At 69.1% G+C, this 45514-nt stretch carries 36 protein-coding genes; 18 read left to right on the top strand and 18 right to left on the bottom strand.

Annotation, left to right across the window (positions count from 1 at the left end; all coding sequences use genetic code 11):
• Nucleotides 1–32: 32 nt before the first annotated feature.
• Genes D7W81_RS08570 through D7W81_RS08560 form a run of 3 tightly spaced genes read right to left on the bottom strand, consistent with a single transcriptional unit; the run spans nt 33 to nt 3175 of the window.
• A complete protein-coding gene (locus D7W81_RS08570) occupies nt 33–803 on the bottom strand; it encodes a hypothetical protein (RefSeq protein WP_120554841.1) in 771 nt (256 codons plus the stop codon).
• Nucleotides 804–814: 11 nt separating this feature from the next.
• The gene (locus D7W81_RS08565; RefSeq protein WP_120554840.1) at nt 815–2110 is read right to left on the bottom strand and encodes a hypothetical protein; all 1296 of its coding nucleotides are present in this window, start codon (nt 2108–2110) and stop codon (nt 815–817) included.
• Between the two features lie 24 nt (nt 2111–2134).
• Nucleotides 2135–3175: a hypothetical protein gene (locus tag D7W81_RS08560; protein ID WP_120554839.1), complete on the bottom strand. Its 1041-nt coding sequence runs from the start codon at nt 3173–3175 to the stop codon at nt 2135–2137.
• Nucleotides 3176–3365: 190 nt separating this feature from the next.
• Here D7W81_RS08560 and aspS point away from each other — a divergent pair, with 190 nt between their 5' ends.
• The 5 genes from aspS to D7W81_RS08535 all read left to right on the top strand — a co-directional run bounded on the left by aspS (nt 3366) and on the right by D7W81_RS08535 (nt 9846).
• Nucleotides 3366–5183 (top strand): aspartate--tRNA ligase, encoded by a 1818-nt coding sequence (aspS, locus tag D7W81_RS08555; protein ID WP_120554838.1) that lies wholly within the window; start codon nt 3366–3368, stop codon nt 5181–5183.
• A gap of 158 nt (nt 5184–5341) precedes the next feature.
• Complete coding sequence (locus D7W81_RS08550) at nt 5342–6619, top strand: carbohydrate porin (RefSeq protein ID WP_120554837.1); 1278 nt, start codon at nt 5342–5344, stop codon at nt 6617–6619.
• Nucleotides 6620–6677: 58 nt separating this feature from the next.
• Nucleotides 6678–7667: a cupin-like domain-containing protein gene (locus D7W81_RS08545; protein ID WP_120554836.1), complete on the top strand. Its 990-nt coding sequence runs from the start codon at nt 6678–6680 to the stop codon at nt 7665–7667.
• A gap of 506 nt (nt 7668–8173) precedes the next feature.
• On the top strand, nt 8174–8962 hold the full coding sequence (locus D7W81_RS08540) for a cupin-like domain-containing protein (RefSeq protein ID WP_244227063.1): 789 nt from the start codon (nt 8174–8176) through the stop codon (nt 8960–8962).
• A complete protein-coding gene (locus D7W81_RS08535; protein ID WP_147445386.1) occupies nt 8959–9846 on the top strand; it encodes a hypothetical protein in 888 nt (295 codons plus the stop codon). Before D7W81_RS08540 ends, D7W81_RS08535 begins: the two co-directional genes overlap by 4 nt.
• A 3-nt stretch (nt 9847–9849) precedes the next feature.
• On the opposite strand, the gene D7W81_RS08530 is transcribed toward D7W81_RS08535, so the two are convergent.
• Nucleotides 9850–12639, bottom strand: coding sequence for a CHAT domain-containing protein (locus D7W81_RS08530; protein ID WP_120554834.1), 2790 nt, complete (start codon nt 12637–12639; stop codon nt 9850–9852).
• A 117-nt stretch (nt 12640–12756) separates the two neighbouring features.
• Entirely contained in the window at nt 12757–14427 is a 1671-nt protein-coding gene (locus D7W81_RS08525; protein WP_120554833.1) for a M14 family zinc carboxypeptidase, read from the bottom strand.
• Nucleotides 14428–14552: 125 nt separating this feature from the next.
• On the opposite strand from D7W81_RS08525, the gene D7W81_RS08520 reads away from it, so the two are divergent.
• The 5 genes from D7W81_RS08520 (at nt 14553) to D7W81_RS08500 (ending at nt 19173) form a co-directional block, all read left to right on the top strand.
• Entirely contained in the window at nt 14553–15608 is a 1056-nt protein-coding gene (locus D7W81_RS08520) for a hypothetical protein (RefSeq protein WP_120554832.1), read from the top strand.
• Between the two features lie 3 nt (nt 15609–15611).
• Nucleotides 15612–16583 (top strand): DUF1152 domain-containing protein, encoded by a 972-nt coding sequence (locus D7W81_RS08515; RefSeq protein WP_120554831.1) that lies wholly within the window; start codon nt 15612–15614, stop codon nt 16581–16583.
• A 203-nt stretch (nt 16584–16786) separates the two neighbouring features.
• Complete coding sequence (locus D7W81_RS08510; protein WP_208721217.1) at nt 16787–17815, top strand: AraC family transcriptional regulator; 1029 nt, start codon at nt 16787–16789, stop codon at nt 17813–17815.
• Nucleotides 17816–17927: 112 nt separating this feature from the next.
• Nucleotides 17928–18278: a hypothetical protein gene (locus D7W81_RS08505; RefSeq protein WP_208721215.1), complete on the top strand. Its 351-nt coding sequence runs from the start codon at nt 17928–17930 to the stop codon at nt 18276–18278.
• Nucleotides 18279–18393: 115 nt separating this feature from the next.
• Entirely contained in the window at nt 18394–19173 is a 780-nt protein-coding gene (locus D7W81_RS08500; protein ID WP_120554830.1) for a hypothetical protein, read from the top strand.
• Nucleotides 19174–19177: 4 nt separating this feature from the next.
• On the opposite strand, the gene nth is transcribed toward D7W81_RS08500, so the two are convergent.
• The 3 genes from nth to D7W81_RS08485 are packed head-to-tail and all read right to left on the bottom strand — an operon-like array spanning nt 19178 to nt 21309.
• Nucleotides 19178–19813 (bottom strand): endonuclease III, encoded by a 636-nt coding sequence (nth, locus tag D7W81_RS08495; RefSeq protein ID WP_120554829.1) that lies wholly within the window; start codon nt 19811–19813, stop codon nt 19178–19180.
• Nucleotides 19814–19823: 10 nt separating this feature from the next.
• Nucleotides 19824–20990 carry an iron-containing alcohol dehydrogenase gene (locus D7W81_RS08490; protein WP_120554828.1) on the bottom strand — a complete coding sequence of 389 codons (1167 nt, stop codon included), beginning with the start codon at nt 20988–20990 and terminating at the stop codon, nt 19824–19826.
• A gap of 1 nt (nt 20991) precedes the next feature.
• The gene (locus tag D7W81_RS08485) at nt 20992–21309 is read right to left on the bottom strand and encodes a putative quinol monooxygenase (protein WP_120554827.1); all 318 of its coding nucleotides are present in this window, start codon (nt 21307–21309) and stop codon (nt 20992–20994) included.
• Nucleotides 21310–21396: 87 nt separating this feature from the next.
• Between D7W81_RS08485 and D7W81_RS08480 the strand changes: the two genes are divergently transcribed.
• Nucleotides 21397–22290, top strand: coding sequence for a 1,4-dihydroxy-2-naphthoyl-CoA synthase (locus D7W81_RS08480; RefSeq protein WP_120554826.1), 894 nt, complete (start codon nt 21397–21399; stop codon nt 22288–22290).
• Between the two features lie 118 nt (nt 22291–22408).
• Here the strand turns inward: D7W81_RS08480 and D7W81_RS41860 are convergent, their stop codons facing one another.
• Nucleotides 22409–23359, bottom strand: a complete 951-nt coding sequence (locus D7W81_RS41860) for a hypothetical protein (protein WP_147445385.1) — start codon at nt 23357–23359, stop codon at nt 22409–22411.
• Nucleotides 23360–23569: 210 nt separating this feature from the next.
• Nucleotides 23570–25600 (bottom strand): lipoxygenase family protein, encoded by a 2031-nt coding sequence (locus tag D7W81_RS08475; protein WP_244227061.1) that lies wholly within the window; start codon nt 25598–25600, stop codon nt 23570–23572.
• A 232-nt stretch (nt 25601–25832) separates the two neighbouring features.
• On the opposite strand from D7W81_RS08475, the gene D7W81_RS08470 reads away from it, so the two are divergent.
• A complete protein-coding gene (locus D7W81_RS08470; RefSeq protein ID WP_120554824.1) occupies nt 25833–27863 on the top strand; it encodes a lipoxygenase family protein in 2031 nt (676 codons plus the stop codon).
• Nucleotides 27864–27884: 21 nt separating this feature from the next.
• A complete protein-coding gene (locus D7W81_RS08465) occupies nt 27885–29300 on the top strand; it encodes a cytochrome P450 (protein ID WP_120554823.1) in 1416 nt (471 codons plus the stop codon).
• A gap of 180 nt (nt 29301–29480) precedes the next feature.
• Here the strand turns inward: D7W81_RS08465 and D7W81_RS08460 are convergent, their stop codons facing one another.
• Both D7W81_RS08460 and D7W81_RS41855 read right to left on the bottom strand, forming a co-directional pair.
• Complete coding sequence (locus D7W81_RS08460) at nt 29481–30602, bottom strand: DUF3103 domain-containing protein (RefSeq protein ID WP_244227060.1); 1122 nt, start codon at nt 30600–30602, stop codon at nt 29481–29483.
• Between the two features lie 92 nt (nt 30603–30694).
• On the bottom strand, nt 30695–30886 hold the full coding sequence (locus tag D7W81_RS41855) for a hypothetical protein (RefSeq protein WP_147445384.1): 192 nt from the start codon (nt 30884–30886) through the stop codon (nt 30695–30697).
• Between D7W81_RS41855 and D7W81_RS41850 the strand changes: the two genes are divergently transcribed.
• Nucleotides 30885–31277: a hypothetical protein gene (locus D7W81_RS41850; RefSeq protein WP_147445383.1), complete on the top strand. Its 393-nt coding sequence runs from the start codon at nt 30885–30887 to the stop codon at nt 31275–31277. The two genes, D7W81_RS41855 and D7W81_RS41850, sit on opposite strands and share 2 nt — an antisense overlap.
• On the opposite strand, the gene D7W81_RS08455 is transcribed toward D7W81_RS41850, so the two are convergent.
• Genes D7W81_RS08455 through ada form a run of 3 tightly spaced genes read right to left on the bottom strand, consistent with a single transcriptional unit; the run spans nt 31259 to nt 33679 of the window.
• Nucleotides 31259–31786, bottom strand: coding sequence for a DUF6985 domain-containing protein (locus tag D7W81_RS08455; RefSeq protein ID WP_120554821.1), 528 nt, complete (start codon nt 31784–31786; stop codon nt 31259–31261). The two genes, D7W81_RS41850 and D7W81_RS08455, sit on opposite strands and share 19 nt — an antisense overlap.
• Before the next feature lie 19 nt (nt 31787–31805).
• Complete coding sequence (locus D7W81_RS08450) at nt 31806–32555, bottom strand: 2OG-Fe(II) oxygenase (RefSeq protein WP_279637808.1); 750 nt, start codon at nt 32553–32555, stop codon at nt 31806–31808.
• Nucleotides 32552–33679 carry a bifunctional DNA-binding transcriptional regulator/O6-methylguanine-DNA methyltransferase Ada gene (gene ada, locus D7W81_RS08445; protein WP_120554842.1) on the bottom strand — a complete coding sequence of 376 codons (1128 nt, stop codon included), beginning with the start codon at nt 33677–33679 and terminating at the stop codon, nt 32552–32554. The genes D7W81_RS08450 and ada overlap by 4 nt, the downstream gene beginning before the upstream one ends.
• Before the next feature lie 249 nt (nt 33680–33928).
• Between ada and D7W81_RS08440 the strand changes: the two genes are divergently transcribed.
• Nucleotides 33929–37201 carry a C45 family autoproteolytic acyltransferase/hydrolase gene (locus tag D7W81_RS08440; RefSeq protein ID WP_120554819.1) on the top strand — a complete coding sequence of 1091 codons (3273 nt, stop codon included), beginning with the start codon at nt 33929–33931 and terminating at the stop codon, nt 37199–37201.
• 64 nt (nt 37202–37265) lie between these two features.
• On the opposite strand, the gene D7W81_RS08435 is transcribed toward D7W81_RS08440, so the two are convergent.
• Nucleotides 37266–38942, bottom strand: a complete 1677-nt coding sequence (locus tag D7W81_RS08435) for a GMC oxidoreductase (RefSeq protein WP_208721213.1) — start codon at nt 38940–38942, stop codon at nt 37266–37268.
• Between the two features lie 420 nt (nt 38943–39362).
• Between D7W81_RS08435 and D7W81_RS08430 the strand changes: the two genes are divergently transcribed.
• The 3 genes from D7W81_RS08430 to D7W81_RS08420 are packed head-to-tail and all read left to right on the top strand — an operon-like array spanning nt 39363 to nt 42801.
• Nucleotides 39363–39932, top strand: coding sequence for a TetR/AcrR family transcriptional regulator (locus D7W81_RS08430; RefSeq protein ID WP_158621494.1), 570 nt, complete (start codon nt 39363–39365; stop codon nt 39930–39932).
• Between the two features lies 1 nt (nt 39933).
• A complete protein-coding gene (locus D7W81_RS08425; protein ID WP_120554816.1) occupies nt 39934–41565 on the top strand; it encodes a DHA2 family efflux MFS transporter permease subunit in 1632 nt (543 codons plus the stop codon).
• Nucleotides 41566–41568: 3 nt separating this feature from the next.
• Entirely contained in the window at nt 41569–42801 is a 1233-nt protein-coding gene (locus tag D7W81_RS08420; protein ID WP_120554815.1) for an HlyD family secretion protein, read from the top strand.
• Between the two features lie 903 nt (nt 42802–43704).
• On the opposite strand, the gene D7W81_RS08415 is transcribed toward D7W81_RS08420, so the two are convergent.
• Together D7W81_RS08415 and D7W81_RS08410 are read right to left on the bottom strand one after the other, a co-directional pair.
• The gene (locus D7W81_RS08415) at nt 43705–44187 is read right to left on the bottom strand and encodes a GNAT family N-acetyltransferase (protein ID WP_158621492.1); all 483 of its coding nucleotides are present in this window, start codon (nt 44185–44187) and stop codon (nt 43705–43707) included.
• Nucleotides 44188–44192: 5 nt separating this feature from the next.
• Nucleotides 44193–45488, bottom strand: a complete 1296-nt coding sequence (locus D7W81_RS08410) for an MFS transporter (protein WP_244227058.1) — start codon at nt 45486–45488, stop codon at nt 44193–44195.
• Nucleotides 45489–45514 lie beyond the last annotated feature (26 nt).

Here is a 45514-nt window from a genome sequence, read left to right as displayed (position 1 = left end):
CGGGGGCCGAGGGGGACGTCGGAGGTTGCTCGCTAGAAGCCGATGCCGGCGCTTCCGCCCAGGAAGAAGTCGTTCGCATAACCGCGGCGTAGTCCCGTGGCCTCAATGCGGAACATGAATCGCGCGCTACGGCCGGGACGGCCTCGGATGCCCAGGCCGTACTGGAGGACGGGCTTGAGGCCGTTCACCTTGGTCTCTTCCTCGCCCACGGTGATGCCGGTGTTCTGGTAGGCGAGTCCGCCGCCAGCCTGAACGAAGAATCCGAAGTCCGACTCGCCGAAGCGGAACACCCAAGCAGGCGCGAGCGTGAAGTAGTGAAGCCGCGTGTCCCCCTTGATGAAATCGGTGCCGTCACTGAGGCTGCCGTATATCCAGCGCAGGTCGGCAATGAAGCCTTGCCGCCACATCTCATTCTCCGTCTTGAGCGCGCGGCCGAATTCATACGTGGCGCGCACGCCCACGGCGGGCTTGTTGTCTGAGAAGTTGCCTCGGGCGCTGTCCACCATCAACAGACCGCCCACCAACTCCACCGCGACGCCCAGGCTGGGGTCGTCCAGGCGGGCCATGCTCTGGAAGCCGTCGTCGCTCTCCCGCTCGGCGGCTTCGCGGAACTCGTCCGTTTCGTCCACCAGCTTGCGGCGTCGGTCGTAGGCGTCGTCGTCGTCCTTCTGGGCCTTCTCCTGGGCGCGCTCGGCTTCCTGCTCCGGGTAGGCGTAGGGGTCGTCGTCGTCCGAGCTCTGGGCGAACGCGGTGGGGGTGAAGAGCAGGCTGCCGGCGAGGCAGGCCTTGAGCCAGGTGTTCAAGGGAGCGGGCCTCACTGGAAGATGCTCGGGCAGGTGGTGCCGCCCGCGGCGCTGGGCGGGCAGAGGTTGTCGCCGATGAGGTCCGCGCGCGGGATCTGCAGGTGGTCCATGAACTCGTTGCAGACGGCCTTGCGCAGCTCCAGGTCGGAGATGTGCGCGATGATGGCGGCGGCGGGGACGGCCAGCGTGAACAGGTTCTGATCACCCAAGGTCAGCTGGGTGTACTGGTAGATGCCCGGCTTGGCGGGGTCCGTGTCGTAGTACGCGGAGACGATGTCGCGCTGCAGCTGGGCCTCCTGACCGGTGGAGCGGCCCGCCTGGTAGAGCGCGGTCGCCAGGAGCGTGCCCACCTGGTACTCGGCGCCGTCGGCGGAGAAGGTGTTCAGGTCATTCTGCTGCACGCGCGCGTACAGGAGCGCGCTCATGCAGCGGTTGCCGTTGGACAGGTCCCGCGCGTCGGTGACGCCGGTGAAGGGGCCTCCGTCGAAGGAGGACGCGAGGAAGCGCGGATCACACCCGCTGGGGCTGCGGCAGGTGGCGCCGTAGGCGTGGTAGTCCGCCAGGCCCTCGTCGAAGGCCTTGAGCACGTTGGCGCCCTGGCTTGAGGACTGCGAGGCCCAGGTGGCCAGCGCCACGGGCAGGTTCTGCGAGGCGTACGCCAGCCGGTTGAACACGAGGTGCGAATACTCGTGCGCCATCACCGCCGCGTTGAGGGGCAGCGGGGCGCGTTGGATGCGGTCGAACGGCAGCACCATGAAGGCCTGGAGCACCGGGTAGAAGATGGCGTTGTCCTCCGCCGGCTCCTTGCTCACCTGCGCCTGGATGAACTCCGGGAAGTAGTAGAGCGTCGGCGTGGGGTCGAACGAGGCCACCTTCACGTTGGCGACGGTGCGGAAGTACTCGTTGGCGCGCTCGAGGTTGTAATACGAGGTCACCATGTTCCAGGAGTGGAAGTCTGCGGGCCAGAGGACGTCCTCGCCCGTCTTCTCGTCCTTCTGGGTGATGTAGCTGGCCTTCACGTCGTGGCCGGACTTCTTCACCAGCACGTCCGCGACGGTGTCCTCCGTGGCGTTCTGGAGCGCGGGATCATTCGCGTCGATGACGATGCGCGCGCCACCCTGCAGGTCGCCGACGGAGCCCTTCAGGCCGACGATGTCCTCGATGGTGGTGAGTTCGACCTGCGTGGGGACGTACTGGCCATTGCTGGAGCGGGACAGGACGGAGACCTTCACGGGGGCCTCGCTGTCTGGCGCGCAGCCCGTGGCCAGGGTCAGCCCGACGGCGGCGGTAATGACTGTTCGGAGCATGACGGACGTTTTACTCCGGACCGCTCAGAACGTGTATTCCCCTCCGAGTGTGAGCAGGCCGGAGGCTTCCGCCGGGGTGTCCTCGGGCTCGTCCCGCTGGAGGGCCACGGAGGCCCACAGCCGCACCGCGTCGCCCAGGCGCACCGTCCACCGGGTGGCCACCACGTGGGCCACGCCCTGGCCCGCCACGTACCGGGTGAAGGCGTAGGACAGCTGCCCCCTCACGTCCTGGGAGAGGCGCCAGGAGAGGGAGGGCTTCACGTCCCAGCGGACCGGGGCGGAGGGGAAGCCGGTGCCGGCGTTGACGTCCCCCAGGCGCCGCGTGACGGCCGCGCCCAGGTCGCGCAGCTGGCGGCGGCGCAGGAGCGCCAGGGCCCTCCGGGCGGCCACCTGGTCCTCGAGCCGGGCCTCCAGGCCTTCCGCCTCCGCGTCGGTGAACTGGCCCGCGGTGAGCGGGTCCTCGCTGTAGAAGGCATATCCCCCGCGCAGCCCCAGCTCCCAGCGGCCCTTCCAGAGGAGCCGCGCGCCCAGGACAGGGCGGGCCGACCAGAGGACGTCCTCCCGCACGTAGCGCTCCGTGGGGGCGCCGCCGGAGACGGTGAAGAGCTGGCGGCGCAGCGGGTAGCGGCTGACGCCCACGCCCGCGTCCAGGCCGTACTCCCAGGTGTCGAAGCCCGCCGAGTCCCAGGCAGCCCCCAGCTGCACCGCCTGGCTGCCGTAGCCCGTCCGGGCGGTGAGGCCGGGGACGTTGAGGCGGGGGCGCTCCGCGGAGAGCTCCGTGTCGGAGGCCTTGGACAGGCCCAGGCTGACAGCTCCGGACAGGAGCCAGTGCGTGCCCGCCAGGTGATCCACGCCCACGGAGAGCTGGTGGGTGGCCGCGGTACCGGACTCCGGCCGGGCGCCGGTGTAGCCCAGCGTGAGGAAGGTCGCTTCGCCCACGCCCACGTCGCCCAGCAGGCTCCAGAGGGCATAGCCGCGGCCGCCGCTCGCCTCGAGCGTGATGGCACTGTCCGCGGACTCCGCCCAGGTGGGGCTTGCTCCCAGCAACGCCAGCAGCAGCAGCATGGAGGCACCAACCCGGGAACCTTTTTGGGGTTGCGGGGACGTGCGCGCCTGCCTGCTCAAGCGCCCGTCTTCCGAGTGAGAAGCGGGTGAAAACGCGGGGGTGTGCGGGCCATGGATTCCTTGACGCGTCGTTTCCACGATCCGCTATGGTGCCCGGCCTTCCTTCCCGAACCAAACGCAGGCGGTCTCCATGGCGGTCCCGTTCATTTCCGAGGTCAAGCGTACCCACACCTGCGGTCAGCTCTCGGCCGCGAACGTTGGCGAAGAAGTGATCCTCTTCGGCTGGGTGCACAACCGCCGCGACCATGGCGGCGCGGTGTTCATCGACCTGCGGGACCGCGAAGGGCTCACCCAGGTGGTGTTCGAGCCGGACAGCAAGGAGGCCCATGAGACGGCCGGGCACCTGCGCCTGGAGTACTGCATTGGCATCAAGGGCAAGGTGCTGTCGCGCGGCAAGAACGTGAACCCGAAGATGAAGACGGGGGAGATCGAGGTGAAGGCCTCGGACCTGACCATCTTCAACCGCTCGGAGCCCACGCCGTTCCTCATCGAGGACAACGTGGAGACGTCCGAGGAGAAGCGCCTGGCGCACCGCTACCTGGACCTGCGCCGGGGCCCCTTGCAGAAGACGCTGATGACGCGCTCGAAGATGAACACGCTCGCGCGTTCCTACATGGCGGGCAACGGCTTCCTGGAGCTGGAGACGCCCTTCATGGGCAAGTACACGCCGGGCGGCGCGCGCAACTTCCTGGTCCCCAGCCGCCTGAACCCGGGCAAGTTCTACGCGCTGGCGGAGAGCCCGCAGCTCTACAAGCAGCTCTTCATGGTGGCGGGCTTCGACCGGTACTTCCAGATCGTGAAGTGCTTCCGCGATGAAGACCTGCGCGTGGACCGGCAGCCGGAGTTCACGCAGATCGACGTGGAGATGAGCTTCGTCAACCAGGACGACATCTTCACCATCATCGAAGGCCTGCTGAAGAAGCTGTGGGGCGAGGTGCTGGGCATCGACATCCCGACGCCCTTCATGCGCATGGACTTCTACGAGTCCATGGCGAAGTACGGCAACGACAAGCCGGACCTGCGCTTCGGGCTGGAGCACGTGGTGCTCACGGACGTCATCCGCGAGCACGGCGCCGCGGGCGGCGTGCCCATGATGTGGGACGCGGTGCAGGACAAGGGCATCGTCAAGGCGATGGTCGTCCCGGCGGAGAAGGCGCTGTCCCGCGCGGAGAGCGACAAGCTGGAGGACTTCGCGAAGCAGGCGGGCGCCAAGGGCCTGGCTCGCGCGAAGGTGGGCGAGGGCGGTGAGTGGACCCAGTCCCCGCTGTCCAAGACGATTACCCCGGCGCTGCGGCAGGCCATCAACCAGGCCGTGAACGCGAAGACGGGCGACCTCATCCTGTTCCAGTTCGGCCGCGAGTCGCTGGTGCACACGGTGATGGCGAACCTGCGCGTGCACGTGGCGAAGAAGCTGGGGCTCATCCCCGAGTACGGCAGCGGCGGCCAGTGGAAGTTCCTCTGGGTGGTGAACCCGCCCCTCTTCGAGTTCGACGAGGAGACGAACACCTGGGCCGCGGCGCACCACGCCTTCACCCGTCCGCACGACGAGGACGTGCAGTACCTGGGGACGGACCCGGGCCGCGTGAAGTGCCACCGCTACGACGTGGTGCTCAACGGCTTCGAGATTGGCGGCGGCTCCATCCGTCTGCATGACCCGAAGGTGCAGAGCGAAGTGTTCAAGGCGCTGGGCATCCAGGAGGAGGAGGCGCGCGTGAAGTTCGGCTTCCTGCTGGACGCGCTCAAGTACGGCGCGCCCCCGCACGGCGGCATCGCGCTGGGCATGGACCGCCTGGTGATGCTGCTGACCGGCGCGGAGTCCCTGCGCGACGTGATTCCGTTCCCCAAGACGAAGACGGGCACGGACACGATGACGGGCGCCCCCGGCGACGTGGACGAGAAGCAGCTGCGCGACCTGCACGTGCGCACGGTGCCGCTGCCGCAGAAGTAGCCGGCATCACGACGCCGGGTGGAGGACACTCCCGGCGTGCCGCTTCCGTTCCTCGCCACACCCCGGGCCCTTCGGCAGGCCCGGGGGAGTGGCTGGAAGGCGACGGACGGCCCTGCGGCACGGCTGGACATCCCGGCGCTCGTGGCCATTGAGGGCCCGTGGCGAGCGAGGCGGACGGCGCGATGCGGGGACGGGGCTTTCGGGCGTGCGTGCTGGCGTGGGCCCTGCTGTGCGCGGGGCCGGCCTTCGCCGCCGAGACGAGGATGCCCCCGGGCCTCACCGGTGAATGGGGTGGAGCGCGCGGGCTGCTCCACGAGCTGGGGGTCGCGCTCCAGGTCCGCTACGTGACGGAGCTCGCCTACAACGCGCGCGGCGGCAAGGGCCATGCGCTGCGTCAGGCGGGCCAGCTCAACGTGGGGCTGGGCCTGGACCTGGAGAAGCTGGCGGGGCTGAAGGGCGGCACCTTCCAGTTCACCTTCACGCACCGCAACGGCAACAACCTCAACGCGGACATGGCGCTGGGGAACCTCCAGCTGGTGCAGGAGGTGTACGGGCGCGGCAACGTCGGGCGGCTCACGCAGCTCTGGTACGACCAGGTCTTCTGGGGCGGGCGGGTGCACCTGAAGCTGGGCCGCGTCACCATGGGCGAGGACTCGGCGGACTTCCCCTGCGACTTCCAGAACCTGACCTTCTGCGGCGCGCAGCCCGGCAACATCGTGGGCAACTACTGGTTCAACTGGCCGGTGAGCCAGTGGGGCACGCGGCTGCGCGTGGACGTGGCGAAGGTGGCCTACGTGCAGCTGGCCGCGTACGAGGTGAACCCGCGCAACCTGGAGGAGGCCTTCTACCTGGGGCGCTTCAGCGGGGCGACGGGCGTGATGCTGCCCCTGGAGCTGGGATGGAACCCTAAGTTCCGGGGCGGGCGGCTGGAGGGGCTCTACAAGCTGGGCGCCTGGTACGACACGTCCAACGCGCCGGACGTGCTGCTGCAGGATGTGGAGCACGAAGGGCGCTATGGCCTGTACCTCGTCGCGCGCCAGCAGCTCACGCACGTGGCGGGCGCGGAGAACGTGGCGCAGGGCCTCAACCTGTTCGTGCGCCTGGCGCATCCGGACCGGAACACCTCCACGCAGGACGGCCAGTACACGGTGGGCCTGGGGTACACGGGCGTCCTGGGCCGGGCGGATGACGACGTGGGCTTCGCGCTGGGCACCACGCGCTCCAACGGGCGCTACGTCCACGCGCAGCGGCTGAAGCGGGCACAGGACCCCAGCACGCCCGTGCCCCGCTCGGAGTACCTGGGCGAGCTGTACTACAGCCTCCATGCGACGCCGTGGCTCGTGCTGCGGCCCAACTTCCAATACATCCGCCCCGGCGGTGACGTGACCGCGCGCGACATCCTCATCCTGGGTCTCAAGGGGGCACTAACCCTGTAGGGCATGTGGGAGAGCGGCCCCTTTCCGTGCCGCTCCGCGGGTGGCCTAGAGTGGGGCCATGGCCTTGTCACCCTCGTGGGATGCGTGGCTGTCGGAGAACCTGCTGCGTGGCGTGCCGGCGGAGGCACTGGCCCGGGCACTGGTCTCCGGAGGAGTGGCCCCGGAGGAAGCCCGTTCGGAGGTGGCTCGCGCCGGGCGGCACCCGGCGGTGGAGGCCGCCGGGCCGCACGTGGCGCTGGCGGCGGAGGTGGGGTCGCTGATGGACGTGCGCGCGTCGCTGCATGCTCAGGCGCGCCGGGAAGTGGAGCGGCGGCGGGGCGTGTCCGCGGAGGAGTTCCAGGCGCGCTACTACCGCGCGCACCGGCCCGTCGTCCTGGAGGACTTCCTGGAGGGCTGGCCGCTGCTGGAGCGCTGGCGGCCGGAGGCGCTGGCGCGCGATTACGGCGACGTGGCGGTGGAGGTCATGGCGGGCCGCGAAACCCGCGCGGACCATGACACGTCACCGGACGCGTGCCGCACGGTGATGCGGCTGGGGGACTTCCTCCAGCGGCTGGCGCAGGGCGGGCCCTCCAACGACCTGTACCTCACCGCGCGCAACTTCGCGCTGGAGCGGCCGGAGCTGCGCGGGCTGTTGGAGGACCTGCGGCCGGCCCCGGGCTTCGTGTACCCGACGCGGCAGCACGGAGGCATCAAGCTCTGGGTGGGGCCCGCGGGCACGCGCACGGCGCTGCACCATGACGTGGACTCGGTGCTGTTCTGCCAGGTCCACGGGCGCAAACGCTTCTGGCTGATTCCATCCTTCGAGACGCCGCGCGTGTACAACCGCGAGCACGTGTGGAGCGCGGTGGACGCGGCGGCGCCGGACCTGGAGCGCTTCCCGGACTTCGCCAGGGCGCACGTGCACGAGGTGGTGGTGGGCCCTGGCGAAATGCTCTTCATTCCCGTGGGCTGGTGGCACCAGGTGTTCGCGCTGGACGTGAGCGTGTCATTGACGTTCCAGTCGCTGGACGTGCCGGGCGGCAACATGCGGTGGCACACCTCGGGTTGAGGTGTGCCCCGGCGCAATGCCTTGCGTCAACCGTTGAGGTTTTCGCCCTTCGGCGTTTCAGGAAGGGGCGGTGTGGTGGGCGGTGGTGTGGGCGCGGGAGGCTCCGGAGCCCGCCTCCGGCGGAGGTCTTCCTGCTCGGGGGCAACCGGGGGATTGGGATTCGGGACGATTTTGTATGAGTTCTCGGGAGGCATCATGGAGTCCGCTCGTGGTGGATGTGGACGACCCAAAAGGTTCAGCCCGATACAAGAGGGCTGGCGATGACGTCTTCCCTCCCCCTTGAATGGAGAACGTGGCTCGCGCAGAACCTTGCGCGTGGCGTGCCTTCCAAGAGCCTCGGGGCCCGGTTGGAGGCGGCGGGAGTGGCTCCAGAGGTTGTCTGGGAAACGATTCAGGCCGCGGAGGCACATCCCGCGGTGGGACGGGGACGTGAATTCACGACACGTCTTGGATTGCTTGAATCGTTGCTCCAGACGCGGTCGGCGTTGCGACGACAGACATTGCCGGTGCCGCGCGTGGAGCGGCGGTCACGGCTGGCTCCAGCGGAATTCTTCAATGAGTACTACCGGCGCAACCGGCCGGTTGTGATTGAGGGGTTGATGGAGGACTGGCCCGCGCGGACGCGGTGGACCCCCGCGTGGATGGCCGAGCGTTTCGGTGACGAGACGGTGGAGGTGATGGCGGGGCGCGATGCCCAGGCGCTGCCGGATCTCCATGCGGACCGCCTGCGCCGGGACGTGCCGCTGCGCGAGCTGCTGGCACGCTTCGACGGTGCGCCGGCGAACGACATGTATCTGGTGGCTCGGAACAGCCTGCTGTTGCGCGACGCGTTCCGTCCGCTGCTGGAGGACCTGCGCGCGCCGGAGGGTTACATCCAGCCGGACCTGAGCGAGCCCGACCGCGTGCACCTGTGGCTGGGGCCGGCGGGGACGCTGTCCAACCTGCACCATGATCACCTCAACGTCCTGTTCTGCCAGGTGTGGGGACGCAAGCAGGTGTGGCTGGCGCCGTCGTGGGAGACGCCGTGGATGTCCAACGTGCGCGGCTTCTACAGCGCGGTGGACGTGCTGGCGCCGGACCTGGAGCGCTTCCCGGACTTCGCCCGGGTGGCGTTGCACACGGTGGAGGTAGGGCCGGGGGACACGCTCTTCATCCCGGTGGGGTGGTGGCATGCGCTGCGGGCGTTGGACCCGAGCCTGTCGGTGACGTTCGTGAGCTTCGAGCAGACGCCTGGATTGAACACCTGCTGGCGGGACGGCTGGCTGGGCGCCACGCCTCCGGAGGAACACCGATGAGATCGCCGCTCGAAGTGGAGACAGGGCCTTCGCCGCTGACGCCCGAGTGGCGGCGGTGGCTGGTGGAGAACCTGGTGCGCGGTGCGCCGCCGAAGGAGCTGGTGGCGTCGCTGGAGAAGGCCGGGGTGGCCGCGGAGCAGGCGCGGCGGGCGGTGGAGGCGGAGCAGGAGGAGCCCTTCGTCAAGGGAGCCCTGCGCGCGGTGGGCATGCAGCGCAAGCTGGAGGGGCTGCTGGACGTGTACTCGGAGCTGTTCCAGCAGACGGAAGGACCTCCGCGCGTGGACCGGCACGAAGCGCTGACGCCCTCAGCGTTCTTCGAGCGCTACTATTTCGACAACCTGCCGGTGGTGCTGCGGGAAGGGTGGAGTGCGTCGCTGGAGCCGAGCACCTGGAGCCCCGCGAACGTGGCCGCGCTCCTGGGCGCGCGGGAGGCGGGACACGCGTGCTGCGTGCCGCTGTTCGAGGACCCTCGGCTGGAGTCGCTGACGCGGGGGCTGACGACGCTCCGGGGCTTCACGGCGGAGGACGCGCGCGCGTGCGAGCCCCGGCTGTGGTGGGAGCCGCCCGGGGCGGAGGTTCCCCTGCGCGCGGCGCGCCGCAACGTGCTGCTGGGGCAGGTGCACGGGGAGCGGCGGCTCCAGCTCGTTCCGGCCTTCGAGCTGCGGCGGGTGACTTCGGCGTCGGAGGGCGACGCACCGTTGCGCCTGGACGTGACGCTGGCGCCTGGAGAGTGGGTGCTGCTGCCGGTGGGGTGGTGGTACGGCTTCAGCGCGCCAGGGGGTGGCCTCGCCGTTTCGTTCGAGGCCTTCGCGCTGCCGGAAGCGAACGTGACCTGGGACGCGGACGCGGAGCCCCAACCGTCGCCCCTGCCTCCACGGGACTGAGCGCTACTGATACAGCAGGACCTTGTCCACCCAGCGCATGTGGGGTTGTTTCTGGTGCCAGTCCAGGCGCTCGGCGCGCAGGGCCTGGGAGGGCTCCTCGCCGGACTGGATGCGCTCTCGCACCGCGCGGAAGAAGGCACCCGCGTCGTTGGGGATCTCCGCCGTGGCGGCGAACACCGCCCGGGCCCCCGAGGCGACGAACGCCTGCGGCAGCGAGGACGTCTCATGCAGGATGGGCGCGAGGCGGGCCGCGCTGCATGCGCCCAGCACCACCAACGGCGCGCCCTGCAGGTGACGGCGGCGCAGCTCCTCCGCGGTCAGCGCGTAGTGGCCGTCCTGCTGCGGCGACAGCGCGATGACGGTGGCATCCGACAGCGCCCGGTCCACCACGCCGTGCGCGTGGATGTCGATGTCCGTGGCTTGCTCCATCGCCTCCAGCACCCGTTCCGGCGTGGCCTGCGCGCCCTTGAGCCGCAAGAGCCGCTGCGCGCCCGCCAGGTCCACGTCCGCCGCCGAGGGCAGCCGCGCCAGCTTCAGCGTCTGGGGCGGCTCCACGTCCGATACCACGACGTGCAGGGGCGGCTTCGCGGGGGAGGCCGCGGGCGCGCCCGTGCCGACCCGGTAGCTCCAGGCCAGGTCCGCCGGCAGGATGCCCGCGCGGCTGTCCAGGGGCGGCGCGGCCAGCACCGCCACGCGCGGACAGTCACGCAGCAGCGCCACCAGGTCGCCGGGCACCAGCCCCGTCAGGTCATCGCGCAAGGGCACCGTGCGCGAGGCGTCATAGCGCCCCTGCACCTGCCCCTGGGGCCCTCGCACCACCGTCACCGTGCGCTCCGCCTCCACCGCCGCCGCCAGCACGCAGCCCTCCGGCACGGGCACCTGGAGGCTCTCCGCCACCACGTCCATCGCTTCCCGGAAGGCCCCGGCGTGGCCCGCGCTCACCGCCAGCGTCTGGTAGGCCACCGCCCTCGCGTCGCGCGCATCCGCGTTCACGCGCAAGAGCGGCTCCGCCTCCGCGATGGTCTGCCGGAGCACCCGCTGGCCCTCGTGCCAGTCGCGGTCCACCGTGAACCGTCCTTTGATGAGCGTGGCCAGCACGCGCCGTCCCGCGTTCTCCCGCAGCGGCGTCACCCGGGCCAGCTCCGCCATCAGGCGCCCCTCGTCGGACGCCCGTGGCGCCAGACGCGCCAGGTCCGCGAGGATCCACGCCCCCTGGAGCCCGGGCGTCTGTCCGCACGCCAGCGAGTCCTCCAGCTCCTGCCGTGCCTCCTGCGGACGGAAGCGCATCAGCGCCAGCGAGGCCAGGTTGAGGTGCGCCTGCGTGCGCGCCACGCAGTCGTCGGGCCGGCGGGCCAGCAACTCGGTGAGGTAGGCGCGAGAGAGGGCCACCCGCACCTGGAAGCGCGTCGCGTTGGCCATCATCACGAGCGCCGCACCCTCGCGCTCCCATTCGCCCAGCGCGGCGGCCTCCTGCCACGCGGCCCTCGCGGACTCCTCCGCCTCCATCAGCCGGTTCGACGCGGTGGCGCGGCTGCTCAAGCGCAGGAGCACGTCCACGCAGCGCAGGGGCAGCTTGCGCGCGCGGCATTCCTTTAGCGCCTCCCGCAAACGGTCCCCGGCCTGGGTGCCCTGGCCCGGCAGGTCGTCCAGCCGCGCGCTCTCCTGGGCCACCCGCAGGAGGATCCAGGGGTCCGTCACGCCCGCCGTCAGCGTGCGCAATTCCTCATGCGTGCGCGCCACGCCCTGTGTGCGAAGGAGCGCGCCCAGCAGCAGGTCCTTCGCCGTGGGCTCCTGGCGCAGCCGTTCAATGAGCGCCGCCGGGCTGGGATGCGCGTCCTGGACGAGCTTCGCGTACTCGCGCGCGAATGGCGCCCGGCGCGCGAAGTCCAGCGCCGCCGCCCGCCGCACGGTGTCCTCCAGCACGGGGTCCCCGCCGGCCGCGTGGTCCAGCACCCGCGCGAGCGGCAGCAGCGCCTCCACCTGGGCGGCGTCCTCGGAGCTCGCCAGCAGCTCGTAGAAGGACTCGCGCGCCATGCCGGGGAAGCGCGCCGCCCCTTCCACCGGCAGCGGCGCCTGGTGCGAGCGCAGCCGCGCCTGGAACGCCTCGCGCGTGGCCTTCCATGCATCCGCCCGCGCCTGGAACCGCGCGCGCAACGTCCGCGCCTGTTCGCGCGCCTCGTCACTCCAGCCAGGCTCGCCCTTCGCGGCCACCGCCTCGAACGTGGTGGCGGCGAGGAGCGTCAGCCCCAGCTCGCGCGCCACCACGGCCCGGTTCCATCGCGCCTGCGGGTGCTCGGGCATGGCCTCGAGCGTGGCGTCCAGCAGCGTCAGGGCTTCGTCGGAGTGGCCGCGCAGGATGGCGACGGCGGCCAGGTCGCTGTCCCGGTCCAGTGACGGCGACGTGCGCCGCAGGTACGCGAGCGCCTGCTCCGTGTCGCCATGCAGCAGGTAGCTGACACCCACGCCGTGCGCATCGCCGCGCTCCTCCAGGCGGGACAGGGCGCCCAGGGGCACCGGCGGGGCCAGCGCGTCCTGGCCTCGGGGAGGCGCATGCGGGCGGTACACGTCCGCGGCGGGGAGGCTCAGCCGCACCTCCAAAGGACGGTGGGTCGCGTCGGAGAGCCACAGCGCGGGCGTCTCCGCCGAGGTGTCGTGCTCGTGCTGCCTCCAGGCGCGCACGGCGACGAAGCCCAGGGCCATGCAGAGCGCCAGGGCCACCAGTCCTCCCACGCGCGTCACGCCTTCACGCCCCGGAAGGCGCATGCCCCGGGGCGTCTGCTGCATGCCTGCCATCCGGGGCCTCCCGCGTGCCCCCGCACCATCTCCGCGGGTCCTGCGGGCTCCAGTCTAGGGCGAATGCCCCCGGGGACGACAGACCCGGGGGCGAGGAGGCCCCTGGAGGAGGAAGGCCTACTCCACCTTCACGGGGGCGCGCGTGGACTCCACCAGCCGGTGGATGGGGTACAGCTCGCCCACCTTGAGGCTGTCGTCCAGGAACTGCCAGCGGCAGAAGCCGTCGTCCGAGTGCGGCTCCAGCAGGTAGGTGATGAGCGTGCCCGTGCGCTGGTTGGTGGGCACCAGCAGCGTGCCGGCGGGGAACTCCTGCTCGGAGCGCTCGGGGGCCACGGTGAGGATGGTCTCGAAGCGCACCGGCTTGGGCTTCTGGCTGAGCGGCACCTCGTCCTGCCCCGGGGGCGGAATGTTGGCGGCGACGTCCGGGCTGAAGGTCTCCTCGCGGCGGGCGATGCGGTAGCTGTCCACCTGGAAGCGCTGCGCCTTGGGGAGCTTCTCGTAGCGGATGCCGTGGCCGTCCAGGCGCGCGGCGAGCGACGCGGGCACCAGGTACCCGGCCGGAGTGCTCACCGACTGCGTGGGCACGAAGGTGCGGTGGTGCGGCGTCTTGTAGACCTTCTTGCGCTTGCCCGGGTAGCGGCGGGACTCGATGCTGGCCTCGTCGAAGGAGTTGATGACGGCGGTGTCACCGTCCTTCACGTAGGCCGGGTAGTCGAACACCAGCGCGCCTTCCGCGTTGCGCTGGGCGACGCCGAAGTTGATGCCCACCCACTCCTGCACGTTCACGTTCGGGTTCTGGCCGCGCGCGATGATGGCGGCCTCCTCGAAGTCGGTGACCCGGCGGTACTCCTTCGCGTAGCGGGCCGCGTCGCGGATGAGCTCCAGCACCCACGCGCGGATGACGGCGCAGCGGCGCGGGAAGTCGATGTAGCTGTACGTCTCCAGGAGCACGTCCAGCCGGCCCAGCAGGCCGCGGTAGTGGCTGCCGAAGCGGGGCAGGGCGGGGTAGGTGTGCCAGCCGGAGCGCGGGTCGCCCTCCTTGCGGAAGTTGCCGTACCAGAAGCTGTCGAAGCCGTGCTTCGTCTTCACCGCGGCGGACACGCGCTCGGCCAGCTCGCGGTTGAAGCCGCGCGAGGTGTGGAGGAGCTCCGCGTTGCCGTGCGGGATGTCGAAGGTGAGGTCGAAGCCGTGGATGCTGCCGTCGGTGGTGTGGCAGTCCACGAAGAGGTGCGGCCACCACGTCTGGTACAGCTTCGCCAGGGCGCGCGTCTCCGGCGCCTCCTGCTTCATGTTGTCGCGGTTGAGGTTCCAGCCCTCGCCCGTGTAGCGCATGCCCACGCCGCCGGGCGGGTTCACCTGGCCCTCCAGGTTCTTCAAATCCAGCGCGCGGTTGCCCTTGCTGATGCGGTCGTTGCCGTCCGGGTTGAAGTTGGGGACGAAGACGATGCACAGCCGGTCCAGCAGCTTCTTGCCCAGGGACGTGAGCGTGAGGTCGCGCGCGAGCGCCTGGAGGGTCTCCTTGCCCTCCACCTCACCGGCGTGGATGTTGGCCTCCACCATCACGATGAGCTTCTTCTGCTTCTTCGCCAGCTCCGGCGTGAAGCAGTTGCGGTCGCTCAGGATGAGCGACATGAGCGGCTGGCCTTCACCGCTCTGGCCAAAGTCCACGCGCTTGGCGAGCTTCGTCTGGGCACAGAGCGCGTCGACGAAGGCGACCACGTCGGCGCTGCGGGACGTTTCCTGGTAGTCGGTGGCTTCCGCGCGGGTGAGCAGCTTGGGAGTGGGCATAGGTGCCGCGCATCCGAGCGCTCCGGACCTGCGGCGTCAAGCACGCGCGAGGTGGGGCCGTCTTGCCGCGCCGTGGCGGTGTCCCATATGAAACCCGACGGAAAAAGTGCAGTGGAGGGGGCTTCATGATGCGGAGTGATCAGCGGAGAGGGTACGCGTGGGGCGTGCTGTTCCTGGGACTCGCGGCGGCGTGGGGCCCCGGGTGCAAGAAGGAACAACCCGTGGCGAGCGCGCCGGTGGACGCGGGCGTGGCCGTCGTTGACGCGGGCGCTCCGGACGCGGGGGTGGCCCAGGCGGCGGACGTGGTGAAGCCGCTGCGCTTCTCCGATGTGACGCTCAAGCGTCAGGACAACCGCCTGGCGGTGACCTACACGCTGACCAATCCGGGGACGGCGCAAGGACGCGGAGAGGCGTGCCTGTCGCTGCACGACGACCAGGGCATGGTCATCGAAGCGGAGCGCATGGGGGGCATCACCGTGAAGGGCGGGACGACGGACACGTTCAGGGACTCCGTGGGCGTGGGCGAGGCGTCCTGGAAGCAGGCCCGGACCTTGATGCTCTACACGACCGCCGAGTTCGGCTGTTCCTACGGGGCGTCGGTGGCGACCAGCGAATTGCTGCGCCTGCTGCCCACGGGCCAGCCCGCCCCCGCGGGCACGCCCCCGCCCCAGAAGCCCCAGGTCTCCAAGGCGACGGACTTCGAGGTGTCCAACGTCGAGGTGCGCCAGGGGCCCTCCGACTACTTCCTCACGTACACGGTGAAGAACGTGAGCGACCACCGGGCATCGGGTTCGGGGTGCCTGCGGGCGTACATGGCGCTGGAGCGTGCCCCCGCCCTGGAGGAGTCCCCCGAGGGGGACTTCAGCCTGGCGCCGGGGGCTTCGCAGACGTTCACGGAGTCCATCGTCTTCGACAACGAGAAGAACTGGGACGAGGTGATGATCCTGCGCCTCTTCACCAGCCCCCATGGCTGCGCGGACGACGCGGATGCGGAGAACGCGGGCTTCAAGTTCATGAAGCCCGCGTACATCCATGCGCCGGTGGAAGAGGTGGAGGTCGAGTCCGGGGCGGACGCCGAGGACCCCACGGGGATGGACTCAAGTGATGCCTACGACCCGGAGGAGGAATTCCCCCAGCCGCCACCCGATTCGGACGACGCGTCGGAAGGGACCGCGGACTGAGTCATGGACCTGGCCACCTCCCCGCTGTTCGAACGGCTCCAGCGCGCGGACCACGTGCTCCTCGCGGGAGCGGGCGGCGGCTTCGACATCTACTGCGGCCTTCCGCTGTACTTCCGGCTGCGTGAGATGGGCAAGCGCGTGTCGCTGGCGAACCTGAGCTTCACGACGCTGGAGCGCGTGGACGGACGCGTCGTAGCGCCGGGGGTGATGGAGGTCCGCGCGGAGACGCAGGGGCCGGCGCACTACTTTCCGGAAGGGGTGCTCGCGCGGTGGTTCCAGGCGCGAGGCGAGGCCGTTTCCATCTACTGCTTCGACAAGGTCGGGGTCGCGCCGTTGCGCCTGGCCTGGGCGGCATTGCAGGTGGAGCTCGGCTTCGACACGGTGGTGCTGGTGGATGGTGGCACGGACATCCTCATGCGCGGGGACGAGGCCGGCCTGGGCACTCCGGAAGAGGACATCTCGAGTCTCGCGGCGGTGGATTCACTGGCGCTGCGGGACAAGCTTATCGTCTGCCTGGGCTTCGGCGTGGATGCGTTCCACGGCATCTGTCACGCGCACTTCCTGGAAGCCGTCGCGGACTTGGGCAAGCGCGGAGCCTACCTGGGCGTCACCGCGCTGCTGCCGGGAATGCCGGAGGTGGACCGCTACCGCGAGGCGGTCCTGTACTCCTCCGAGGAGATGGCCCGGCGGCCGAGCATCGTGTCGCTGTCGGTGGTGGGCGCCATCGACGGCGACTATGGCGACCAGCACCGTACGTCGCGCACGCAGGGCAGCAAGCTGTGGATCAACCCGCTGATGAGCATGTACTGGGCCTTCGACCTGGACGCGGTCGCCCGCCGGTGCCTCTACCTGGACCTGCTGCGGGACACGAACACGAGCTGGGAAGTGGGGGCGCGCATCGAGGCCTTCCGGAACCAGCACCCCACGAAGCCGTGGCAGGACATCCCCAGGCGCGTGGCCACCGTGTGCAGGTAGTCCGTGGACAGGTTGCGCACCGCGCGCGGATACCAGGGCTGATCAATCAGCTCGAACAGGTGCAGGCGGGGCAGCAGGGCAGGGCGCTCGGCGAGGGTGGAGTCCATTCGGGACAAGGTGCCGTCCCCCTGTGTTGGATGCACTGACCGCCCGCGCCAGAACGGCTTGCCGCGCGCGCCAGGCGGTCGCTAGCGTCCCTGCCCGTGACGTCGTCCTCCGCTCCTCCCTCGCTCTCCGCCCGGCTGGCACGACAGGGGCTGCTCGCGGCGGCGAGGCGCGGGGTGCCCGCGGAACGGCTCTGCGAGGACGTGGGGCTGCGGTGGTCCGAACTGAACGGCCCGGAGGCGCGCATCCCCTACGCCGTCCTGGACGACATCCTGGAGCGGGCCGTGGCGCTCACCGGGGACGACAACCTGGGGCTGCACATGGCGGGCATGGACGTGATGGACGCGGATGATCCCGCGTCGCTCGTCATCCTCACCAGCGCCCACCTGCGCGAGGCGATGGCGCGCGGCTGCCGCTACCAACGCGTGTGGGGCGACGGCGAGCGCTTCGTCGTGGAGGAAACGCCGCGCGGCGTGCGCATGCGCTTCACGCCGGTGGGCCCTGCGTGGCGGCCCGCGCACCGGCACCTCACCGAGGTCGCGCTGGTGCAGCTGGCCCAGGGCCTGCGCGTCTTCACCGGTGCGGACATCCGGCCCCTGCGCGCGCGCTTCAACCATGCGGCGCCCGCGGACCTTCGCGAGCACGAAGCCCTCTTCGGCTGTCCGCTGGAGTTCAACGCTCCGGCCAGCGACCTGGAGTTCTCCGCCGGGGATGCGGACCGCCCGTTCGTCCACGCGGACGCGCTGCTCAACGCCGTGTTCGAACACCAGGCCCGCCGCGCGTTGGAGCGGCTGCCCGTCACGGACACCCTGACGGACCGCGTACGTGAGCAGGTGCGCCGGACGCTGGCGGGAGGCGACTTCTCCTTCGCCGCCGTGGCGCTGGCCCTGCGGGTTCCCTCCCGCACGCTGCAACGCCAGCTCGCGGCCGAGGGGCGCACCTACGAGGGCATCGTGGAGGCCCTGCGCCGGGAGCTGTCCCAGGGCTACCTCCAGCGGCGCATGTCCATCGCGGAGGTGTCCTTCCTGCTGGGGTACGCGGATCCGGTGGCCTTCCACCGCGCCTTCAATCGCTGGTGGAACACGTCCCCGGAGGCCTTCCGCCGGGCCCAGGCGGCCGGGGGCTGACAGGCAGGCGGCCCCCGGAGGGCACCCGGGAAGGGAAGAAGGCCTTTGACTGGGAGCAGGCGTGCCTACGTTTTCCCCCATGAGGGCCGGGACCCTCGGGGAGAAGACGACCATGTGGACACGCCACTTCAACGGGCTCGTCGTGCTGGGTGTGATTGGAACGGTGAGCTTCACCGCGGGCTGCAATGAGCGGCAGCAACAGGCCGTCAACGAGAACGCCCGGCAGGTCGGCCAGGAGGTAGGCGAGGCCGCCAAGGACGTCCAGCACGGCGCCAGCCGGGCCGCGGACAGCCTCCGCGAGTCCAGCCGCGAGGCCGCTGACGGCTTCCAGGAGGGCGTGGGCGGCTCGGGCGATACCGCCTCCGAGGAACAGGAGGCCGACGAGCGCAGCGGGAATGGGCCGGACATCGGCCGCAACCCGGGCGTCCTCAATGACGGGGAGGGCCCGCTGGAAGAACGCTGAGAAACGCGCCGAGTCCGACGCGCCGCTGCGCCAGCGGTGTGTTTGAATGTGGACCATGGTTGCGGCCCCAGCCCTCCGTGGTCCTCATGCGTCTCCCGTTCGTTGGCTGTGCCTGTTGCCGTGCCTGCTGACGGTGGCGTGCGTGACGACGCAGGAGGCGGCGCGCGTCCCCACGCTGGAGGAGAAGTGCGACGGCGGCAGCGCCTGGGCCTGTGAGACCTGGGCGAAGCAGCTCCAGGTGGATGGCCGCATGGAGGACGCGGACCGGGCCTTCGGGCTCGCGTGCGCCATGGGCTCCACGTCCGCCTGTCTGACGCAGGGCAAGGACCGGCTGGCGCGCGGCGACCTGGACGGCGCGGAGCCGCCGCTGCGCAAGGTCTATGAGGAGGACTCGGAGGAGGCAGCGCTGGCGCTCGCGGACCTCCATGACGCGCGAGGGGACGCGGTGGGGGCGGCCCACTTCCGCTACGAGGCGCTGGCCATCGACAAGTCGACGACGGAGTTCGCGCTCGGCTGGCGCGTCCCGTTCGACGGCGGGCTGGGCCTTGCGCTGGACGTGAACGTGCAGCCCATGGGGCTCAAGGCCCGGCGGCTGACGCTGGGCGCCAACGTGGCCTTCGACTCGCGGCGGAGTTCGCTGAACGCCACCGTGGGCTATCAGCACTTCGTGACGAACTGGTTCGCCCCCTATGGCCGGGCCCTGGTGGGGCCCTACCTGGAGGGCTCCCGGCGCAACCCCATCAACCTGGGGGCCGAGCTGGGCATGAAGTTCTTCGCGGGACCCCTGGGCCACCTGGGCACCGGGTTCGGCACCTCGCTGGACGGCTCCACCTACTACTTCCTCGAAGCCGGGCTGGACTGGGTGCTGACGCTGGCGGTGCTCGCGCACCTGTGACGGCTCAGGCCACGCCGAGCTTCGGGCACACGTCGTTGAGGAGGCACTCCGCGCACTTGGGCTTCTTGGCCACGCAGGTGTAGCGGCCGTGCAGCACCACGGCGGGGCCGAAGAAGGTCCAGTCGTCCTTGGGCACCAGCTTCATCAGGTCCGTCTCGATGGCCTCTGGCTTCTCCTGCTTCGTCAGGCCCAGGCGCTGGCTGACGCGGGCCACGTGCGTGTCCACGATGACGCCGGAGGCCTGCTGGAAGGCGGTGTTGAGCACGACGTTGGCGGTCTTGCGCGCCACGCCGGGCAGCTCCACCAGGGCCTCCATGCTCGGAGGTACCTCGCCCTGGTGCGCGTCCAGCAGCGCGCGGCTCATGGCCTGCACCGTCTTGGTCTTCTGCTTGAAGAAGCCCGTGGGCTTGAGGTCCTCCTCCAGCTCGGCGGTGTCCGCGTCCGCGAGGGCCTGGGGGCCGTCGTACTTCTTCCACAGCTCGGCGGTGACCCGGTTGACGCGCTCGTCGGTGCACTGCGCGGCGAGGATGGTGGCCACCAGCAGCTGGTAGGGCGTGTTCCAGTTCAGCTCGTATTTCGCGTCGGGGTACTTCTCGCGAAGGCGTTCGAGCACCACGGGGATGAGGGCGGCGGGTTTCATGGGTGGGTCCTCACATCGACCGTTCGACGAGCGCCGTCAACTCCGCGTCGGTGAGCGGAAGGGGATTGCCCTTCATGCTGCTGGCGGCGCGAGCCTTGGTGACGAGCCCGGGCACGGCCGCGTCCGTGAGCCCCATGTCGCGCAGGCCCTTAATGCGCACGGCGTGGACCAGGTCCTTCACCCAGGCGATGCCGTCCTCGGCGCGCGCGTTGGACTGGCCGGTGAGCAGCACCGCCACCTCGCGGAAGCGGGGCAGGGCGGGGTGGTCCGGAGCGCGGGAGCGAAGCGCCTCCAGGTTCACCTCCAGCGTGGCCCCGAGCAGCGCGGCGCAAAGCGCCCCATGCGCCGCGCCAAGCATCCCGCCCAGCGGCGCCGCGAAGCCATGCACCGCGCCCAGCCCCGCGTTGGCGAGGCACAGGCCGCCGAAGAGGCTGGCGAGGGCCAGGTCCTCGCGCTCCGCGGGCCCCGGACCGTGCAGCACCGCCTTGCGCAGGGAGCGGGCCGAACGCTGCATGCCTTCACGCGCGAGCGCATCCGTGAGCGGCTGGGCGCGAATGGACAGGAACGGTTCAATGAGCTGCGACAGCGCGTCCAGTCCGCCCGCCGCGAGCACCGCCGCGGGTGCATGCTCCAGCAGGTCCGGATCCACCAGGGCCATGCGAGGGAGCATCATCGGGCTGCGCAGGCTGGCCTTCACGCCCGCTTCCTTCGAGCCCAGCACCGCGTTGCGAGTCACCTCCGAGCCGGTGCCCGCAGTGGTCGGCACGGCCACGAACGGCAGCGGCGGCTTCGTCAGCGCCTGCCCCCGGCCGATGACCTCCAGGTAGTCCAGCGGGTCGCCCCCGTTGGCGGCGAGCGCGGCGATGGCCTTGCCCGCGTCGAGTGCGCTGCCACCCCCGATGGCGACCACGGCGTCGCAGCCCGCGTCCACGGCGGCGGCGGTGCCTTCACGCGCGAGGTCGACGGTGGGCTCTCCGGAGACGCGGAAGGAGGCGGAAGGGATGCCCAGCCGTTCGAGTCCGGCGCGGACGGGTTCAGCGCGAGCGGGGTTCGTGCCGGTGACGAGCAGGACCTTCCGGCCGCCGAGTCCGCGAACGAGCTCGGGGGCTTCCTGGACGCGGCCCGGGCCGAAGAGGACGCGGGTGGCGGTGGCGAACTCGAAGGGGGCGGTGCTCATGTCACCAGGCCGAGTCGTCCGGGAAGCGATTGGTGTAGCGGCGCGCGGTGCGGGGCTCGGCCATCATGGAGGTGACGGTGTCACGCCACGTGAGGTAGTGGGCGGTCTCCTTGTGCGCGGCGGGGGCGTCCGGGGAGCGGTAGGCCTCCACGAGCACGAAGCGGGTGGGGTCTTCATTGTCCTGGCAGACGTCGAAGCGGGCGATGCCGGGCTCCTTCACGCTCTCGCGGGCGTTGGCGAGGGTGGCCTGGAGGAAGGCGTCGACGTGCTGGGGCAGCACATGCACGTGGACATGGATGACGAGCAGGCTCGTGGGCATGGCGCGCACGGTAGCGCGGGCGTCCCCGAGCGGAAACCGCTAGGGTTCCGGGCCGTTCACTCCCCTCATTTCGGAGCAAGACAGCGCATGGTCTCGGACCTCTTCGACGCGTCCCGCTGGCAGCCGGTGGAAGGCCACAAGTTCAAGGACATCACGTTCCACCGCGCGGTGGATCAGGGCACGGTGCGAATCGCGTTCAACCGGCCGGAGGTGCGCAACGCGTTCCGTCCGAAGACGGTGGACGAGCTGGCCCGGGCGCTGGAGGCCACGCGCTTCATGACGGACGTGGGCGTGGTGCTGCTCACGGGCAACGGGCCGTCGCCGAAGGACGGCGGGTGGGCGTTCTGCTCGGGAGGCGATCAGCGCATCCGCGGCAAGGACGGCTACAAGTACGAGCCCGGCGAGGACGCGGCGGACCCGGCGCGGCTGGGGCGGCTGCACATCCTGGAGGTGCAGCGGCAGATCCGCTTCATGCCGAAGGTGGTGATGGCGGTGGTGCCGGGCTGGACGGCGGGTGGCGGGCACAGCCTGCATGTCGTCTGCGACCTGACCATCGCGAGCAAGGAACACGGGATGTTCAAGCAGACGGACGCGGACGTGGCCAGCTACGACGCGGGCTACGGCAGCGCGCTGCTGGCGCGGCAGGTGGGACAGAAGCGGGCGCGCGAAATCTTCTTCCTGGGCCAGGCCTACACGGCGGACGAGGCGTTCCAGATGAACGCCATCAACAAGTCGGTGCCGCACAAGGACCTGGAGAAGGTGGCGCTGGAGTGGGCGGCGGAGATCAACACCAAGAGCCCCACGGCCATCAAGATGCTGAAGTATGCCTTCAACCTCCCGGACGACGGCCTCGTGGGCCAGCAGCTCTTCGCGGGTGAGGCCACGCGTCTGGGTTACGGAACGGAAGAGGCACAGGAAGGCCGGGACGCGTTCGTGCAGAAGCGCAAGCGCGACTTCAAGCGGTTCCCCTGGACGTACTGAATATCGCTTGTCACTGCAACGAGTCCCCTGGTTACAAGGCGGAAGCCAACAGGCTTCCTGGTTCGGTCAGGTGGCTGCCTTGGATTTTTTAATCCAAGGCAGCGTTTGGCTGTGTTGGCTATGGCGCCGGTTGTTCAATGGCGGAGTCCTGAGGAGCTAACGGCTCCTTGGTCCTGACCTGGACCGGGTCGGTCCGAGAGGGCTTCCCGCTACCCTGTCGAAGCTCCGAGATACTTCGGCATGAATCCTTTGTAGCTTGGTCTCCGCCATCCAAGGCTGCTGCGCAAACAACCTCGATACAGTCCGCATTCATGGCCTGATCTTGTGCCATGCATGTCTGGAGAGCCGGCTCTGCTGATGTGCCAGCGTGCGCGCACATCGCATTCACGTATTCATCCACCAAAGGGGACTCTTGTTCCTCAATGGAAGGCCATGCATTGTTTGGTTGCGGCTGAAATGCATGGCCAAGAGGTTGGGTTTCCGCGTAAGGGCGGAAGCACGTCGCTCGCAACGTGCAAATACGCTCTTTGAGTACTGTTGGGTCGGTTGCCGCTCCAACATCTTTGAGCGAGGCGCGAAATGTGCTGGTGGCCTCGGAAACACTCTGTTGAGCCTTTGTGTAGGCGTCGACAAAGCTGCTTCCGCTGATGGCATTGACTATGGAGAATGCTGCCCCTGTAAAGGTCAGGGCTATTCCCGTGCCAAGGGCGATGTTTTGCTCGTCTGTGTCATCTTTATATATGGCCGCTACGGCTGTTGTTGCCGTGCCAAGCGCCGTGAGTGCGGCTGCGGCGATGCCATATGATCTGCCGCTCCTGCTCTGGATTGTTGCCTTTGCGCGGTAGGCGTTTGAGATGCTTTCGCAGACTTGGATCTGGTAGCGAGTCGCCTTGAGCAAGGGCTGCTTGATTTGCGTGGCCGCAGTAGGCGGAAATGGAAGACGGATGTATGACCATCTGGCAGGCTCGGCGTAACCCAGCCTGTATCCCCCACAGCCTTGAGTCAACAGCGCACAAGCGAGGAACGAGCTTGCGGAAATTCTGCCAAGCCAAGACTTGCGATAGGCCATTTGGTATCTCCTGGGCGGCAGGAAGACTTATCTCGTAATTTCACTTTCTGTTAATTGGACGGCGGTTGTAAAGATGGGTCGCGGATGACGGCGTGTGATTGGGTGATGCTTCGTGAGGGGCTGTGTGTTCTTGGTGGGAGGAGTGGGAAAGGCGAATGCGTAGACTCGGTTGCATGCAGCTCGTGGATTTGTTGAGCCTTTTCATCGGACTCAGATGTTGATGCGGGAGCTGACCGTCCGGACGTCCAGGCCCAGGGCCGCGAACCGTGCGGCGTGGGCACGGAGCAGTTCCAGCAGCCGGGGATGCATGTCCTCCTCTTCGTTGGACAGGAGGAAGCCGTAGTTCGTCCTGGACAGCATCCAGGAGATCCACAGCATCTCCGTCGCCTCGTCCGGCGCGGGCGCGACGTCCAGGTCCTCCTCCGTGGACAGCGCGCCGGCCTTGCCCCAGCGCAATCCCAGACAGGAGTACAGGACTTCGCCCGCGTCCTCCCACTGGAGGTTGTTCGCCCAGGCGTGCCGGAACGTCGCGAAGAAGATGACGTAGCGGCAGAGACTCTTCAGCGCCTCCACCTCACCCGGCTGTGGCGTATCCGTGCGCGTCACTTCGCTCACTGCCCTGGCGGCCGGCTCCGCGACCTTCGCGCCCAGGTCCATTCGCTCCGAGCGCACGAACCACGGCGCTTCCTTCCCTGGCACCTTCGCTCGCAGGTAGCGGCACACGAACGCTGGCGCCGAATGCGCGACCAGGTCGTCCGAGAACCTGCGCACCTCCTGCCAGTGTTCCTCCACCGCCGCGCCGTGCTCCGCGAAGAACGCGTCGATGTGCTCCCCGAGCAGCTTCCAGAACAACTGCCCTGCCTGCGCGTAACGGTGGCCCTCGCAGACCGGCGTCGCGGGCGCGAAGCCCTTCCAGTCGTAGCTGCCCATCAGATGTTCCAGCCGCTGATTGATGCCCGCTTCCGTCAGCGCGCTGGCCCGCGTGATGTACCCCGAGGGCCCCACCAGGAACCCGTTGGCGGAGTGGTTGATCAACACCACCTCCCGCAGGTGCGGCATCAGCAACCAGCGCAAGGGATTGTGCCGCAGGTTCCGGTGCGCGGCGATGGCGTACTGCTCCACGTTGAAGTGGCACTGCGCGAGGTGGTTGCCCAGCTCCACGTCCAGCGTGGCGCTCACGCGCGCCATCCGCTTCGCCGCCTCCCAATCCGCGCCATTCGCGGGCGTGTACGACCGGCGCGTCACCGGTGAACCGGGCGCCGTCGCTCCGGGTTCGCGCATCCCCAGGATGATCCGCTGGGGCATCAGCTTGCCGTCCATCAATCGCAGCCGGAGGTCCACGTCAGGCAGGCAGTGGACTCCATCCTGCTCATACGCATTCCAGGGGAGATACAGCCGGAAGGCCTGATCATCCCCGGGCACCTCGGGGTCTCGGTCCAGGATGCTGGAGAACATCCCGTTGAGCAGGCGCTCCCCGAACCATGCATCGCTCCGGGAGGAACCGGGCGACTCCCGCTCCATCCGGAGCGTCGTCGTCTCCGGATAGTCTGCCTGGATCTTCGCGAGGCTCGGCGCCTGCCCCATCCGGATCTGCAACTGGTGCTGCCGCTTCACCAGCTCGATGGGCGCGACGGCCTTGAGCATCGCCAGCGCACGTCCTGGCGCATACGCCGTGGGCGGCGTGCCTTCCTCCACCACCAGCAGCCGTGCCAGCGGCGTGGACGGGTCGTATTCCCAGTACGGCAGCCGGAGCGTCCCGAAGTCATGCTCCCGCCCCACGTGGTCATCCGGCCCGCGCTCCGAACCAATGCGCTTCCACGTCTCCACCACCCGGCCGTCCTGGCGGAACGTGTGCTGCGGTTCGAAGAAGCGCAGCTCCAGGTCCGGATGGTCCCCTTCACCCGCGTCCTCGGGGTCGTAGCGGATCGTGAACGTGCCATCCGCACGCGTGAAGGTCTCGCCCAGAAAGTCGTCTGGCGTGCCGAAGTCCCGGTCCCACAGCTCGACCTTGATGTGATGCAAGGGAATGGGGCCCTGGGGTCCGTCCTGCTCGAACATCAGCCGGCCCGTGACGACGGCAACAAGGGTTGATGGATCCCGAGGCTCGCGCGGCGCACGCACCTGCTTGACCAGGTTGCGGCTGACCGCCAGCCGTTCCTTCAATCCCAGTCCCGCGTACCACCGGGACAGCTCCTCCGCCTCCAGGAGCGGTGGCTGCTCTGCCTTCGAAGAGAACCCCAACGAGGTCAACCAGCGGCGCCACACGGTACGCATCGCGCGGGAAGGTACCACGGGCTCCAGAGGGGTCGCGGCAGTCCCATCTCCGCACCTCTACCCACCAGGGCAATCCGCTGTCCGATCCAAATCCGTGGCTTCCCATCACCTGCTCACCGCGAGCCGTGGCGCGGGACGCGCCTTGTCCGTCCCGCTTGCAGGGGCGTACCTTGCAGCTGACGTGCTAGTGGGGAAAGCCATGATTGTCGATTACACGCTGACGATTCGCACGAGCTCGAAGCTCGGCTCCGGGACGAACGCGGCCATCTCCGTGGTCCTGGTGGGCACGAAGGGCGAGAGCCCATCCCACCTCCTGGACAAGCGCTTCCACAACGACTTCGAGGCCGGCGCGGTGGATGCCTATACCGTCAAGGCCGAAGACCTGGGGGACCTGCTCCTCCTGCGCTTCTCCAACGCGGGCGGCGGTGTCGGGGGCGATTGGCTCCTCGACTCGGTGACCGTCACCACGACGGGGAAGCACTGGTTCTTCCCCTACTACCGGTGGGTCCTGGCCCGCTCCACCGCCGACGTCCTGGAGGGCACCGCCCGGTTGCCCCAGCACGTCCAGCACGAGCGGGTGCGGGTCGCCCGGAGCGACCTGCTCCAGTCGCGCCTGCGCATGTACCCCTGGCGCCCCGCGGAGGCGACCGCCGGGCTGCCCGGCGCGCTCGACATCTCGGAGGCGCGTCCGCTCCCGAAGGACGAACTCTACCGGGGACTCGTGGACGGCAGCTACGAGGTCGTCATCGCGAAGACGCTCGCGGCCATCAAGCTGCACATGCCCGTGCTCACCAAGGCGTGGAACGGCCTCGTGGACATCTTCGACTTCTTCAAGGGTCTGGAACTGCCCACGCTCGCCGGGCGCTGGCAGGACGACGCCGAGTTCGCCCGGCAGGCCGTGCAGGGCATCAGCCCCGTCCACATCCAGTCCATCACCGCGCTGCCGGAAGGCATGCCCCTCCAGGACGCCGAGCTGCGCGGACTGCTGTCTCCCGGAACGACGCTCCAGCAGGCGCTGGCCGGCAAGCGCGTCTTCCTGCTCGACTTCGAGATCCTGGGCGATGTGCCCATGTTCAAGAAGGCTGGCAAGGACGGTGTCGAGGAGCGCCGCTGGGCGCCCGCGTCCCGGTGCCTGCTGTACCGCGATGACGCGCAGCAGCTGCGCCCCATCGCCATCCAGCTGGGCCGCGACCCGGAGCAGGATCCGGTGTTCACGCCCAATGACAGTCCGCACGACTGGCTGGCCGCGAAGATCTACCTCCGGTGCAGCGAGGGCAACACCCACCAGATGGTGGGCCATGCGCTCCGGACGCACTTCATTGCCGAGCCATTCGTCATGGCGACGATGCGCAACCTCCCGGACCCGCACCCCGTCTACAAGCTGCTGCGCCGCCACTTCCGCTACACGCTCGCCATCAACGACGGCGCCCGGAAGGGCCTGCTCGCCGAGGGCGGCGTGTTCGACGACCTCATCGCTACCGGCGGCCCGGACCAGGGGCACGTGTTCCTGGGCAGGAAGGGATACAAGGCCTGGACGCTCGCGGACAACAAGCCGCGCCTGGACTTCGAGCGCCGCGGCGTCCTCGACCCGGCGGTGCTCCCGCATTACCCATACAGGGATGACTCGCTGCGGTTGTGGGACGCCTTCGAGGAGTACGTCGGTGGGGTGCTCGGGCACTTCTACGCGTCCGACGAGGACCTGCTGCGCGACACCGACATGCAGCGCTGGTGGAGGGACCTCACGGAGCACGGGATGTCCGTGGAGAAGCTGCCCTGCGCGGAGCTCACGCGCGTCTCCGACCTCACCGACATCCTCACCACGGTGCTCTTCACGGTCAGCGTCCAGCACGCGGCGGTGAATTACCTCCAGTACGAGCACTACGCCTTCGTGCCCAACGCGCCCCTGTGCATGCGCCAGGCGCCGCCGCGCAAGAAGGGCGTCCTGGGGGAGAAGGACATCGACGCGATGATTCCCTCCAAGACGCAGATGCTCTGGCAGGTGGCCGTGGGCCGCGCGCTGTCCAGCTTCGGGGATGACGAGGAGTACCTCCTCCACGAAGGCGGCTGGCGCGAGGAGTACTTCCAGGAGCCGGAGCTGCTCGCCATCCGCGACCGCTTCCATGACCGGCTGCGCGCGCAGAGCGAGGCCGTGAAGGCGCGCAACGCGAACAGCGCCGTGCCGTACACCGTCCTGCAGGCCGACCGCATCCCCTGCGGCATCACCGTCTAGCGCCGTCAGGAGACTCCGCCCGTGCCCAACGCTCTTTCCCGCGGCATCTTCAACCTGTTCTTCGGTGCGAAGCGCAAGCCGTTCGCGTCACTGCCCGGCCCCGCACCGGGGATCCTCGGCACCGCCGGAGACTTCCTGGGGGCCTCTCCCTGGGACGTCTGCGCGCGCTACGGCCGCGAGTACGGCGGTGTCACCCTCATCTGGATGGGGCCCAACCCCGGGCTGGTGCTCAACGACCCGGCGCTCATCGCGGAGGTCTACGAGTCCCCCCGGCGGATGGAGTTCGAGAAGGGGAACATCAGCGAGCAGATCCGCCCCTCGACGACGGATGACACGTCCTTCACGGCGGAGCTGCGCGGAGATTGGGTCCAGAAGCGCGACCTGGAGCCGACAGCCCGGCCGTGGGCCACGGAGTCGCTGGCGGACCTGGTGGGCCCCATGCAGGCGGCCATCTCCGAATCCGTGGACGCGCTCCTGAAGCGGGACGCCATCGACCTCGCGTCGGACCTGCGCCGGCTCACATTCGATGCGTTCTCGGTCGCGCTGGTGAGCGAGAAGCTGCCGGATCAGGTGTTCGAGGACTTCATGCTGCTGGCGAAGGCGGCGGATGCGCGCATCCAGGCGAAGCTGCCGCTGAAGTTCGTCAAGCCGCCCAAGGGTTTCGAGGAGGCGAAGGCGCGCTTCTACGGGCACTTCGTGGACCGCATCCGCGAGGCGCGCAAGCGGCAGGGCTCCCGGGCCGTGGACGTCATGTCGCGCTACCTGGAGGAGCAGCCGGGCATCGACGACCAGGTGCTGGCGCACATGCTGGGTGGCACGTACTTCGGCGGGGCGTTCTCCTCCAGCGTCACGCTGGTGGGGGCGTTTCACCAGCTCAACAAGCATCCGCAGGCGGAAGCGCGTCTGGCCGCGGAGGCCGCGTCGCTGATGGATGGGCCGCTGACGGTGGCGAAGCTGGAGGGGGCGAAGTGGGTGGAGGCGGTCATCCTGGAGGCGCTGCGCGTCCTGCCGGCGGTGCGGGTGATGACGCGCACGCCGTCGAAGGACGCGCAGCTCGCCGGGGTCACGCTGCCGGCGGGGGCGATGATCATGATCACGAATCAGCACCTGCACCGGGACCCGGCCCACTGGCCGGACCCGGACACGTTCAAGCCGGAGCGCTGGCTGGACGGGGGCGTGGCGCGCGACCCGCTGGGAAGCGGCCACTTCTTCCCGTTCGGCCGGGGGCCTCGCGTGTGCGTGGGCACGGACTTCGCGATGGTGTTCCTGAAGACGGCGCTCGCGACGATTGCTGCCCGCGTGAAGGTCCACGTCGATTCGACGGAGCCCTTCGAGGAGGGCTTCTTCTTCGGCGTGGTGCTGCCGAAGGGCGTCACCGGGAAGCTCATCGCCCGGACGGCCTCGTCAGCCGAGGACGTACGAGCCCGGAGCGCCTAGAACGGAGGTCGCCACGGTGGAAGTGGCGCACAGCAACTCCAGGGCCGACTGGGATCGCCAGGGTCCTGCCGACCGCCGACTATCTGGCCCAGGCCGGACGCTGACCGGAGGGGACGAGCAGAGCCGCCTCGCCCCCCGCCGGACAGCCGAGCCGGTACGACGCTCGGTGCCCGCCGACGGCTACTGGCCCAGGAGCTCGGTCGGCCTGAGAGACACCACCGCGTTGCCGCCTGCTCCGCTGTAGTTGGTGTAGGTGTGGTTCTTCGCCAGGGTGTAGAACGAATCGACGTAGTCGTCGTCGTTGGTGAACCATTCACCCGGCATGCGATCCACCAGCCCGCTGCCCAGGGCCACCAGGGCACCGAGCTCCGGCTGGCCGATGGAGGTCAGGATCTGGCTCGCGACATTGAACAGGTAGCTCACCAGCTCCTGGTAGCTGGTGTTGTCGTCGTGCTCCATGAGGATGACGTTCGCCGCCGCCCAGCGGTAGCGCTCCCAGAAGATCAGGACCTGGTTCGGGGCGTAGGTCCTCCCGTCCGTGTCCAGATAGGGCATGTCGACGATGTCCAACTGCGGCGCGTCACGGCTGGGGTCGACACCATTGACGATGGCATAGACCTCCGCGTTACCGGAGATCCATGGCTCCTCGTCGTCGTTCAGGTAGATGCGATCGAGGATCGTCACCGGCGTGCTGGTCGCCGCGGCGGCCGTGTCCAGGACGGGCAGGGGACGTTGCCCGAGGGCCACGAGGTGCTCGCGCATCAGCTTGATGCCGGCGGCCATATCCCTGCGCGCGTCGATGTCCACCACCAACACCGGCTGCTCGGGCATGCGGTGCACGTCGAGGTGGTGCACGCGGCCAAGGCCATCGAAGGCCTCGATGAATCGCCACTGGGAGTCATTGCCATCCGGCTCGTACGCGTAGAGGGGTTCAACGCCTCGCTGCAATGCTGCCAGCATGGACGCGCTGGCCAGACGAAGCTGCAGCAGGCTGTCGAGTTCACGATCGATGCCCTTGAGCCGACGGATGTTCAGGTCCGCTCGCTCCGCCACGCCCGTGACGGAGGTCGGGACCGACACGGTGCTCAGCCATTGCTTCAGATCCACGGCGAGGTGCTCGCCGCTCAAGCGGGAAGCGAGAGCCTTTCGCAGCGCCGGGTCCTGCTTCGCCAGGGTCAGCGCCACCTCGCGCTTGTCGGCGGCCAGCGACACGCTGATGCGTTCGCGCAGCGCCGCTGGCTTCATGGCGGCGGCTTGAGCTCGAGGGGCTACGTTCACGCAAACGAGCAGCGCGATGACCATCCCTATCCGTTTCATTGGATTCTCCGGTGGGTGAGCGAGGGTCCTGGCCAGCAGCCGCAGGTGCACGGCAATGCTGCCTTGGCCATTATTCATCACGGCCTGCATTCATGGATATAGGAGAAAGAACCGGATTTCGTCTGGAGTGACATGCGCCATGGAAAATTTCGCAGGCGCGCTCGTGCGAAGCTGTCCACGTCGTGGAAACCTGGAATGATGCGCTGCGGATTGCCGCTCTTCTTGGCCACCGTGGCCATCTCTTGTGGACGACAGGGGGCGTCATCCATGAGCACTTTCAGTTCTTCGGACATACAGGCCGCGCAGCTTGATGGAGAACATGGACCATTTCAGCCGAGCCAGGGCTTCGCTCGTGCTGCTTATGAGTCTCTTCTCAAGCATCTCCTGGCCATCAAGGCAGGAGATGCCCCGTCCACGCTTTCGCGAGAGAACATCGAGGCGCTGCCAATGCCAGATGAGCCCTACTTGGATGCCACGGGGTACTGGCGGCTTGGGGCCTGGCTCCTGGAGGGCAAGGGCGGAAGCCTGGTGCTCACTTATCGCCCTCCGCAAGCGGAGCCGCGGATGGCGTATGTCGCTACGCTCAAGGGGGATGTCGAAACATTGACCGTCACCTCACTGACGATCATGCGAATCCTTGCTCAGTCCTCGAACATGTAGAGCGAGTCGCCTGACTCTCCCATGTGATCGAGGAGCTTCCCGTCCTTGAGGACGAGCTGGCAGCCGTGTTCGGACTCCCAGGGGGTGTCGAACTGCAACAGGACATAGCGTCCCTTGAGGCCCGAGTCAGCGTTGTCCTCGATGCGCACCCACTTGAGATTCGCCTGGGCGAGCGCATCCGCGTCAGTCGCGACGCCGAACTCGCGGCGATTGGCCTGTACCTCCGTCTCGCCTGGGAGGGGATCGAACCCGTACGAGATGTCCTCGCAGCATGAGGCGCAGTGGCGATGCAGCAGCCGTTGCATCAGGGGCCTGTCGTCCTCGCGCAGGTTCAGGAAATCGTTCACGGCCTGGACCATGTCGGGAGGGAGAATCGGGCCCCGCATCACCTCGACCCGCTCGATGCTCGCATCGATCATGATCGAGACCGTCCTGCCGAAGAACGGGGAGTGCACTTCGAGCCGGGCTTGGGGCCACAGGCACCGCAGGAGAATCTCGTCACGGGTCATGAATGCACGATACCGAGGTCTACGCCGCGTCGTGGAAGATGATCCCCGCCGTGTGCCGCAGCCCGGAGCGCACGCGGCTGACGCCGTGCCGGAGGTTGACGCGGTACGTGCCGCGCGTGCCCTGCACAGGACGATGGTGCACCGCGAAGACCACCGCGTCTCCCTGGCGCAGGGGGACGACCTCCGCGCGTGACTGCATGCGGGGGCGCTGCTCCGTCAGCACGAACTCGCCGCCCGTGAAATCCCGTTCGGGTTCGGAGAGGAGGACGGCCACCTGGAGCGGGAAGACGTGCTCGCCATACAGGTCCTGGTGCAGGCAGTTGTAGTCGTCCACGCCGTAGCGCAGGAGCAAGGGAGTGGGGCGCACCTGTCCGGCTTCATGGCAGCGCGTGAGGAAGTCCGCGTGCGCGTCTGGATACCGCACGTCGATGCCCATCGCCGTGTTCCAGCGGTTCGCGATGGGCGCGAGGCACGGGTACAGCGCCGTGCGCAGCGCCGTCACGACCTCCGGCAGCGGATGGTCGAAGTATTTGTATTCACCCCGGCCAAACCCATGTCGCGCCATCACCACACGGCTTCGGAACGCCGTCTCTGCGTCGTAGCGCTGCGCCAATGTCTCGCACTCACCCGGCGTGAGCAGGTGCTCCAGCACCGCGCACCCACGGGCGTCCAGTTCCCGGCCCGTTCCCTCCCAGTCCACCGCGCGCACCCGTGCCGGAATGCCCGCCATGGCACGGACCGCGAGCGCACCGCCGCGTCGTGCACTCATCCCCGGGCCCCACGCGCCAGCCCGCCGCGCTGGGACTCCACGGGGCTCGCCGCATGCTCAGCCTCGCGGTCCAGCAACACTCGCTTGCGCTCCACGCCCCAGCGGTAGCCGGACAGCGCGCCGTCATTGCGCACCACCCGATGACACGGAATCACCACCGCCAGCGCATTCGCGCCACAGGCCTGGGCCACGGCGCGCACCGACTTCGGTGAACCGATCCGCTCCGCGATGTCCGTGTAGCTCGCCGTCTTGCCCGCCGGAATTTCCCGCAGGGCCTGCCACACGCGCTGCTGGAACGCCGTGCCCCGCACGTCCAGGGGCAGGTCCAGCCCCACGCCCGGCGCCTCCACGAAGCCCACGACCTTCGCCACCAGCTGCTCGAACTTCGCGTCCCCGCCCACGAGTGTCGCCTGCGGGAAGCGGTCCTGGAGGTCCTTCGCCAGGGCGTCCGGATCATCCCCCATCAGGATGGCGCACACGCCCCGGTCGCTCGCGGCCACCAGGATGGGCCCCAGCGAGCACTCCGCGATGGCGAAGCGGATCTCCGTGTTCGCGCCCCCGGCGCGGAAGTTCGTCGGTGTCATGCCCAGGACCTGGCTGGAGGTTTCGTAGAAGCGGCCACTGGAGTTGAAGCCAGCGTCGTAGATGGCCTCGGTGACGGAGCCGCGCTTCGTCAGGCCCGTGCGGATCCGCTCCGCTCGCTGCGCCGCCGCGTACCCCTTGGGCGTCAGCCCGGTAACGGCCTTGAACACGCGGTGCAGGTGGTACGGTGACAGGCCCGCGCGCTCCGCCAGGTCCTCCAGGCTCGGCATCTCCTCGGCGGCCTGGATGAAGCGGCACAGCTCGGCCACCCGGTCCGCGTGCTTCACGGCGAGCGAGGGCTCCCCTGGCTTGCAGCGCTTACATGCGCGGAACCCCGCCTGCTCCGCCGCGGCCACCGTCGCGTGGAAGTCCACGTTCTCAGGCCGGGGCGTCCTGGCGCCACATGACGGACGGCAGTACACCCCCGTGGTCCGCACGGAATAGAAGAAGCGCCCATCCGCCGCCGCATCCCGGGCCGCCACCGCCTCCCAGCGCGGGTCGCCCAACGTCGCCGCCGCGAGGGCCTCCGCCTTCGTCGCCATGCCCTGCCTCCCTTCGAGCGCGGTCCCCATGACCACGATGGGAAACCTAGCTCCCGGCTTCCAGCCCAGCACTCCGCGCCTTGCGGTCGAATTCGGAAACGCCGCACTTCGCGTCATGGAGCATGGCGTCATGGAGTGAAGCGGTGCTCCCCCACACGCCCGCCAGCCGGGGGCGCGCAATGCGTGGCGGCACGCCTGCGTAGGTCGTGACAGGATGCCGCACCCATTCCTCCTTCCCATGAGCAAGCCATGTCCCACCCGCGTCTGATGTGGAAGCGCTCCCGTCTGCTCTGGCCCACGCTGGCCGCCTGCGCTTCGGCCTCCGCCTGGGCCGCTCCCGCGTCCATCGCCGTCCCCAACGCCGGCTTCGAAAGCGCCGCCGCCACCGGCCTGCCCCAGGGCTGGACGGCGTCCGGTCAGGGCAAGGTGTCCGCCCGCACCGACGCGAAGGCGCAGGGCAGCCGCAGCCTCGCCATCGAAAGTCCCCAGGGTGGCGCGGAGACCACCGTCGTCTCCGAGCCCGTGAAGCTCCAGGTGGGCCGCCTCTACCGGCTCTCCGCCTGGGTGCGCACCCAGGGAGTGCAGGCGGACGCGCAGGCCCGCTACCCCACGGCGCTGGGCGCATGTCTGTCCATGCAGAGCTTCCCCTTCACCAACTGCTCGCCGCCGCAGGGCGCGGACCAGAGCGGCCGGGTGCAGGTGCTGTTCTTCGCCACCCAGTCCAGTGATCGCGTGCGCGCGCACCTGGGCCACAACGGCAAGGCCACCGGCACCGCGTGGTTCGACGACGTGAAGCTGGAGGAGGTGGACGACGTCACCGCGTACGTCCCCATGGAGAGCGTGCGCTGGGCGGGCAAGGGCTTCCGCTACGACGACGGCGGCTGGGTGTACGTGCACATCGAGGGCGAGCCCTACGAGCGCGGGCGGCAGTACGGCGAGCTCGTGTCCCAGGAGATCGTCCGCTACATCGAGAAGCTGGGCATCCAGAAGGACAAGGCGGACGCCGCGAAGGGCTGGGCGCAGGTGCGCCTGCTCGCGGATTCGCTGTTCCTGCGCCGCTTCGACGCCGAGTTCCTGGAGGAGATGAAGGGCATCGCGGACGGCGCCAACGTGGGCGGCGCGAAGTTCAAGGGCCCGGACGGCAAGGAGCGCGACCTGGACGTGCTGGACGTCGTCGCCCTCAACTCCGCCGTGGACCTGGGCCAGCTGGACGACGCCAACCGCGTCACCGCGTCCCCGCTCACCGGCCGCACCTTCCTCAAGGGCGAGGACGAGAACGGCCGTGCGGGGGAGGGCGACCACTGCTCGTCGTTCGTCGCCACCAAGTCCGCGACGAAGGACGGCCGCGTCGTCATGGGGCAGATCTTCATGTGGAACGGCTACACCGGCGTCCACTGGGACGTGGTGCTGGACGTGCAGCCCACCAAGGGCCACCGCTTCGTGATGCAGACCTTCCCGGGCGGCATCCACAGCGGCTCCGACTGGATGCTCAACGACGCGGGCATCGTCATCGGTGAGACGACGGTGGGCCAGACGCCCTTCAACATCGACGGCACCCCGCAGAGCAACCGCATCCGCAAGGCCGTGCAGTACGCGAACTCCATCGACGATGTGGAGCGCATCCTCAAGGACCGCAACAACGGCCTCTACACCAACGACTGGACGCTCGCGGACACCAAGACGGACGAGGGCGCGTGCCTCCTGCTGGGCACCGCGAAGACGCGCCTGTGGCGCACCGGCAGCAAGGGCAAGCCCTCCGACACGCCCGGAAACCTCAAGGACTTCATCTGGGCCAACAACAACAACCGCGACCCGGAGGTGCGCAAGGAGTCCGTGCCCAACGCGAGCAACGCCCCGGTGGACCTGGCCTTCAATACGTGGAATCGCGACATCGCCTTCCAGGAGGCCTACGCGAAGTACGGCAAGGGCGGCTTCGACGTGGACAGCGCCACGCGGATGATGGCCTCCAGCCCCATCAACCGCCCCCACGCGTGTGACGGCAAAATCACGACGTCGGAGATGACCGAGAAGCTGATGTTCCTGGCCCACTACGGCAAGACGACGCTGCGCGAGAAGATGGTGGGCAGCCGCTGGATTCCGGACCTGCCCGGCGCCACGCCGCACCTGTCCCTGGGCTACACCGCCTTCAGCCCCATCTACGTGGCGGATCAGCTCAAGGCCGCCAAGGCGAAGCAGAAGCCGGAGCCCAAGGCGGAAAAGCCCAAGCGCGACTTCGCTCGCGTGAAGGACGCGCTGTCCTTCGACGAGAAGAAGCTCTGGGCCAACACGGTGTTCCCCGCGACGGACGCGGACAACTGGTTCGGCAGCGGCTCGGCGGCGTACTGGACGCAGCTCAAGGACCTGCCGGAGGGGGATGACCTCTCCAAGGCCTTCGACACGCAGCGCGACGCGCTGGCGGAGCTCAACGCCCGCTACCTGTACATCACCGCCCGCGAGGGCGACGTGGTGCCCACCGCCGCGCGCACGGACTACGGCCGCTACGGCCAGTACGCGGTGCCGCGCATCAAGGGCACGTACCTCTTGCACCAGCTGCGGCTGACCCTGGGCAACGCGAAGTTCGCCAAGGTGATGGGCGCGGTGCACGCGAAGTTCGCGAACAAGAAGCTCACCACGCAGGACTTCATCCGCACCGCCTCGGAGGCCGCGGGCCAGGACCTGGGCCCGCTCGTGAAGCAGTGGGTGGAGCGCGGGGGCCTGCCCGCGCCGCGCCTCACCACGCGCGCCCAGAAGGCGAAGGAGGGCTACGAGGTGACGCTGAAGGTGGACCAGTCCGGCACGCCCTGGCGCTTCGCCACGCTGGTGGAGGTGCAGACGGAGAAGGGAAGCGTGCTGGAGCGCGTGGAGGTGAAGGGCGCAAGCGACACCTTCACCGTGAAGGTCCCGGACCGGCCGGTGCGCGTGGTGTTCAACGTGGGCAACGACATCCCCGTGGCCCGCGAGCGCTACCAGACCCTGGCCAACACGCTGGATGACTGGGAGAAGCTCCTCTTCGTCTACGGCTCCGCGCGCCAGGTGGAGTCCATGCGCACGCTGGCGACGAACTACCGCGAGCAGCTGGCGGACGCGTCCCCGGAGCGGCTGGCCCCGCTCAAGCCCGACGCGGAGGTGACGGACGCGGAGCTGGCGGACCGCGACCTCGTCGTCTTCGGAGGCCTGGAGGACAACGGGCTGATGGCGCGGCTGGCGGCGGAGAAGAAGCTGCCGGTGGAGCTGGGCCGGCGCTACTTCCGGTGGCAGGGCAAGACGTACGGCCGCGCGGATGACGGCCTGGCCCTGGCGCTGCCCAACCCCTGGAACCCCAAGCGCACGATGTACCTCTTCGTCGCCAACAGCGGCCTGGAGCTGTGGCACATGACGCGCTCCTTCCAGCGTGGCCTCCAGAGCTGGGCCCTGTTCCGCGCGGGCGAGGTGAGCGGCAAGGGCTTCCACACCCCGGAGAGCCTCACCCAGGACGTCTCCGTGGACCTGCCCGCTCCCAAGCTGGGCATGCTGACGCCCTGAGAAACGGCGCCCGGCACCGCGCGGAGGCAGGAGTGCTTCCGCGCGGTGGGGACGGGCCGCCCCTTCAGGGCGCTGGCGGGGGGCCGTGGTACTTCGGGACCAGCCGGGCCGCGAGGTCCATGGCCAGGGCCACCATGGTCATGGTCGGGTTCCAGGAGCCGCCCTGGGGCCAGAGCGCGCCTCCCGTGATGTAGACGTTCTTCGTTCCCCTCAACAGGTAGTCCAGGTTGACCGGCGCGTGGTCGTCCTCGCCAATGTGGAGCGTCGAGCTCTCATGCACGAGGGCGTCCACCCGCCGCTCTTTCATCTCCGGGCGGCTGGAGGTCCAGGTGCCCGCGTCGGGAGGACCGTGCCAGTACTGCACCCGGTCTGGCCCCTTCGGGCTGAGCACCTTCTCCAGGACCTCGAAGGTGCTGCGGTCCATCACGTCCCAGGTCCGCTGGTCGCTCTCATTCACCGTCACCCGGAGCAGCGAGTTGGTGGTGGGGTCCGCGTCCGCGCCGTTCGCCCGGAACCACGAGTTCGGATTGCGGAAGTCCAGCTCGCCGAGCACCGCGCAGACGAAGACCACGTACTCCTTGGAGGACTGGAGCTGGGCCATGGAGGCGGTGGCCACCACGTCCGGCATGTACCTCAGCGCGGTGCCCGCGTTGCGCTCGGGGTCGCGGTCCGACAGCGCCGAAAGCTGGATGTGGAACTGCTGCGACCAGGTCTGCCCCTTGCCGGCGACGTAGCACGCTCCCAGCTCCAGGTTCCCGAGCTCCCCCTTGGGGTCCAGGTCCGCGCGGGGCACTCGCGCGACCACGGAGGTGATGAAGTGGGCGGCGAAGCGCTCCCCCACGTTCTTGAGGTGGGGAAAGGAATTGCGCACGAGCGTCGTCGGAGGAAGCGTGCCCATGGCCAGGACGAGCTTCGCGTCGTTGAGCGGCAGCACCCCGCGCGAGGTCACCAGCGCGGTCGCCCTGCCATCCTGCTGCACGATGCTTTCGACGATGCACTCCGTGGCGATGTCGAGCGGCGCGCCCTTGTGCTCCAGGTCCAACCGCCGCTGGTTCATCACGAGCTCGAGCAGGGCTCCGGGCGTCGCATACTTCTGGAAGTCGATGCCGTTGGTGTCGGGGGAGCCGGAGGCGAGCGGCGCCGGTTCAGTCCGGTAGATGGCGGGCGCCTGTCCGTGGCCCTGCTCCAGCAAGCGCTGGACGGTGAGTTGCAGGGCGCCGTACACGGGCCGCTGCTTCTGGATGATGCTCAGTTCCTCCGGGGTCCGGTGGGCGTCCACCTCGTCCGCGGGCCGCACCTGGAGCAGCGCCTCCGCGCGGGCGAAGTTCTCCTCGGCCGCGGCGATGGTGCGCGCCGGCCACCCCTCCAGTTCCTGGTCCTTGGGGCGGGGGCACCACGCGCTCCATTGGATGGACCGCCCTCCGAAGAAGGGCACCATTCCGTGCTGCCACCTGACGGTGCCATCCGCGCCGCTCGCCGTGGATGCCGCCAGCGTCCACGGGAACGTCTCCGACAGGCCGCCCAGCGTTCCGACATAGGGAAGGGGCAGGTTCTGGAAGTGCTCCGGAAGGAAGAAGGGGCCTCGCTCCAGCATCAGGATGCGGCAGTGCGGGTTCTGCTCCAGGGCGCGGTGCGCGACGGCGAGCCCGCAGAAGCCCGTTCCGACAATCACCAGGTCGTACTTCTTCTCCTCCCGGGCCTTCTTCCATCCTTCGTGGGACAGGAAGAAGACGTGATCCATCACCCGCTGCCCCGTGGGGGATTGGGGACCAGGGGTGGGAAAGCCATGCTGGAAATTGGGAGTCGACGAAGCAGCGGACATGAGCGCTCCTTGTGGACACTCCCGTGGGCCGGGATTGTCAGACAAAATACTCCCATCAGGCGCGGCTCGTCTGTCAATGGCGATAGGGATTGAAATGACTGGCACCGCGGTCGCGGGTCCCCGTGGACCTGTCATTGCGGGCGAGCCAAGCCTCGTCTGATTGACATTCCGGATTGGTGGCTTGCATTCCCGCGCCGGTCCAACGGGCCCCCGGATGCCCGCTTCCCCCTTGGGAAGCCCCGGTCGATTTGACTCCGGCGGAGAGAAGGTTAAATCTCCCTTCACGAAATGAATCGAGATTCAAAATCTGAGGCGCCCGTCAAACGGCTGCGCTCGCGCATGAAGGAAGCCACCGCCGACGCCATCCTGGCGGCGGCCGCGGCGGTGTTCGCCCGGGACGGCCTGCACGCGGCGAAGATGGAGTCCATCGCCGAGCAGGCAGGCGTGTCGGTGGGGACGCTCTACAACCACTTCACCGACCGCGCGGCCCTGCTGGACGCGCTCCGCGTGAAGCGCCGCCAGGTGATGCTGGAGCGGCTGGACGCGGCCCAGGCGCCCGTGGCGAAGCGGCCCGCGCGCGAGCAGCTGCGGGCCTTCGTGACGGCGGTGTTCGCCCACGCGGCGGAGCAGGACGCGTTCGTGCGGACGCTGGTGCAACTGCCGGAGGACCCCGCGCGCAAGAGCCGGATGATGGCGGAGCTCCACCGGCGCCTGACGGTCATCATCGACCGGGGCATCAAGGATGGAGACATCCGCGCGGAGGGCCGCGCGTTCTATCCGGCCCTGTTGCTGGGAATGGTGCGCGGCGCCCTGGACAGCCTGCGCGAGGACGCCGCCGCGAGCCTTCCGGCAGCCGCCTGGGCGGAGGAGATCCTCCGCGTCTTCTTGAAGGGCATCGAGGTCGAGTGACATGGCGACAGCCGTCGCGACACCGGAGGTCCTGGCGCAAGCAACGCCCAAGGCCCCCGTCAACAAGTGGCTCGTCACGCTGTCGGTGACGTTCGGCACGCTGATGGGCGCCATCGACTCGTCCATCGTGAACGTGGCGCTGCCCCAGATTCGCGGCGCCGTGGGCGCCACGGTGCAGGAGATCACCTGGGCCACCACCGGCTTCGTCATCGCCACGGTGATGGTGATGCCGCTCACGGGCTTCCTGGGCCGCATGTTCGGCCAGAAGCGCGTGTACCTGGCGTGCCTGGTGCTCTTCGTCGCGGGCTCGTTCCTGTGCGGCCTCGCGTGGAACCTGCCCACGCTGGTGCTCTTCCGCTTCCTGCAGGGCCTGGGCGCGGGCGCGTTGCAACCCACCGAGCAGGCCATCCTCCGGCAGACGTTCCCGCCCAGGGAGCAGGGCACCGCGATGGCCATCTTCGGCATGGCGGTGATGGTGGGCCCGGCCATTGGCCCCACGCTGGGCGGCTACATCGTGGACAACTGGCACTGGTCCTGGATCTTCTTCATCAACGTGCCGGTGGGCATCCTGGGCTTCTTCATGGTGGCCCGCTTCGTCCAGGAGGACGAACAGCTGCGCGCCACCGCGCGCCTGGAGGCCGAGAAGCAGCGCAAGCACATGGACTGGTCCGGCATCACGCTGCTGTGCATGGGCCTGGCCTCGCTCCAGTACTTCCTGGAGGAGGGGCAGGCGGATGACTGGTTCGAGTCCCCCGTCATCGTCCTCTGCGCGCTGCTCTCCGCCACGTGCCTCATCGCCTTCGTCATCCGCGAGCTGACCGCGGTAGCGCCCGCGGTGAACCTGCGCCTGTTCAAGGACCCGGTGTTCGCGTCCGGCACGCTCCTGGGCGCGCTGGTGTTCGCGGTGCTCATGGCCAGCATGTTCCTGCTGCCGGTGTTCATGCAGGAGTTGCTGGGCTTCACCGCGACGCAGTCCGGCTTCTCGCTGATGCCGCGCACGCTGGTGATGATGTTGATGATGCCCATCGTCGGGCGGCTGTATGGCAAGGTGCCGGCGCGGGTGCTGGTGGGGATAGGCATTGTGTTCGCGGGCTTCGGCGCCTACGAGATGAGCCACTTCTCGCTCGCCACCGGCTCCAGCAACATCATCGCGGCCATCGCGCTGCAGGGTGTGGGCTTCAGCCTGATGTTCGTGCCGCTCAGCGCCACGGCGCTCGGCAGCATCCCGCGCGAGCGGATGGCGGACGCGACGGGCCTCAATTCGCTGCTGCGCCAGATTGGCGGGTCCGTGGGTCTGGCCATCTTCACCACGCTCCTGTCGCGCTACACCGTGTTGTCCAAGGCCTCCATCGCGGCGCACCTGAACCCGGAGCGCTGGGAGGTGGCCAGCCGGATGGCAGCCACCCAGAAGGGGCTGATGCAGCACGGCCTGGACGCCGCGAGCGCCAGCATGGCCAGCCTCCAGCTGATGGTGGGCAACGTGTCGCGGCAGGCCATGGTGCTCGCGTTCGACAAGCTCTTCGTCCTGGCATCGCTGATGTTCGTGGTGGTGCTGCCGCTCATCTACTTCCTCAAGGACCCCCCAAGCGTCGGGGGCTCCCACGAGAAACCCCACATCGACGTGGAGATTTAAGACATGGCAACGACAACGACAGCGCCCCAACTCGTCCCCGAAGCGGCGCCCGCGTCCGCCGCCCAGGTGCAGGCGAAGCGCGGCAAGCGGGGCTTCCTCCTCCTCGGTGTCGTCGTGGCCGCCATCCTGTTGGCCATCGGTGGCTTCAAGGTCGTCACGGCCGGGCAGGAGACCACCGACGACGCGCAGGTGGAGGCGGACGTGGTGCCCCTGTCCGCGCGCGTGTCCGGCCCCGTGGTGAAGGTGGCGGTGAAGGACAACGCCACCGTGCACCAGGGCGACGTGCTCCTTCAAATCGACCCGCGTCCGTACGAAGCCCGCGTGAAGCAGGCGGAGGCGGAGCTGGAGTCCGCGCGAGCCCAGGCGGTCGCGGCGGACGCGCAGGCCACGGTGGCGGAGGCCGGCGCGAAGGGTGGCTTGTCCAGCGCGAAGGCGCTCGTGTCCACGAGCACGTCCGCGGTGAGCAGCGCCCAGGCGCAGGTGGCGGCGGCTCGCGCGGCCGTGACGCGCGCGGAGGCCCAGGCCCGCAAGGCCACGCTGGACCTGGAGCGCGCCCGGAGCCTGCGCCAGCAGAACGTGGTGGCACAGAGCGCGCTGGATGACGCGCAGACGGCCAGTGAGACGGCGCAGGCCGCGCTCGAAGGCGCCCGCGCGCAGCTTGCCCTGGCGGAAGAGGGCCGGCGCACCGCGGAGAGCAAGGTCGCGGAGGCGAGGGGCCAGCTCGACGTGAGCGCGCCCATCGACGAGAAGATCGCCGCCGCCCAGGCCAACGCGTCACTGGCGCACGCGCGGGTGAAGGGGGCGGAGGCCGCGCTGGAACAGGCGAAGCTCCAGCTGGAGGACACGCGCCTCGTCGCTCCTGCGGACGGCCAGGTGTCCAAGCTGTCCGTGCACGCGGGCCAGTTGCTCTCCCCGGGCCAGGCCGTGGCGGAGCTGGTGCCGACCACGACCTACGTGGTGGCCAACTTCAAGGAGACGCAGGTGGGCCACATGCAGCCCGGCCAGCGCGTGGAGGTGGAACTGGACGCCTTCTCTGGAGAGAAGCTGGAAGGCAAGGTGGAGAGCCTGTCCGGAGGCACCGGTTCCCGGTTCTCCCTGCTGCCGCCCGACAACGCGTCCGGCAACTTCGTGAAGGTGGTGCAGCGCGTGCCCGTGCGCATCACCTGGGTGCACCTGCCCGAAGGTCTGGCCCTGCGCGCCGGCCTCTCCGCCGACGTGACGGTGCACACGAAGTAGCCGACGCCGGAAGCGCCACATCCCAGCGCCGCGCCCCGCTAAGGGACGCGGCGCTTTTTCATGCCGTGATGGACGCGGGTCGCACTGGCCTGTCTTGCACGGTGGGGGAGGTCCTCGGGGACGCATTCCATCCCCATGAATGAGAAATTGGGAGCCGGGCAGGCCTCCCCGTCAGGGCCGGCCCGCGCGAACTGGTCCGACTGTCGGACCAGTTGGACCACCGCCCCGCGGCAAGGGGGCTTCGGTTCCAGCCGAACCGCACGAACTGGTCCGACAGTCGGACCAGTTGGAACCACCTCCCGTGGCAAGGGGCGTCGGCTCCAGCCGAGCCGCGCGAGCTGGTCCGACAGTCGGACCAGTTGGGACCACCTCCCGTGGCAAGGGGCGTCGGCTCCAGCCGAGCCGCGCGAGCTGGTCCGACAGTCGGACCAGTTGGGACCACCTCCCGTGGCAGGAGGGGGCCGCTCCATCCGGGCTGCGCAAGTTGGTCCGACAGTCGGACCAGTTGGAACCACCGCCCGTGGCAGGAGGGGGCCGCTCCATCCGGGCTGCGCAAGTTGGTCCGACAGTCGGACCAGTTGGAACCACCTGCCCGTGGCAGGAGGGGGCCGGTCCGTCCGAACCGCACGAGTTGGTCCGACAGTCGGACCAGTTGGACCACCGCCCGGGGCAGGGAGGGCCGGTCCGGCCGAACCGCACAAATTGGTCTGACAGTCGGACCGGTTGGAACCACCGCCGTGGCAGGAGGGGGTCGGTCCGGCCGAACCGCACGAATTGGTCCGACAGTCGGACCGGTTGGAACCACCGCCCCCGGCAGGGGGAGCTTCAGCTCCATCCGGGCTTCAGAAACGGGTCCGACCGTCGGACCGGTTGGGCGGGGGGCCTGGCGCGGGTGGTCCGCCGTCAGAGCGTGACAGCCATCTCCACGTCCGCGCGCGAGTAACCCGTTTCCCGGGCAATCTCCGGGCCGCTGCGCGTCATGACGAAGCCGTGCTTGCGGTACAGGCCCAGCGCGGACCCCAGCGCGCTGTTTGTCACCAGGACCATCCGCTTCGCGCCGCGCTCGCGGGCCGTGGCCAGCGCGGCCCGCATCAGCGCGTCGCCCAGGTCGCGGCCCCGGGCCTCCGGGGCCACCGCCATCTTGCACAGCTCGAAGGTGTCCGCGTCCTCGCGCCTCAGCGCGCACGTACCCAGCACCTGCCCGTCCACGAGCGCGAAGAACACCTCGCCCCCCGGCGCCACGAACATCCCGTGGGGATCCGCGAAGGAGGCCTCATCCGAGCCCTCGATGCGGAAGTCCTTTTCGATCCACTGCCGGTTGAGCCGCTCGAAATGCGCGCGCAGTTCCGGCCGGTAGGGGACGACCTCGACGGGGGAGGAGGCCAAGGGGCTCACGCGGTGGCGGCGGCCGCTGCCGGCTTCTTGCGCAGGAAGAGCACGAAGATGAGCGCCACGATGGTGATGCCCACCAGCGTGATGAGCCCGTCCGCCGCGATGGTGGCGCGCGTGCCGATGCCCCTGAATTCCGACGCGTGCCCGTCCAGCGCCGTGGTGTAGCTGATGGCGAAGTTGGAGGCCGCGACGAAGAGCGAGTACTTCGTCGTCACCGCCGCACCCTCGCTCACCATCTCCAGCACCATGCCGGCGAAGGCCGCGAACCCCGCGCCGTTGGCCAGGCTGTACGCGAGCGAACCCCAGATGTACGTGCTCGTCGTCATCGGCCCCGCAGCCATGGCGAACGCGCACATCGCGGTGGCGCCGCCCATCAGCGCGTACGCGAGCTTGCGGTTCATCCGGTCCGACAGCCAGCCACCCACCAGCGAACCCACCGCGCCGGTGACGCCCATGCCCAGGCCGCTCACCAGCTCCACCGTGTGCTCCGGCACCTGGTACGCGCCCGCCATCGCGCTGAAGAGGTTGGTGAGCGCGCCGCAGATCACCGGTGCCAGGCAGAGGATGAGCATGATGAGCCCGTCGCGGCTGAATGCCGTCTTCGCCAGGTCCACCACGATGCTCTTCACCCGGTCCACCGCCGCCCGGAACAGCGGCCCGGTGGGCACGGTCGCCGGGTCGTGCCGCTCGGTGATCCAGAAGATGCCCGCGCCGCTCGCCAGCACCAGCGTGGAGAGCACGATGCGCGCCACCTGCCGGGAGAACCGGCTCGCGAGGAAGATGGCCAGCGCGCCCATGAGCGCGGTGGAGCCCACGTTGCCCGCCATCTGCCAGCCGCCCGTGCGCCCCTTGTCGGACGGCTTGGACGTCGTGGCCATCAGCCCGTTGAGCGCCGCGTGCGCCGTCGTCGCCGCCGCCTGCAACGCGGTCAGCAGCAGCGTGAAGACGCCCAGGTGCTGCGCGGGATCCGGGAACACCGCGCACGCGAGAATCAGCCCCGCGGTGAGCAGCGTGCTCACGCCGTACCAGACGCGGCGCCACGGCCCCAGGTCGATGAGCGGCACCCACAACAGCTTCCACGCGTGCGGTGAGAAGGCCGTGCCCGACAGCACGCCAATCTCCGCCAGCGGCATCCCGTCCTTCGCCAGCCAGTACGGCACCGCCGTCTGCAGGTAGCCCACCGCGGCGCCGAACTGCACCTCCAGCAAGCCGAACAACGGTGGCCAGGACCAACGCGCTTCCTCGGCGGGCGCCGTGGCGGGAAGGGCTGTCTCTTGTTCAATCAAGGGTGACACCTACAGGCGGGGACAGGGGAGGGTGG

The sequence above is a fragment of the Corallococcus aberystwythensis genome, from assembly GCF_003612165.1.
GTDB lineage: Bacteria > Myxococcota > Myxococcia > Myxococcales > Myxococcaceae > Corallococcus > Corallococcus aberystwythensis.
The sequence above is the reverse complement of the archived record's forward strand: the minus strand, read 5'-3'. Positions and strand labels throughout refer to the sequence as shown.

Coding starts and splice junctions, on each gene's coding strand:
- D7W81_RS08565 (WP_120554840.1), bottom strand. CDS start 2,110: ATGCTCCGAACAGTCATTACCGCCGCCGTCGGGCTGACCCTGGCCACG.
- D7W81_RS08560 (WP_120554839.1), bottom strand. CDS start 3,175: ATGCTGCTGCTGCTGGCGTTGCTGGGAGCAAGCCCCACCTGGGCGGAG.
- aspS (WP_120554838.1), top strand. CDS start 3,366: ATGGCGGTCCCGTTCATTTCCGAGGTCAAGCGTACCCACACCTGCGGT.
- D7W81_RS08545 (WP_120554836.1), top strand. CDS start 6,678: ATGGCCTTGTCACCCTCGTGGGATGCGTGGCTGTCGGAGAACCTGCTG.
- D7W81_RS08535 (WP_147445386.1), top strand. CDS start 8,959: ATGAGATCGCCGCTCGAAGTGGAGACAGGGCCTTCGCCGCTGACGCCC.
- D7W81_RS08530 (WP_120554834.1), bottom strand. CDS start 12,639: ATGGCAGGCATGCAGCAGACGCCCCGGGGCATGCGCCTTCCGGGGCGT.
- D7W81_RS08525 (WP_120554833.1), bottom strand. CDS start 14,427: ATGCCCACTCCCAAGCTGCTCACCCGCGCGGAAGCCACCGACTACCAG.
- D7W81_RS08520 (WP_120554832.1), top strand. CDS start 14,553: ATGATGCGGAGTGATCAGCGGAGAGGGTACGCGTGGGGCGTGCTGTTC.
- D7W81_RS08515 (WP_120554831.1), top strand. CDS start 15,612: ATGGACCTGGCCACCTCCCCGCTGTTCGAACGGCTCCAGCGCGCGGAC.
- D7W81_RS08505 (WP_208721215.1), top strand. CDS start 17,928: ATGTGGACACGCCACTTCAACGGGCTCGTCGTGCTGGGTGTGATTGGA.
- nth (WP_120554829.1), bottom strand. CDS start 19,813: ATGAAACCCGCCGCCCTCATCCCCGTGGTGCTCGAACGCCTTCGCGAG.
- D7W81_RS08490 (WP_120554828.1), bottom strand. CDS start 20,990: ATGAGCACCGCCCCCTTCGAGTTCGCCACCGCCACCCGCGTCCTCTTC.
- D7W81_RS08485 (WP_120554827.1), bottom strand. CDS start 21,309: ATGCCCACGAGCCTGCTCGTCATCCATGTCCACGTGCATGTGCTGCCC.
- D7W81_RS08480 (WP_120554826.1), top strand. CDS start 21,397: ATGGTCTCGGACCTCTTCGACGCGTCCCGCTGGCAGCCGGTGGAAGGC.
- D7W81_RS41860 (WP_147445385.1), bottom strand. CDS start 23,359: ATGGCCTATCGCAAGTCTTGGCTTGGCAGAATTTCCGCAAGCTCGTTC.
- D7W81_RS08470 (WP_120554824.1), top strand. CDS start 25,833: ATGATTGTCGATTACACGCTGACGATTCGCACGAGCTCGAAGCTCGGC.
- D7W81_RS08460 (WP_244227060.1), bottom strand. CDS start 30,602: ATGGTCATCGCGCTGCTCGTTTGCGTGAACGTAGCCCCTCGAGCTCAA.
- D7W81_RS41850 (WP_147445383.1), top strand. CDS start 30,885: ATGAGCACTTTCAGTTCTTCGGACATACAGGCCGCGCAGCTTGATGGA.
- D7W81_RS41855 (WP_147445384.1), bottom strand. CDS start 30,886: ATGGATGACGCCCCCTGTCGTCCACAAGAGATGGCCACGGTGGCCAAG.
- D7W81_RS08455 (WP_120554821.1), bottom strand. CDS start 31,786: ATGACCCGTGACGAGATTCTCCTGCGGTGCCTGTGGCCCCAAGCCCGG.
- D7W81_RS08450 (WP_279637808.1), bottom strand. CDS start 32,555: ATGAGTGCACGACGCGGCGGTGCGCTCGCGGTCCGTGCCATGGCGGGC.
- ada (WP_120554842.1), bottom strand. CDS start 33,679: ATGGCGACGAAGGCGGAGGCCCTCGCGGCGGCGACGTTGGGCGACCCG.
- D7W81_RS08440 (WP_120554819.1), top strand. CDS start 33,929: ATGTCCCACCCGCGTCTGATGTGGAAGCGCTCCCGTCTGCTCTGGCCC.
- D7W81_RS08435 (WP_208721213.1), bottom strand. CDS start 38,942: ATGGATCACGTCTTCTTCCTGTCCCACGAAGGATGGAAGAAGGCCCGG.
- D7W81_RS08430 (WP_158621494.1), top strand. CDS start 39,363: ATGAAGGAAGCCACCGCCGACGCCATCCTGGCGGCGGCCGCGGCGGTG.
- D7W81_RS08425 (WP_120554816.1), top strand. CDS start 39,934: ATGGCGACAGCCGTCGCGACACCGGAGGTCCTGGCGCAAGCAACGCCC.
- D7W81_RS08420 (WP_120554815.1), top strand. CDS start 41,569: ATGGCAACGACAACGACAGCGCCCCAACTCGTCCCCGAAGCGGCGCCC.